The sequence below is a fragment of the Arthrobacter terrae genome (assembly GCF_015708085.1).
Classification (GTDB): Bacteria; Actinomycetota; Actinomycetes; order Actinomycetales; family Micrococcaceae; genus Arthrobacter_M; species Arthrobacter_M terrae.
Window position 1 is genome coordinate 57099 of sequence record NZ_JADNYM010000014.1, and the last position, 56790, is coordinate 113888.

Annotated in this window: 54 protein-coding genes and 1 tRNA gene (2 of these 55 running past the window's edge); 34 read left to right on the plus strand and 21 right to left on the minus strand. The window is 64.2% G+C overall.

What is annotated here, in order from left to right:
- The 3 genes from IV500_RS12055 to IV500_RS12065 form a co-directional block, all read left to right on the plus strand.
- On the plus strand, positions 1-3729 hold the 3' portion of the coding sequence (locus tag IV500_RS12055; protein ID WP_196397058.1) for an ATP-dependent helicase. 1065 nt of this gene lie to the left of the window's left edge; 3729 of the gene's 4794 nt are visible here — the last part of the coding sequence; its start codon lies off the left edge, out of view; its stop codon occupies positions 3727-3729.
- A gap of 8 nt (positions 3730-3737) precedes the next feature.
- Entirely contained in the window at positions 3738-4541 is an 804-nt protein-coding gene (locus IV500_RS12060; protein WP_196397059.1) for a DNA-formamidopyrimidine glycosylase family protein, read from the plus strand.
- A gap of 199 nt (positions 4542-4740) precedes the next feature.
- The gene (locus tag IV500_RS12065; protein WP_196397110.1) at positions 4741-5661 is read left to right on the plus strand and encodes a pseudouridine synthase; all 921 of its coding nucleotides are present in this window, start codon (positions 4741-4743) and stop codon (positions 5659-5661) included.
- Here the strand turns inward: IV500_RS12065 and IV500_RS12070 are convergent.
- The gene (locus IV500_RS12070) at positions 5634-6233 is read right to left on the minus strand and encodes an O-acetyl-ADP-ribose deacetylase (RefSeq protein ID WP_196397060.1); all 600 of its coding nucleotides are present in this window, start codon (positions 6231-6233) and stop codon (positions 5634-5636) included. The genes IV500_RS12065 and IV500_RS12070 overlap by 28 nt on opposite strands.
- Between IV500_RS12070 and IV500_RS12075 the strand changes: the two genes are divergently transcribed.
- On the plus strand, positions 6232-6969 hold the full coding sequence (locus IV500_RS12075; protein WP_196397061.1) for a DedA family protein: 738 nt from the start codon (positions 6232-6234) through the stop codon (positions 6967-6969). The genes IV500_RS12070 and IV500_RS12075 overlap by 2 nt on opposite strands.
- A gap of 3 nt (positions 6970-6972) precedes the next feature.
- Here the strand turns inward: IV500_RS12075 and IV500_RS12080 are convergent, their stop codons facing one another.
- On the minus strand, positions 6973-7296 hold the full coding sequence (locus IV500_RS12080; protein ID WP_196397062.1) for a hypothetical protein: 324 nt from the start codon (positions 7294-7296) through the stop codon (positions 6973-6975).
- Here IV500_RS12080 and IV500_RS12085 point away from each other — a divergent pair.
- Positions 7295-8221, plus strand: a complete 927-nt coding sequence (locus IV500_RS12085) for a DUF1684 domain-containing protein (protein ID WP_230854875.1) — start codon at positions 7295-7297, stop codon at positions 8219-8221. The two genes, IV500_RS12080 and IV500_RS12085, sit on opposite strands and share 2 nt — an antisense overlap.
- Here the strand turns inward: IV500_RS12085 and IV500_RS12090 are convergent.
- Together IV500_RS12090 and IV500_RS12095 are read right to left on the minus strand one after the other, a co-directional pair.
- On the minus strand, positions 8207-9412 hold the full coding sequence (locus tag IV500_RS12090; protein WP_196397063.1) for an acyl-CoA dehydrogenase family protein: 1206 nt from the start codon (positions 9410-9412) through the stop codon (positions 8207-8209). The genes IV500_RS12085 and IV500_RS12090 overlap by 15 nt on opposite strands.
- Positions 9412-10188, minus strand: coding sequence for an SDR family NAD(P)-dependent oxidoreductase (locus IV500_RS12095; protein WP_196397064.1), 777 nt, complete (start codon positions 10186-10188; stop codon positions 9412-9414). Before IV500_RS12095 ends, IV500_RS12090 begins: the two co-directional genes overlap by 1 nt.
- A 160-nt stretch (positions 10189-10348) precedes the next feature.
- Here IV500_RS12095 and IV500_RS12100 point away from each other — a divergent pair, with 160 nt between their 5' ends.
- The 6 genes from IV500_RS12100 to IV500_RS22155 all read left to right on the plus strand — a co-directional run bounded on the left by IV500_RS12100 (position 10349) and on the right by IV500_RS22155 (position 18922).
- Positions 10349-11569, plus strand: a complete 1221-nt coding sequence (locus IV500_RS12100) for a glycoside hydrolase family 76 protein (RefSeq protein ID WP_196397065.1) — start codon at positions 10349-10351, stop codon at positions 11567-11569.
- 92 nt (positions 11570-11661) lie between these two features.
- Positions 11662-12909, plus strand: a complete 1248-nt coding sequence (locus tag IV500_RS12105; protein WP_196397066.1) for an MFS transporter — start codon at positions 11662-11664, stop codon at positions 12907-12909.
- A gap of 12 nt (positions 12910-12921) precedes the next feature.
- A complete protein-coding gene (locus tag IV500_RS21940) occupies positions 12922-13053 on the plus strand; it encodes a hypothetical protein (RefSeq protein WP_281064032.1) in 132 nt (43 codons plus the stop codon).
- A gap of 507 nt (positions 13054-13560) precedes the next feature.
- Positions 13561-13692 carry a P-loop NTPase family protein gene (locus IV500_RS21945; protein ID WP_196397067.1) on the plus strand — a complete coding sequence of 44 codons (132 nt, stop codon included), beginning with the start codon at positions 13561-13563 and terminating at the stop codon, positions 13690-13692.
- Positions 13683-16166, plus strand: coding sequence for a helix-turn-helix transcriptional regulator (locus tag IV500_RS22150; protein ID WP_196397068.1), 2484 nt, complete (start codon positions 13683-13685; stop codon positions 16164-16166). Before IV500_RS21945 ends, IV500_RS22150 begins: the two co-directional genes overlap by 10 nt.
- Before the next feature lie 8 nt (positions 16167-16174).
- Positions 16175-18922, plus strand: coding sequence for a helix-turn-helix transcriptional regulator (locus tag IV500_RS22155; protein WP_196397069.1), 2748 nt, complete (start codon positions 16175-16177; stop codon positions 18920-18922).
- Between the two features lie 19 nt (positions 18923-18941).
- Here the strand turns inward: IV500_RS22155 and IV500_RS12125 are convergent, their stop codons facing one another.
- From IV500_RS12125 to IV500_RS12135, 3 genes are all read right to left on the minus strand, one after another.
- Positions 18942-19283 (minus strand): hypothetical protein, encoded by a 342-nt coding sequence (locus IV500_RS12125; protein ID WP_196397070.1) that lies wholly within the window; start codon positions 19281-19283, stop codon positions 18942-18944.
- Positions 19284-19376: 93 nt separating this feature from the next.
- On the minus strand, positions 19377-20255 hold the full coding sequence (locus IV500_RS12130; protein ID WP_196397071.1) for an AfsA-related hotdog domain-containing protein: 879 nt from the start codon (positions 20253-20255) through the stop codon (positions 19377-19379).
- Positions 20218-20862, minus strand: coding sequence for a TetR/AcrR family transcriptional regulator (locus IV500_RS12135; protein ID WP_196397072.1), 645 nt, complete (start codon positions 20860-20862; stop codon positions 20218-20220). The genes IV500_RS12130 and IV500_RS12135 overlap by 38 nt, the downstream gene beginning before the upstream one ends.
- Before the next feature lies 1 nt (position 20863).
- Here IV500_RS12135 and IV500_RS12140 point away from each other — a divergent pair, with 1 nt between their 5' ends.
- The 4 genes from IV500_RS12140 (at position 20864) to IV500_RS12155 (ending at position 26050) form a co-directional block, all read left to right on the plus strand.
- Complete coding sequence (locus IV500_RS12140) at positions 20864-21970, plus strand: saccharopine dehydrogenase NADP-binding domain-containing protein (protein WP_196397073.1); 1107 nt, start codon at positions 20864-20866, stop codon at positions 21968-21970.
- 251 nt (positions 21971-22221) lie between these two features.
- Positions 22222-23280: an iron ABC transporter substrate-binding protein gene (locus IV500_RS12145; protein WP_196397074.1), complete on the plus strand. Its 1059-nt coding sequence runs from the start codon at positions 22222-22224 to the stop codon at positions 23278-23280.
- A 119-nt stretch (positions 23281-23399) separates the two neighbouring features.
- Positions 23400-24896: an ABC transporter permease gene (locus IV500_RS12150; protein WP_312875913.1), complete on the plus strand. Its 1497-nt coding sequence runs from the start codon at positions 23400-23402 to the stop codon at positions 24894-24896.
- 95 nt (positions 24897-24991) lie between these two features.
- Positions 24992-26050, plus strand: coding sequence for an ABC transporter ATP-binding protein (locus IV500_RS12155; protein WP_230854888.1), 1059 nt, complete (start codon positions 24992-24994; stop codon positions 26048-26050).
- Between the two features lie 50 nt (positions 26051-26100).
- Here the strand turns inward: IV500_RS12155 and IV500_RS12160 are convergent, their stop codons facing one another.
- Positions 26101-26694 (minus strand): YdeI/OmpD-associated family protein, encoded by a 594-nt coding sequence (locus IV500_RS12160; protein WP_196397076.1) that lies wholly within the window; start codon positions 26692-26694, stop codon positions 26101-26103.
- 116 nt (positions 26695-26810) lie between these two features.
- On the opposite strand from IV500_RS12160, the gene IV500_RS12165 reads away from it, so the two are divergent.
- Complete coding sequence (locus tag IV500_RS12165; RefSeq protein ID WP_196397077.1) at positions 26811-27350, plus strand: NUDIX hydrolase family protein; 540 nt, start codon at positions 26811-26813, stop codon at positions 27348-27350.
- On the opposite strand, the gene IV500_RS12170 is transcribed toward IV500_RS12165, so the two are convergent.
- The 4 genes from IV500_RS12170 to sp36 all read right to left on the minus strand — a co-directional run bounded on the left by IV500_RS12170 (position 27347) and on the right by sp36 (position 29787).
- Positions 27347-28096, minus strand: a complete 750-nt coding sequence (locus IV500_RS12170) for a MerR family transcriptional regulator (RefSeq protein WP_196397078.1) — start codon at positions 28094-28096, stop codon at positions 27347-27349. The two genes, IV500_RS12165 and IV500_RS12170, sit on opposite strands and share 4 nt — an antisense overlap.
- A gap of 92 nt (positions 28097-28188) precedes the next feature.
- The gene (locus tag IV500_RS12175) at positions 28189-29112 is read right to left on the minus strand and encodes an NUDIX hydrolase (protein ID WP_230854876.1); all 924 of its coding nucleotides are present in this window, start codon (positions 29110-29112) and stop codon (positions 28189-28191) included.
- Positions 29096-29539 carry a RidA family protein gene (locus tag IV500_RS12180; protein WP_230854889.1) on the minus strand — a complete coding sequence of 148 codons (444 nt, stop codon included), beginning with the start codon at positions 29537-29539 and terminating at the stop codon, positions 29096-29098. The genes IV500_RS12175 and IV500_RS12180 overlap by 17 nt, the downstream gene beginning before the upstream one ends.
- A gap of 92 nt (positions 29540-29631) precedes the next feature.
- Positions 29632-29787, minus strand: a complete 156-nt coding sequence (sp36, locus tag IV500_RS12185) for a Sp36 family protein (RefSeq protein ID WP_099093395.1) — start codon at positions 29785-29787, stop codon at positions 29632-29634.
- A 36-nt stretch (positions 29788-29823) separates the two neighbouring features.
- Between sp36 and IV500_RS12190 the strand changes: the two genes are divergently transcribed.
- The 3 genes from IV500_RS12190 (at position 29824) to IV500_RS12200 (ending at position 33357) form a co-directional block, all read left to right on the plus strand.
- Complete coding sequence (locus tag IV500_RS12190; protein ID WP_196397079.1) at positions 29824-32130, plus strand: transglycosylase domain-containing protein; 2307 nt, start codon at positions 29824-29826, stop codon at positions 32128-32130.
- Positions 32131-32134: 4 nt separating this feature from the next.
- Entirely contained in the window at positions 32135-33085 is a 951-nt protein-coding gene (locus tag IV500_RS12195; RefSeq protein ID WP_196397080.1) for a metallophosphoesterase, read from the plus strand.
- 195 nt (positions 33086-33280) lie between these two features.
- Positions 33281-33357, plus strand: a tRNA-Pro gene (locus IV500_RS12200).
- 210 nt (positions 33358-33567) lie between these two features.
- On the opposite strand, the gene IV500_RS12205 is transcribed toward IV500_RS12200, so the two are convergent.
- Positions 33568-33852, minus strand: a complete 285-nt coding sequence (locus tag IV500_RS12205; RefSeq protein ID WP_196397081.1) for a hypothetical protein — start codon at positions 33850-33852, stop codon at positions 33568-33570.
- Between the two features lie 147 nt (positions 33853-33999).
- Here IV500_RS12205 and IV500_RS12210 point away from each other — a divergent pair, with 147 nt between their 5' ends.
- Both IV500_RS12210 and IV500_RS12215 read left to right on the plus strand, forming a co-directional pair.
- Positions 34000-35244 carry a helix-turn-helix domain-containing protein gene (locus IV500_RS12210; protein ID WP_196397082.1) on the plus strand — a complete coding sequence of 415 codons (1245 nt, stop codon included), beginning with the start codon at positions 34000-34002 and terminating at the stop codon, positions 35242-35244.
- A gap of 83 nt (positions 35245-35327) precedes the next feature.
- Positions 35328-35546 (plus strand): PLDc N-terminal domain-containing protein, encoded by a 219-nt coding sequence (locus IV500_RS12215; protein ID WP_196397083.1) that lies wholly within the window; start codon positions 35328-35330, stop codon positions 35544-35546.
- Positions 35547-35568: 22 nt separating this feature from the next.
- Here IV500_RS12215 and IV500_RS12220 read toward each other — a convergent pair whose 3' ends face one another.
- Together IV500_RS12220 and purD are read right to left on the minus strand one after the other, a co-directional pair.
- The gene (locus IV500_RS12220) at positions 35569-36468 is read right to left on the minus strand and encodes a phosphoribosylaminoimidazolesuccinocarboxamide synthase (RefSeq protein WP_196397084.1); all 900 of its coding nucleotides are present in this window, start codon (positions 36466-36468) and stop codon (positions 35569-35571) included.
- Positions 36465-37772, minus strand: a complete 1308-nt coding sequence (gene purD / locus IV500_RS12225; RefSeq protein WP_196397085.1) for a phosphoribosylamine--glycine ligase — start codon at positions 37770-37772, stop codon at positions 36465-36467. The genes IV500_RS12220 and purD overlap by 4 nt, the downstream gene beginning before the upstream one ends.
- A gap of 143 nt (positions 37773-37915) precedes the next feature.
- Between purD and IV500_RS12230 the strand changes: the two genes are divergently transcribed.
- The 5 genes from IV500_RS12230 to purM are packed head-to-tail and all read left to right on the plus strand — an operon-like array spanning position 37916 to position 42500.
- Complete coding sequence (locus IV500_RS12230) at positions 37916-38920, plus strand: asparaginase (protein ID WP_196397086.1); 1005 nt, start codon at positions 37916-37918, stop codon at positions 38918-38920.
- A gap of 50 nt (positions 38921-38970) precedes the next feature.
- Positions 38971-39327: a sterol carrier family protein gene (locus tag IV500_RS12235; RefSeq protein WP_196397115.1), complete on the plus strand. Its 357-nt coding sequence runs from the start codon at positions 38971-38973 to the stop codon at positions 39325-39327.
- A gap of 47 nt (positions 39328-39374) precedes the next feature.
- Positions 39375-39698 (plus strand): hypothetical protein, encoded by a 324-nt coding sequence (locus IV500_RS12240; protein ID WP_230854878.1) that lies wholly within the window; start codon positions 39375-39377, stop codon positions 39696-39698.
- Between the two features lie 31 nt (positions 39699-39729).
- Positions 39730-41349: an amidophosphoribosyltransferase gene (purF, locus tag IV500_RS12245; RefSeq protein ID WP_196397087.1), complete on the plus strand. Its 1620-nt coding sequence runs from the start codon at positions 39730-39732 to the stop codon at positions 41347-41349.
- On the plus strand, positions 41346-42500 hold the full coding sequence (purM, locus tag IV500_RS12250) for a phosphoribosylformylglycinamidine cyclo-ligase (protein ID WP_196397088.1): 1155 nt from the start codon (positions 41346-41348) through the stop codon (positions 42498-42500). The genes purF and purM overlap by 4 nt, the downstream gene beginning before the upstream one ends.
- A gap of 187 nt (positions 42501-42687) precedes the next feature.
- Here the strand turns inward: purM and IV500_RS12255 are convergent, their stop codons facing one another.
- Positions 42688-42912 (minus strand): DUF3073 domain-containing protein, encoded by a 225-nt coding sequence (locus IV500_RS12255; RefSeq protein ID WP_196397089.1) that lies wholly within the window; start codon positions 42910-42912, stop codon positions 42688-42690.
- 256 nt (positions 42913-43168) lie between these two features.
- Between IV500_RS12255 and IV500_RS12260 the strand changes: the two genes are divergently transcribed.
- The gene (locus tag IV500_RS12260) at positions 43169-44269 is read left to right on the plus strand and encodes a septum formation family protein (RefSeq protein ID WP_196397090.1); all 1101 of its coding nucleotides are present in this window, start codon (positions 43169-43171) and stop codon (positions 44267-44269) included.
- Between the two features lie 4 nt (positions 44270-44273).
- Here the strand turns inward: IV500_RS12260 and clpB are convergent, their stop codons facing one another.
- Complete coding sequence (gene clpB / locus IV500_RS12265; protein WP_196397091.1) at positions 44274-46904, minus strand: ATP-dependent chaperone ClpB; 2631 nt, start codon at positions 46902-46904, stop codon at positions 44274-44276.
- Positions 46905-47090: 186 nt separating this feature from the next.
- Between clpB and IV500_RS12270 the strand changes: the two genes are divergently transcribed.
- On the plus strand, positions 47091-47756 hold the full coding sequence (locus IV500_RS12270) for an HAD family hydrolase (protein ID WP_196397092.1): 666 nt from the start codon (positions 47091-47093) through the stop codon (positions 47754-47756).
- A complete protein-coding gene (locus tag IV500_RS12275) occupies positions 47753-48640 on the plus strand; it encodes a DUF4031 domain-containing protein (RefSeq protein ID WP_196397093.1) in 888 nt (295 codons plus the stop codon). Before IV500_RS12270 ends, IV500_RS12275 begins: the two co-directional genes overlap by 4 nt.
- A gap of 25 nt (positions 48641-48665) precedes the next feature.
- On the opposite strand, the gene IV500_RS12280 is transcribed toward IV500_RS12275, so the two are convergent.
- Complete coding sequence (locus tag IV500_RS12280; RefSeq protein ID WP_196397094.1) at positions 48666-49919, minus strand: diaminopropionate ammonia-lyase; 1254 nt, start codon at positions 49917-49919, stop codon at positions 48666-48668.
- Between the two features lie 85 nt (positions 49920-50004).
- Between IV500_RS12280 and IV500_RS12285 the strand changes: the two genes are divergently transcribed.
- Positions 50005-50676: a pentapeptide repeat-containing protein gene (locus IV500_RS12285; RefSeq protein ID WP_196397095.1), complete on the plus strand. Its 672-nt coding sequence runs from the start codon at positions 50005-50007 to the stop codon at positions 50674-50676.
- A gap of 21 nt (positions 50677-50697) precedes the next feature.
- Positions 50698-52359, plus strand: a complete 1662-nt coding sequence (locus tag IV500_RS12290; protein ID WP_196397096.1) for a sialidase family protein — start codon at positions 50698-50700, stop codon at positions 52357-52359.
- On the opposite strand, the gene IV500_RS12295 is transcribed toward IV500_RS12290, so the two are convergent.
- The 3 genes from IV500_RS12295 to IV500_RS12305 form a co-directional block, all read right to left on the minus strand.
- Entirely contained in the window at positions 52356-53066 is a 711-nt protein-coding gene (locus IV500_RS12295) for a PspA/IM30 family protein (RefSeq protein WP_196397097.1), read from the minus strand. The genes IV500_RS12290 and IV500_RS12295 overlap by 4 nt on opposite strands.
- Before the next feature lie 43 nt (positions 53067-53109).
- A complete protein-coding gene (locus IV500_RS12300; protein WP_196397098.1) occupies positions 53110-53682 on the minus strand; it encodes a hypothetical protein in 573 nt (190 codons plus the stop codon).
- Between the two features lie 179 nt (positions 53683-53861).
- A complete protein-coding gene (locus IV500_RS12305) occupies positions 53862-54884 on the minus strand; it encodes an adenosine deaminase (RefSeq protein WP_196397099.1) in 1023 nt (340 codons plus the stop codon).
- 125 nt (positions 54885-55009) lie between these two features.
- On the opposite strand from IV500_RS12305, the gene IV500_RS12310 reads away from it, so the two are divergent.
- The 3 genes in view from IV500_RS12310 to IV500_RS12320 are tightly spaced (at most 47 nt apart) and all read left to right on the plus strand, a layout consistent with a single transcriptional unit that may run on beyond the window.
- Positions 55010-56467 carry an amino acid permease gene (locus tag IV500_RS12310; protein ID WP_196397100.1) on the plus strand — a complete coding sequence of 486 codons (1458 nt, stop codon included), beginning with the start codon at positions 55010-55012 and terminating at the stop codon, positions 56465-56467.
- A 47-nt stretch (positions 56468-56514) separates the two neighbouring features.
- Entirely contained in the window at positions 56515-56745 is a 231-nt protein-coding gene (locus tag IV500_RS12315; RefSeq protein WP_196397101.1) for a hypothetical protein, read from the plus strand.
- Between the two features lie 4 nt (positions 56746-56749).
- On the plus strand, positions 56750-56790 hold the 5' end (the start) of the coding sequence (locus IV500_RS12320) for a HutD/Ves family protein (RefSeq protein WP_196397102.1). 535 nt of this gene lie beyond the right edge of the window; the window shows 41 of its 576 coding nt (coding positions 1-41); it begins with the start codon at positions 56750-56752; its stop codon lies beyond the right edge, outside the window.

Consider the following 56790-nt stretch of genomic DNA (forward strand, 5'->3'; position numbering starts at 1 on the left):
GGGGCCGAGCCTGTCCTTGCGAAGGCCCATCATGGTTCCGTTTCCAAGGACCAGCGCGCCCTGATTGAGGATGATCTTAAATCCGGCCGATTGCGCTGTGTCGTCGCCACTTCCAGCCTTGAACTGGGCATTGACATGGGTGCTGTGGACCTGGTCATCCAGGTGGAATCTCCACCGTCGGTGGCCAGCGGCCTGCAGCGGGTGGGCCGCGCCGGGCACCAGGTGGGCGAAATTTCCCAAGGCATTATGTTCCCGAAGCACCGCGCGGATCTGGTCCACTCGGCCGTTACCGTGGAGCGGATGCTGGCGGGACGGATCGAGTCGTTGTACATTCCGGCAAATCCGCTCGATATTCTGGCGCAACAGACGGTGGCGGCCGCCGCCTTGGGCAGCATTGATGTGGAGGAATGGTTCGATACGGTACGGCGCTCGGCTCCGTTTGCAACATTGCCGCGGTCCGCTTTCGACGCCACCTTGGATTTACTGGCCGGCCGTTACCCCTCCGACGAGTTCGCCGAATTGCGCCCGCGGATTATCTGGGACCGGACCGGCGGCACCATTACCGGACGCCCCGGCGCCCAGCGGCTCGCGGTTACCTCCGGTGGAACCATCCCGGACCGCGGCCTCTTCGGCGTGTTTATCGTCGGCTCGGAACAGGAAACCGCGCCGGGGGCAAAGGCCAAGGGCGGCCGGCGGGTGGGTGAACTCGACGAGGAAATGGTGTACGAATCCCGCGTCGGCGACGTCTTTGCCCTTGGCGCCACGAGCTGGCGGATCGAGGACATCACCCATGACCGCGTTCTGGTTTCTCCGGCGTATGGACAGCCGGGGAAATTGCCGTTCTGGAAGGGCGATTCGCTGGGCAGGCCCGTCGAGTTAGGCCGTGCGCTCGGCGCCTTCATGCGCGAGCTCTCCGGAGCGGATGCCGCCGCAGCCTTGGAAAGATGCCGGGCCACGGGGCTCGATGACTGGGCCGCCGCCAACCTGCTCGGCTACCTTACGGAGCAAAAACAGGCCACCGACGTCGTCCCCAATGACACCACCTTGCTGGTCGAACGCTTCCACGATGAACTCGGCGACTGGCGGGTGGTCCTGCACAGCCCGTATGGAATGCCGGTGCATGCACCGTGGGCCCTGGCAGTGGGCGCGCGCTTGCATCTGCGATACGGCCTGGACGGCTCCGCCATGGCCTCCGACGACGGCATCGTGCTGCGCGTGCCGATGATGGATGACGAGCCACCGGGGGCCGAACTTTTCCTTTTCGAAGCCGCCGAGTTGGACAGCATTGTCACGGCGGAAGTCGGCGGTTCCGCACTTTTCGCCTCAAGGTTCCGCGAATGTGCAGCCCGCGCGCTGTTATTGCCGCGGCAGAACCCGGGCAAGCGCTCCCCGCTGTGGCAGCAGCGCCAGCGCTCCGCCCAGCTGCTGGACGTAGCACGCAAATACCCGACGTTCCCGATCGTGCTCGAAACCGTGCGTGAGTGCCTGCAGGATGTCTACGACCTGCCCGCGCTGAAGGAGATCGCGGCCAGCATTGAACGGCGCGAATTGCGGCTCGTTGAGATAACGACCCCACAGCCCTCCCCCTTCGCCAGATCCCTGCTGTTCGGCTACGTGGCGTCATTTTTGTATGAGGGCGATTCACCGCTGGCCGAACGCCGGGCAGCGGCGCTGTCCTTGGATCCGACCCTGCTCAATGAACTGCTGGGCCGGGCGGAACTGCGCGAGCTGTTGGATCCACAGGTTATCGATCAGACGGAAGCCCAACTGCAACGGCTGGCCCCGGACCGCAGGGCGCGCGGCATGGAGGGGGTAGCGGATCTGCTGCGGTTACTGGGACCGCTGAGCGAGGACGAAATCCAGGCCCGGCTGGAACCGGAAACAGATTTGTCGGCCGGCCTGCATGCAGCCGCGTTGGTCAAGGCCAACCGGGCCTTGAAAGTCCAGATGGCCGGGACCGAACGATATGCTGCCATCGAGGACGCGGCCCGGCTGCGCGACGCGCTGGGCATTCCGCTGCCCATGGGCGTTCCATTGGCCTTTATTGAACCCGTGGCGGACCCGCTCGGTGACCTTTTGGGCCGCTACGCGCGAACGCACGGACCGTTCACCGCAGCGGAAGCTGCCGTTCGGCTGGGACTTGGTGTCGCCGTCGTCGGCACCGGCCTTGCCAGGCTTGCCGCCGACGGCCGCGTGACCGAAGGCGAATTCCGCCCCACCGGGGCACCTGCGGTCCAAATACCGCCACCGACATCAGCGCCAGCGCCGGCCCCGTCGGAGTGGTGCGATATTGAGGTGCTCCGCAAGCTGCGCCGTCGTTCGCTGGCGGCCCTCCGCGCCGAGGTGGAGCCGGTGGATCCTGCCGCTTACGCGCGGTTCCTTCCGTCATGGCAGCATGTTCGCAGCACCGGCAAGCCCGGGCAGCATGGCCAGTCCACTCAGTTAAGGGGGCTCGACGGCGTGCTCACTGTGGTGGATCAGCTTGCGGGGGTTCCCATTCCGGCATCCGCGTGGGAGCCCTTGGTGCTCGCCGGCCGGATCGGAAATTTTGTCCCGGCCATGCTCGATGAGCTCACCGCCGCCGGGGAGATCCTCTGGTCCGGCGCGGGTTCGCTGCCCGGAAATGACGGCTGGATCAGTCTCCACGTCGCCGAATCGGCGCCGCTGACGCTCAATCCGCAAGCCGGGTTCGAACCCAGCGACCTGCAGCAACGGTTGCTGTCCCATCTTTGCGGCGGCGGCGCATATTTCTTCCACCAGTTGAAAGAGGTGGCCGGCTCAGCGTCCAGTGACACCGAAGTGCTCACCGCACTGTGGGAGCTTGTCTGGGCCGGACGGATCAGCAATGACACATTCGCTCCCGTCCGGTCGCTGCTGGCCGGTGGCCATACGGCGCATCGGCAGCCGCCGACAACTCCCCGACTACGCTCGGCCGGGCGCTACGGGCGTTTGGGGCGTGCCTCGGAAGCGGCAACCGGGAGCCTGCACGGCTCCGGCACCGATGGATCCGGGGCTGTCTTAGCCAGCGCTGTCTTAGCCGGCGCCAGAGCAAAGCGGAGCGCGCCTCCGCTGGCCGCCGGGCGCTGGAACGTCCTGCCGGCCCGGGAAGCGGAATCTACTGTCGCGGCCCACGCAATGGCCGAGCTGCTGATGGACCGGTACGGGATCGTCACGCGCGGCTCGGTGATGAATGAGAACATTCCCGGTGGTTTTGCACTGATGTACAAGGTGCTCGCGCGGTTGGAAGAATCGGGGCGCAGCCGGCGCGGATACTTCGTTGAACATCTCGGCGCGGCTCAATTCGCCGTCCCGGCAACGGTGGACCGGCTCCGCTCCTTCACGCAGGACGACACGCGCCAATCCGAACCGACCGCACTTGCCCTGGCAGCAACGGACCCCGCCAATCCGTACGGCGCAGCCCTTGCCTGGCCTGCGCTGGACGTGGGGCACCGACCGGGACGCAAGGCCGGGGCGCTGGTGGTGATGGTCGACGGCGAACTGGTGCTATATGTGGAGCGCGGCGGTAAGACCGTGCTCGCCTTCACCACCGACCCCGTTCATCTCACCCTCGCCGGCCGGGCCCTGGCCGGCGTGGTCAAACGCGGCGCTGTAGACAAACTCGCCATCGAAAAGGTCAACGGCCAGGGAATCCTGGACACTGTGCTGGCCGCTGCGCTGGTAGAGGCGGGCGCATACACCACGCCCCGCGGGCTGCGGATCCGTGCCTGAGCGCGGTCATGCCTGAGGGAGATACCGTCTGGCGCCAGGCCCGGCAGCTGGATCAGGCGCTCACGGGTAAGGTCCTCACACGCTGCGACATCCGCGTGCCCGCGTTCGCCACCGTGGATTTCACCGGCTCGGTGGTGGAGAGCGTTCAGTCCCGCGGCAAGCACCTGCTCATCCGGGTCGCCGGCCAGCTCATTCATTCACATTTGAAGATGGAGGGCAGTTGGCACATATACCCGGTGGACCATGCAGCGAAGTGGCGCCGCCCGGCCTTTACCGCCCGCTGTATCCTCGGCACCCTGGACACGACCGCCGTCGGATTTTCCCTCGGACTGCTTGAGGTGCTGCCACAGGAACGCGAGGCGGACGCCGTTGGCTATCTGGGCCCGGATCTGCTCGGCCCGGATTGGGATGCGGACGAGGCGCTGCACAGAATTTCTGTGGCCCCGGCCCGCCCCATCGGGCTGGCTCTGTTGGACCAGCGGAACCTGGCCGGAATCGGCAACGTCTTCCGCTGCGAGCTCTGCTTTTTGGCCGGCGTCCATCCGGCAGTTCCGGTCGGTGACGTCCGCGCCCTGCCCCGGCTGATCGAGCAGTCCAAGCGGCTGCTCGAGGCCAATAAGAACCGCTCCTCACGCAGCACCACCGGCGGTCCTGCCCGGGGCGATGCGGCGGTCTGGGTCTATGGCCGGGAGACTAAACCCTGCAAGCGCTGCGGCGCCCTGATCCGGCACGGGACCCTGCCGGATCCCCAGTCTCCGGCGCAGCGGGCCCGCGACATTTACTATTGCCCCCGCTGTCAGCCGGCGCCTTAGCCCCCGCTGTCAGCAACTCCCGGCAGAGGCGCCCGAAGCTGACGCATCAACGGGCGCAGACTTGAACCGGGTTCGTGCGCCGGCGTGTCCCGGCGCATCCGCCGTCCTGAACGCTGCGCACATTGCACGGGGGTATTGGCGCCGTGGCGCCAAAATGCCGCAAAAGTGCCGTCGCGATGACCGGTAGAATTGGGCCGTGATGAAATCCCCCCTCCCGGTGCGCAACGGCGTCAATGCAACCCGCCTTCGCCTGCCCGCTGAGGGCCCATGGATTACGGCCATGGACTACGTACTGGAGCGCTTCGGTCACGTGGACGCCGTCGGCATCGTGAACCGCTTTGCCCGCGGCGAGGTCCGCGCGCTCGGCGGCAGCGTGGTCACCGAGCACACACCGCTGGCCGAGCACACCTTCATCTGGTACTACCGTGAGGTCCCACCGGAAGTGCGGATACCGGTGGAGCTTGAGGTGCTGCATCAGGACAAGGATCTGGTGGTGGTGGATAAGCCGCATTTCCTCCCGACTACGCCCGGCGGCAGGTATGTGGCGGAATCGGCGCTGGTCCGGCTCCGCAACCTGCTGGATCTGCCGGAATTGGTGCCGATCCACCGGCTGGACCGGATGACCGCCGGCGTCCTGCTCTTTGCAGCCAACCCGGAAACCAGGGGAAAGTACCAGCTGCTCTTCGAAAAGCGTGCCGTCCAAAAGCAGTACGAGGCCGTCGCGGCAATCCGTCCCGAGCTGGATCTGCCGCGGACCGTGACCTCCCGAATGATCAAATCCCGCACCTACCTGCTGGCGCAGGAGGTTCAGGGAGACCCGAACACGCAGACGCGCGTCGAGCTGTTGGCTACGCACGACGACGGCGCGGGCCGCCGACTGGGCAGGTACAAATTGGAACCCCACACCGGCAAGACGCACCAATTGCGCGTGCACATGGCCGGTCTGGGTATTGGCATCCTGAACGATTTGTTCTATCCGGATCTGTATCCGGAGACTGCGGATGACTATAGCAAGCCGCTGCAGCTGCTGGCACGCAGCATCGCCTTCACCGATCCGCTCACCGGCCGGGACGTTGAATACCGGAGCCGGCGTCAGCTCAGTGCATTGCCGGCCGCGTAAACTTCCCGGAAAACGGACGCAATGTCCGTGTTGAAAAGCACAAACTCAATCAGCTCAGGCTCAGTCAGCACAGGGTCAGTCAGCACAGATTCGCTCCCCATAGCCCCAGCCGGTGATCTGCTGCCCGCCCACCGCGCACGCTGAAACTGCGCGACGGCGTCAAACGCCACTTGTGCCACCTGGGCTGCCGGCCAGCCGTAGACCCCGGCACCGACGGCAGGAAACGCAATGGACCGCGCCCCCACCCGGGCGGCCTCCTGCAGGCTTGAGCTAAAGCACGATGCCAGCAGCGCGGGGTCCCGCTGACCGGCATGCCGGTTCGGGCCCACCGTATGGACCACCCAGCGCGCGGGCAGATCAAAGGCTTCCGTCGACACGGCCGCGCCCACGGGCAGGCCGTCCGGAAGCACCGTCCGCCGCAGCTCGCGGCACGCAGCCAGTAACCGCGGGCCGGCCGCCCGGTGGATGGCGCCGTCGACACCGCCGCCGCCGAGCAGCGAAGAATTCGCCGCATTCACGATTGCATCGACCCTGCGGACGGTAATGTCGCCTTGCACGATGCTGATGTCCATGCCGCTAGTCTGGCATCGGCCGTGCGGCGACACCACCCACCGCGTGGTACCAGTATCGGCGCGCAACGGCTACATTGAAGCAGTGGACCTCTTGAGTGCAGGCAACTGGGCCTTCGCGCTCTATCCGATCATGGCAGCGGCCGTTGCGTTGGATGCTGCCATTCCGCCCATTCCCTCCGAAGCCATGGTGATAGCCGCCGGATCGCTGTCGGCCGGCGGAGACGTGATTCTGCCGCTGGCATTGACGGCGACAGCTGTGGGCTCCATCCTCGGAGACCTCTTGGTCTACAGCCTGTTCAAGCGCCGGCTCACGCACGTGCTGGACCGTTTCCAGTGGGGCCGTCTGGTTCATAAGGGCATCCGCAAGGCGGCGGCCAGGGGTGGCCGCTCCTCCACCGCCGCGGCGATGGTCGCCGGACGGTTCATCCCTGCCGGGCGCACCGCCACGATGGCAGCTGCGGGAATCGCGGAAGTCTCCACGCTGCGGGTGCTCAGAGCGAGCGCGCTGGGCTCAATCATCTGGGCCTGCTGGATGGTCGGTCTGGGGTATCTCACTGGCCGCAACAGCAGTCTGCCGTTCTGGGCCAATTCGCTGATCGGCGTTGGGATGGGGCTCGCAATCGGCGTGCTGATGGCCGGCGTCATCGCTCTGCGCCGCCGCCAGTCGCGATCCCGCCGCGCGGTCGACCCGACGGACCCGTCCGCTGCGGAGCCGGAGGACATAGCCGGGCCGTAGCACTCAGGGTCCGGCTACTGCGCTGATCGGCACCCATTTGCCCCGGATCCGCCGTGTAACGGTGACCGGACCGGTGACGGCGACGGACTCTACGGCGTGCCGCACGCTCGCCCCGGCGTTGCACGCCTGACGGTTTTCATCGTCGTACCGGGCCGCCTGCACGGTGAAACGCAGACTGATCTGCGGGACCCCGCGCACAACGTCCAGCTGATTGGCCTCCACCAAGTGGATGGAACCGAGAGTTTCCACGGCGGTTGCCAGCACTGATTCCGGCGCGTTTCCCGGGCGCAGACCGGAAATTCTGAGAATCGCACGGAAGGACGGCATGATTCCAGCGTACCAATGGCATCAGAATCCGGGCCTCGGGGCTAACGTGGATGTCATGTGCGATACCGATTCCCCCACCGTCCTTCCCACCACCGGCACCGGGACCACTCGGCAGGATTGGGAGCGGTTCCGCCTGAACCGCAATGCCGCGCTATCGGATGGGCATGGCTGGCTGAGCCTGACGTCGCTGCAGTGGCTTAGCGCCGAGGCAGCCGAGCTGCGGCTGTTTCCAGGGTTATGGAGCGCGGACAACGGCTGGGCTGCGGATAAGGAAGGGAATACGGACGACGGCGCCGCCACCTTGTGGGCGGAACCCGGAGACGGTCTCCTGTTCGCGGACAGCCAGCTCCCCGCCAGCGGCACATTAACCGCTACCCTGGCGGACGAGGAGTCGCTGCTCTGGGTGCAGCACGGCAGCACCATTGCGGAACTGGCCCGGCGCGGCGGCCGCTATTTGGTTCGGACCAGGGATTCGCAGTCGCCGGTCCTGCAGGCATTCCACGGCGTCCCCGTCTTCGATTTCCGGGCGGATCTGGTATTGCCCGGCAGGTTCGAGCCCTATCCGGGGCCCCGAGTGGTAAACCGTACTACCGCGAATGAGACGGTGTCTGCGAGCACGGAAATAGTGGGCGAGCTGGTCTTCGAATTGGACGGCCACGACCACCGCCTGCTGGCGGAGGATGGCGGGAGCGGGGCGTTGGACGTGACTTTCCACGACGCTACAAATCACCGGAGCACCGCCGGCTGGCGCAAGCTGACGGTCCCGCGTCCGTCCGGCACCGCCGTCGTGCTGGATTTTAACAAGTCGATGAACTATCCCAGCGCTTTTACCGCGTTCGGCACCTGCCCGATGCCCGTGCAGGGGAACCGTCTGGACGCGCCGATTGAAGCCGGCGAAAAGGCTCCGGACTCAGACGATCGCTGAGACTCCGGTGATGGCGCGGCCCGTGATCAGCGTATTGATCTCATGCGAGCCCTCATACGTGTAGATGGCCTCCGCATCGGCGAAGATTTTCGCCATCCCGTAGTCCGTGACAATCCCGTTGCCACCGAGCACAGCGCGGCCCATCGCCACCGTCTCCCGCATTCTGGCCGTTGTGAAGGCTTTCGCCAGCGCCACCTGCTCCATCCGCGCCCCTGTGCCGCCGGCGTCGGCCGCATCGCGAAGCCCGGCGATCCGTACCATCATGGCCAGGCTGGCCGTCGCATTTCCCAGCATCTGCACCAGCTGCTGCTGAACGAGTTGGAAGCGCGCCAGCGGCCGGCCAAACTGCTGGCGTTCGACGGCGTATGCACGGGCGACGTCGAACGCGGCCAGCTGCTGCCCTACCGCCTGCCAGGCCACCATCACCCGGGAGCCCAGGAGCAGCTGGTTGGTGTCGGCGAACGCGTCGATTCCGGCAAAGCGGTCCGCCTCCGAAATGGTCACATTTTCCAGCACAATATGGGCGTTCTGCACCGTGCGCAGCGCTATCTTGTGTTCAATCTTTGTCCGCGTCACGCCCGGAAGGTGAGCATCGAGGATGAAGCCGCGCACCTGCCCGGTGTCGGTATCCTTGGCCCAGAGCAGCATGTAGTCGCAGAACGTCCCGTTGCCGATCCAGCGTTTGGACCCGTTGACGACCCAGCTCTCAGCGCAGCCGTCGGTCCCGCGGATGCGGGTTGCCGTCGTCGTCATCCCACCCGCTACGTCGCTGCCGTGATCCGGTTCGGTCAGGGCAAAGGCTCCGGTAATCCGCAACGCCATGGCATCCGCCAGCAGCCGCGATTTCTGCTCCTCGGAGCCGAACTCCTGCAGCGACTGAACAAACAGGTCATGGTGGACCAGAAAAAACGTAGCCAGCGAAGTGTCCACCCGCGTCATTTCTGCCACCACAAAGCCGGCAAAAAGATGGCTGTACCCATGCAAGGCCGGCGAACTCAGCTCAAGGCGCGCCAGCGCTGGCAAAATATGAGCCGGAAATTCCGCCACATTCCACCAGTCCGCGGCGAACGGCGCCACCTCCGCTGCCAGAAACTCCCGCAACTGCGCCAGCTTGCCGCGCTCGGAGTCCGAGAGCAACGCCTCAAAGTCGTAGAAATCCGCCTGCGGCAACTCTTCGCGGTCCCCGGCCATTATTTGGGCTGCATTCGGATGGCGCCATCGAGCCGGATGGTCTCCCCGTTGAGCATCTCGTTTGCCACAATGTGCTCCACCAGGGATGCGTATTCATCCGGTTTCCCCAGCCTGGCCGGGTGTGGAACCGCCGCGCCCAAGGATTCCTGAGCCTGAAGCGGAAGCCCGGCCATCATCGGCGTCTGGAAAATCCCCGGCGCGATGGTCATCACCCGAATCAGCGAGCGGGCCAGCTCGCGGGCAACCGGGAGTGTCATCGCTGCCACCGCCCCCTTGGACGCGGCATATGCCGGCTGACCGATCTGCCCGTCAAAGGCTGCCACGGAAGCTGTATTGATGATCACGCCTCGCTCGGACGTTCCAAAGGCGCCCGCCAGCGGCTCGGTGGCCGCCATCGCCTGCGCTGCGAGCCGGAGCACATTGAAGGTGCCGATCAGATTGATCTGGATAACCCTGCTGAAGTTCTCCAGCGGCAGCACCCCGTCGCGGCCCAGCACCTTGCCGGGGGTAGCGATGCCGGCACAGTTGACCAGAATGCGCAGCGGTCCCAGCTTGGCGGCGGCGTCGACCGCGGCCTGCACCTGCGCCTCGTCTGTTACATCAGCGGCCGCGAAAACAGCCCGGTCCCCCAGCTCCGCGGCCAGGTCCGCGCCCTTGGACTGCGGCAGATCAAGCAGGACGACGGCGGCACCAGCTGCGTGCAGGCGTCTGGCAGTCGCTGCTCCAAGGCCGGAGGCACCCCCGGTTATGAGCGCGACGGCATTCTTGATGTACATAATTTCCTCCACAATGAGGCTGCGATGGTCCGTACTGAAACTGTTAATGAAGCCTAACTGAAATGCCTGTAAGCAGGAACACGGGGGACGTCGGGGCGCCCGGGGCGGGTCCTTACCACCCCGGGCCGCCCGAATCCCGGCTAACGGTAACGTTGCGACGGTGAGTGCTGCACCGAGAACCGACGCTGAGCAGTGGTCCTTGCGTGCCGAAGCTGCCGCCCACACCGTGAATGCCGGCTTCGGCCACCGGCTACTGGGCATACCGGGCACCTGGCTCGCCTCGGTAAAGAGCCCCAGCCGGCCGGGGCCATCACGGCACCGGCCCCGGAGCAGCCTGGCACCGTGGGTACAGTGGCACTATTGGTGGCAGGCACACTATTTGGATGCACTAGTCGATTCGGCCTGGCGGGAGAAGGCACTTGGGCAGGCCACGCCCGAGCTGCCAGCGACAAAACGGCCAGCAGCAAACCGGGGTGACCCTTTCCTGCAGTCCCAGCGGCTGCTGCGGGCGATTCGTCTGCGGAATTTCCTGCGCCTGACCAACAGTTATTACGACGACATGGCGTGGCTGGCCCTAGCGGCCGGGCGGCTGGACGAGTTGGCCCTGGATACAAACAAAATCGGCCTGCGCAGCGCGCGCCGGGCCAAGGTCGTGTTGGAGACCCAGCTGGTCCGTGCCCATACCAATGATCTGGGCGGAGGCATTTTTTGGTCACGCAAGCGCGACTTCAAGAACACTCCGGCTACCGGCCCCTCCGCGCTGTATTTTGCCCGCAACGGGCAGCCGGACCGCGCACAAAGCCTGGTGGATTGGCTCCGCAGCACGCTCTTCGACCCGAAGCAGGGCCTGTATCTGGACGGCGTCCATCCCCACCCCAGCGGCCCCGAAATCGAACCCACCATCTACAGCTACAACCAGGGTCCGGTGCTGGGCGCGATGCTGGAACTCGGCGGCGAGCGCAACCTGGCGCATGCTGCCGAGTTGATTGACGCCGTCGCCCGTCACCTGAGCACTGCACAGACCGCAGACGACGGCGGCACTCTTCGCCCGCTGCGGTTGCACGGTGGCGGCGACGGCGGTCTGTTCACCGGTATCCTGGTCCGCTATTTGGCGATCGCGGCCCGGCATCCGGATCTGGCCGCACGAACGCGCCGGCTGGCTGGAGACCTGGTCCTGGATACAGCCGAGGTACTTTGGGCGGGCAGAAACCGGGACTCAAACCCTGTTTTCAGCAGCGATATTGGTCTGCCCGCTGATGTAACGTATTCCGCTGGCAAGATGGTGGAATTGTCCACCCAACTTCAGGCATGGGAGACGTTCGAAGCCGCGTTTCGGCTGACCGCCCCGGGCGATGACGCGGGCACTGGCGTAACAGACTAGATTGGCCTACCGTCGAAATGTCCGCGCTCGGCCCAACCGCAAGCCGGCCAACCGCGTCGGGGACGGCGCCCCCTGTTCTCGTGCTCGTGGCAATGACGCTGGCAAGTGCCATGGTTCTGATCGATCAAACCGCCGTCCCGCTGACGCTGCCCGCGATAGCGACGGACATCCGGATATCGACGCAGCTTGCCCAATGGGTGCTCAACGGGAGTCTCCTGCCGCTGGCCGGGGTTCTGGTGCTCGGCGGCCGGCTCGGTGATCTCTTTGGGCAACGGAAGATGTTCCTGATTGGTTCGGTCCTGTTCGCAGCGGCATCCGCAGCCGCCGGCCTCGCCCCGCAGTTCGGTGTGCTTCTCGGCTTTCGTGTACTGCAAGGTATCGGCGGCGCCCTAATGCTTCCGAACACCGCCGCGATCGTCAGCGCTGCATATTTGCGAAAAGATCAAGGCAGGGCTCTGGGCACGATGGGTGGAGCAGCCGCTGTTGCCGGTGCGGCGCTGTGCTGCTGTCGGTCACCCTTGATCGGCCCGCTGGTGACCGCAGCCGCCGCGGGCGTTGGATTTTTTGTTATTGCACTGCTCGGTCAATATCCCAATTACCTCGGCGCCACCGTCAGTCAGGCCGTCGCCGGCATGGCTGAAATGGGCCTCGGGATCATCTTCCCCCTCGTGTTGATCTTGAATCTGACAATGGATCCAGTCATTGCAGGACTAGCTCTAATCCCTGCCACGCTACCGATGATCGTCGTCGCCCGGCTTGCCGGTCGCTGGTACGACAGCGATAGCGGACGCATTCCACTGGTTACGGGTTTCGGGTTGTTGGCAGCATCGGGCGTCCTGCTCGCGCTCGGCGTCCTGCAGAACTCCTATGCATGGATTCTTCCCGGTCTCATCGTCTACGGCATCGGTCTGGCATTGGTGCTGACAGTAAATGACCCAGTCAGCCTCGACACAGTCCCCCACACCGTGCATGGGCAGGCATCCGGTGTTTCGGCGACAGCCGAGCAGTTCGGCGGCGCGCTGGGCATCGCGTTGCTTTACCTGGTGTTCCACACCAGCTACCTGAACAGGTTCGCGTACATCGTAGCCAACGGACCGGTGACAGGCCTCAGCCCATCTGCCGCAGCCGCTCTCAAAGCGAAGCTGCTCGGCGCCGAGTCGACGGGGTTGCATCCCGCGTCGTTCGGCGCTGAACTCATGCCGTACCTGCGGCTGGCACGGGAAGCGTCGAATTTCGGTTACATGGCGGCGTTCCTGACGGTTACAGCGCTATCGGTCATTGCGCTCGTCGCCGTAGCACGGCTCGTGCGGCAGCCGGCATCGGATGCGGAAGCTGACTAAGGAAAGCGCGCGATGCTGGTGCCCGGCGGTGAGCGCAACCTGGCGCACTCAGCGGACCTGATTGTCGCCGTCGCCCGTCACCTCAGCACTGCACCGACCGCTGACGACGACGGCGCGCACGGTCCGCCCGCACCGTCACCATAGAGGTACTTATGAAAGAGTGAAATATCCGCCGCTGGAATGTGTCGTGGCGGGGTCACATCATTTTGTTTAATTTCACCTGCTCGCGTATGGGATAGCCCGGCTGAGCCGGCTTTCGCTTTAAACCGCGGTTTGCATGCCCGGCGCATATCACGGTTTTACCGTTGCTGTATAAACGCCGCGGAAAACAAACACGTCTTTCCGGCGAATGGACCAATGGGCCAATGGTATCCTTACCGGAGTGCCGGTCTTGGAATTTATTGCTATTCGGCACAAAACAAAATAGCGGCGTGACCGTGACGCAGGTGTGGGGCACTGGGCACGGCCGGATTCCCGGCTGCCAGGAGTATGGGCGGGAGCCTGGATGGGGGAAGGGTGCGGGCATTGGGGGCAGGGCATCAACACGTATTTTCAGCTGGAAGTCTGTTCGAAGATAACCAAAATCCGGGTGACCAGGAGGCCGCCTTACTGAGGGCTTCCGGGCGGTGGCCATTATCGGGCCGGGCGGGCATGGTGGCCGAATTGCAGGGTTACCTGCTTACGCAGCCCGTAGCGGGGGTCATCCTCACCGGTGAGTTCGGCGTAGGCAAAACTGCGTTGGCACAGCACGTACTGGATAACTCCGCAGTTCTGTGGAAGTAGTTCATATCCGGTGCACTGAATCCGGATCCAACCGCGCCTATAGTGCCTTGGATTTTCTGCTCGGCGGACTGGATTCGAGCGTTACGGATAATCCGCTCGCGCTTTTGGGTGTGCTTCAGGAGCGGCTGGGGGACGCCGGCGGGGGTCGGCCTGTTGTCCTGTTTGTAGACAATGCGGAGGATCTGGATCCGTGGTCCGCCACGGTATTTGCCCAGCTTGCCCGGCATCACAGCGCCCGGTTGCTGGTGGTGTGCCAGCGCATGCCTAATATCACAGAGGAGCTATCCGCCCTCTGGAAGGACGGGTTGCTGGCCCGGATGGACGTAGGTCCGCTGGAACCGGCAGACACGACCGACCTCCTTACAGCGGTCCTGGGTGCCCCGGTGTCTGGAGTTCTATCCCGCGTCTTTCAGGACGCCACCGGCGGAAATCCGCTCTTTCTCCAGGCTCTCACCACCGAACAGCTCGCGTCCGGGCAGGTGAAGATATCCGGCGGGTTCTGGGTGCTGGGGACACGGCGGCTGGAATTGGGCCAACATGGTTTTAACCGTGTGGACCTCAGGCTGCGCCGGCTGAATCCGGCGCAGGTGAACGTCCTGGAAGTTCTTGCGTTGGTCGGGCAGGTGCCGTTGCACCTGCTCCCGTCCTTGGTGGACGGTGAAGCCGTTGACCAGCTTCAGGAACAACGGCTGATCACAGTCGGCCCGTGCCCGGATCTGGGTGCACGCATCTCCTGCCCGCTGATTAGGCATGTGGTGAGGTCCCGGATCCCCAACGGACGGAGCCGGCAACTGCTCGAACACAGTCTTTCCCTGCTGGGACCGGTGTCCGCTATGGCTCCGCCGGCGCAGGTGGCCGTGGTCACCTGGTGCCTGGACTGCGCGGTCACGGTCTCCCCCGGTGATTTACTCTCCGCTGCACGTGCAGCGAATGCTCTGCATGATTCATCGGCAGCGCTGCGCTTTGCCGGCGCTGTTCCCGGCTACCAAAATACCCCTTCGCTGGTGATCGAACAGGTCAATGCCCTGGTGCAGGCCGGGCAATTCACTGATGCCCTGGCGGCGGTGGAATCTTTTGACTGTCAGCCCTGCGGTCCCGGCTGCCTGCCGGCATGGACGGCACTTCAGCTGACCCGCTGCAGGTTATTGCAGCACCATCCGGACCGCCATACTGAAGCGGGCCCGCTGCTGCGCTCGATCCGGGCGCGGATCGAACAGGCAGATCCACTGCACAGGGACGGGCTGTGGGCCGTCTGCAGCAATGTGGAAGTGGTGGAGTTGGAGATGGCAGCCTTTGAAGGCAACTTCCGTGCAGTGGAGGAATCCGCGGGGGCGGTGCTGGCTGCCATGCCCGACGGCGGCAGTCTCCTGCGCCTGCAGGCCCAAGGATGGCTGGCTGAGGCCCGGGCCATGGGCGGGTACCAGCTGCAGGCAACAGCACTGGCCACGGACGCCGCGGCGAGGTTGGCAGACGCCGGTGTGGACCAGGCGGCCGTCGAATCCGCGCAAGCCCATGTGTTTCATGGCCTGCTCCTGGCCGGTCAATGGAACATGTGCGCCGATATGCTGACCAGCCAGCGCAAAAGCCCGGAGGTGGTGAACGACCTCAATGGTCCCGCAGCTGATGTCGCCGAAGGCATCCTGCACGCACTGGCCGGGCGCGGACAGCTTGCACTGGCGAAATTACTGCCGGCCCTGAGCCAGGCGCGGGCTATTGATGCCACCAGAATGACCGTCCTCGGGGAGGCAGCTGCAGCGTATGCCCATGCCCTCACCGGCAATCTCGACCTCGCAGGCAAGCATCTGGACCGTGCCCAAGCCCGCCCGGAACGCCTCTGGTGGTCCGACAGACAGCTCGTTGTGTTCTTCACCGCGATGGCTGCCGCGCTACAAGGCCATAGCGGCACGGCCGTCACATCCCTGTTGGATGCCGCGAAAGAAAACCAAGTCCGCGGAGCCGCGGCTGTGGAAATGCTGCTGGTATGCGGCGTCGTCCAGCTGGGCCAACACAGCCAGGCTGAGCGCCTGACCAAGCTGGCCTCCGAACAGGAAGGAGACCTCGCGAAAGCATGTGAACTTTTTGGCCGCGCAATCACAACCCGTAACCCGGAACTGCTGCTGGATGCGGCGGCGGCGGCATTAAAGATGAACTGGGCGCCGCTTGCTTTCGCCGCCAGCGGCGCTGCGCTGCCGCTGGCAGAACACGCGCAGAACCGCCGGCTCATCCGGGATGCCCGGCGCCTGAGCACGCAGGCTCAAACAGTCGGCACGCTCGCGATGAAAACTGATCCAAACACCGCAACCCTGACACGGCGGGAACACAAAATTGCGGTCCTGGCCGTGGCAGGGTCCACCAGCAGGGACATCGCGGAACAGCTCCATGTCTCAGCCCGCACCGTGGAAGGCTCCTTGTACCGGGTCTACGCCAAACTCCAGATTTCCAACCGTGAACAACTCAAATTGGTTTTGAGGTAGGCGAAACCGTGGATACCTCTAACACCGTTCCGCTCGTGGTCGGACGGGAACAAATCATCAGCAACATCCTGACAACGCTGCGTGAACAACACGGACCCGGGGTCCTGGTCACCGGGGAACCGGGACTGGGTAAAACGCTGATCAGGCACCAGATGGTTCGGGAAATAGGCGCCGGTGTGCAGATCCTGTATGTCAATGCCAGTGCTACGCTGCGTGCAGTTCCCTTTGGTGCGCTGGCCCCATATCTGGGCGGACTGGCCGCAGGTGCCTCCGCTGCAGCCGTCTACCGCAGCGTCCTCTCCTCCTTGAAAGATCCAGTGGAAACCGCCGGACTGCGGACGGGGATTATCCCTTTGTGTGTCGTAGAAGACGCACAGGACCTCGACAACTCCACAGCTGAACTGCTCGCGCAGCTGGCCGCGTCCGGTCGAATCAAACTGGTGGTTTTCTCCCGCAACGTGCCTGGCCCTCCCCAGGAACTTTTGTGGTTGTGGCGGGATGGACTACTCCAGCGCTACGACTTGGGCCCATTGAGCGCACCCCAGGTCCATGAACTGTGCACACTCATTTTGGGACCGGTTGTCACCGCCGCCGTCAGCACCACGGTGGCGCACGCCTCGGGTGGGAACCCGATGTTCATCCTGGCTCTGCTCTCCCAGAGCAGGCGTTTGGGTCATTTGATCCACCGAAACGGCGTCTGGCTGCTCAAGGGCGAACCGCCTGCTCCGGGGATGCAGCTGGCGGATCTGGTACAGGACCAACTCCGTCGGCGTACGCCGCAAGAGCGTGCCGCACTGGAAACAGTGTCCCTGGCAGCGCCGCTGCGCCTGGAGGTACTAATTGCCTTGGCGGATGAAACCGCCGTCAATTCGCTTCAGGTCGATGGGCTTCTCACCGTAGGACCCGGGCCAGACACTATGGTCGGGCTCAGCCAACCCCTCTACGGAGAGGTCCTGCGCCGGGGCGTACCGCTGGGACGCCAGGAACTGATCCACCGGGAGAAACTCAACCTCACCGGTCACGACTGGCACTCGGTCGATCAACTGCTGCGCAACGTGTCCTGGGCACTGGACTGCGGGTCAGAAGTCGACGATCGGCTCCTCCTCAAGGCCGCCTCGATCGCCAATCGGTATTACGACCCGGTCTACGCCCTCCGGGCGGCTGCCGCAGTCAGCGGCCCTGCTTTCCGGGAACGCGCCGTCGTGGAACAGGCCCGCGCGCTGATGATCCAGGGTAATACCCGCTTCGCCCTCGACCTGGCCAACGAGCTACTCACCGGCACCGCGTCCCTGGCCGTAGCGGGGCAGGCAGCCCGACTGGCCGTAGCACTGCGGCTGCGCACTGGTACGTCTCCAGAAGGACTGAACCCGGTGGCCGACAGGTGGGCTGCAGCGGTGGATCGGATCACCACTACCCGATCTTCCGCGCTCGGACGGCGCTGGGAGGCAAATGCACGTTTGGGTATCCGCCTGCTGCGCCTGTTCATTGTGCACTTGGACGGTCGGTACCAGGCCACCCGTGCCGAGCTGGAGACCATTGCAGCCCACCCGGACGCCGGCAGCGAAACACGGATCGTGGCTTTAGCGCTGCTCGGCGATGCCCGCGGTGCCACCGGCACGCCCGCCGCCGGGGCCCAAGCCACGCGGGCTGCGTTGAAAATGCTTGCCGTTGGCGGCAGCAGGTTTTTAAAGTACCAGGAGTTCGTCCTGGTCAGGCATAGCATGTGCCTGGTCCGTGCAGGAGAATGGGATGAGCTCGCTGACTTGCAGCGGCAGTATTTAGACACCATGCCGCGGGGCCTGATCTACTTCGGTGGGACATTTAATCTCATCGCCGGATTCATTAAGCTGCGCCAGGGCGCTGCCCGCAGCGCGTTACGGGAACTGGTCCCGGCTGTGGAGGCCCTGAAAATCTCCGATACGGCCCAGCTTCTGCCCATGGCCCTGGGCCTGGTCGCATGGGCGTGCGCGCTCTCAGGTGAGAGGGATGCCGCCCGTGGATACGTCGAAGACTTTGAGGCCACCGCGTCGCGCGGGTCCCGGCGGACAACAATGCTCGGGCGGATCCATGCCACTGCCGCCGGCACTGCGGAGAACGGAACCCCGGCGAGCGTGGCCGAACTGCATAAGGTTGCAGACGAAGCACATTCCGCCGGCATGCTGGCGCTGGGCGCCGCTGCCTGGGAACTGGCATTTCATCTCGGCGACAATACCTGCCTGCCTCAACTGGCAGCCCTCACCGCTGGTTTCGACGGGGCCGAAGGCCGGACCCTGCATATTGTGGCCGCGGCAGCGGCTGCCGGTGATCCGGCGGCCCTGCTCGAGGCGTCGGATCTGGCCGAATCAAGAGGCTATGGGCTCCTGGCCGGTGCCTGCCTCAGCCAGGCAGTGTCCCTGCTGGAAAACAGCAACGAAACGCAGAAAGCGGCACCCCTGCGCCGGCGCCTGGCGGCGCTGGATGCGGTGCTCGACGGTGCCCGGACCGTGCTCCTGACGCCGCCGGATTCCCCCAGCCCGCTGACACGTCGTGAACGTGACATTGTGGAACTTGCCGGCCAAGGCTACTCGAACCGGGACATTGCCGACCGTCTGCATGTCTCCGTACGCACCGTGGAGGGCCATCTATACCGGATTTTTGCCAAACTGGGAATAAACAGGCGCGAAGACCTCAATCACGAATTTCAACACCGCATAGAAGCTCCAGACCGCCAGCCGACGTCGGTGTCCCGGGCTGAGTCACTGACGGCGCCGCGGTAGGGAATCCCTGCTCCCCCAGCTAGGCCGCAGCGCGGGCCTGTTGTTCGGGGCCGAAGCTCTTGGCGATGCCCACGGCAGTGGCCATAACGTCTTCCAGGGACGTCTGAATGTAGGACAGTGCCCTGTCGTTTTCAGCCTCTGCCGGGCTGCCCTCCGGAAGTGCGGAATAAAACGAACCAAGCCGGACGGCCTTATAATTCAGCACCGCCACCAGGTCCAAAAATTCCTTCAACATGTCATTCTGTTGCCGGGTCAGCACGGGCAATGGTTCCTCCACCGGCGAGATTAGTTCGCAGTCAGTTGACTGACGCATCGAGGACTTCCGTCCTGCCCGTGGGATACTGCGGTTACGATGCGTCATGTAACGTAACTATACGGCCTGCTGCCTCCCCCGTCAACGCCTGCCAAACCACGCCGGAGGTTCAGGGCCGGGGTGGTCATAGCCGGGCCGGATTTAGCTCAGTTGGCGCTGGAACTGCGGCGGTCCGATGTCCCGGATGCCTTTGGTGAACCCGCTGCTGCATAGTCCGGTTGCAAGGGAACGGCCGGGCTGAGTAATGGTGGTGCGGGTGTGGTTGCCTGTGGTAATTTCAGCCGCAACAGTGGCCGGGGCGTTGAATTCCCCAAAGGTCCCGCAGCGCAGGTGCAGCTGCAGTGCTTCGGTTCCTGTCAGTATCCGGTGGGCGTCCACCACAGCCTGGCCGAGAAGCATGCCGGGAAGGTGGTCGGAAAAGTGGTCGAACAAGAACGGGTCCTGCCAGTTCCAGACCAAGGCCGCTTCCAGGGAACTCCCATTGTTCCTGACCCCGTCCAGGACCGTACCCACGGCCCCGGTGTTGACCGGTTCCACCGGCGGGGCATTGCGGCGGATGGCCTTGTAGAGCGCGGGGGAAAGACAGGACAAATCCCCGTAGCCGGTACCCAGAAGCACCCCGTCGGAGGTGAGGCTGCCCCACAGCTGCAGGTCGCTGAGCAGTCCCTTGCGCATTTTGGCCTGGTGGGCGTGAACCTCCAGCACAGCCTCCAGCATGGGATGACCGGGCAGTAACGCCGGATCGTGGTTCCAGCTGAAACTGATTTCGTGCAACAGAAACGACGAGCCCAGGGGGACGCCACCGTCCAGGTGGGCGAACGCGAGGGCCGTTTGGCGCATCAACTCGGTTCCAAGGATGGTGGCGATGCCCGAGGACGACTGAGAGGAGGTGGAATGGTCGCGCGGTAGACTAACGCCGAAGAACCAGTGGCCAGGCTCTTCCCGGACGGCGGAAGTCAGCAGTACTGCTGCCGACGAATCCTTATGGACCAGCGTACGGTCGATGAGTTCCTGCAACAAAAAGTGTCGCTCCTTCAGGTGTTTGATAGTCAAGGGCGGATAACGCACTCGCCACGGTATGGGAAATGAAGCTCTCGTCCAGTGCCGCCAGCCCAGGCATCACAACACGCAGCACGACCGGTCCGGTGAGAAGATCACAGATCCATTCCACGTCGGGGCAGGGGGGAATTTCGCCCCTGCGGGCTGCCCTGTCGATGATGATGCCCACGGCTGCCCGGCGGGGCCCCAGGAACTGCTCCACAAAGACCGAGCGAAGTTCGGAATCGCCGTGCAGGCAATCCAGAAACCCGGCCAGACTCCGTGCGATCAGGGGATCCCCGAACAGCCCTGCCTGCTCATGCTGGATTGCTTCAAGATCCAAGCGCAGATTCCCGAAGTCGAAGTCGACGTCGAGGGTGATTTCGAACCGCTGCGCCAGTAGCGCAAAAATCAGCGCCGGGACCCCGCTAAAGCGCCGATAGAAGGCCGGACGGCTCGTGCCGGCTCTCGCCGCCACCGCCTCCACCGACACGGCACTGAAACCATGCTCCAGAACCAGCTCCTCAGCGGCTAGGATCAGGGCAGCTTCCAGCCCGGCTTTGCGTGGACGTCCGACCGGCTGCATCATAGTGTTACACAGTGTATCGGTAATCGGCGGTGACATTCCCGCCGATGCCGCCGATGCCGCCGACGGCAGGGGCACACACATTTTAATGGTCTACGGATGCGGTTCGGCTGGCACACGGACCGCCGGGCATGCACTCAAAAGCGGTCTTGACCCGGTACTGGGCGGGCGCGATCGCGGAAAAACGGCGGCAGAAGCAACGTCTTTGGGAGTGCCTTGGCGCAGTGCACAGCTGACCGACCCCGCCGGAGTGGATATTCTCCTGAAGGGGGTCGATATTCTGATCAACACTGCCGGGCCATTTACCGGCACTGCAGGGCCGCTCATGCGTGCCTGCCTGAGGAATCGCTGCCACTATCTCGATCTCTCTAATGAGATTGCCGTTTTCCGCGACGCCTGGATTCTGGCCAGCGCCGCGCGGGAGGCAGGCATCAGCATTATTCCGGGTGCCGGCGCCGGCACCGCCGCTGCCGAAGCCCTGGCAGCCCACGTACTTACCAAGATCCTGACCCCGGACTCCCTGGTCATTGTGCGCTCCTCCGGTACCGGTGTCCGGACGCTGGGTGTCCGGAAAACGACCATGGATCTGCTCTCCGCGGGAGGCATCCGGTACCGGAACGGAGAGGAAGAAAAGTTCAATAAGATCTCGGCGTTTGATCTGCCCGAGGGACGGCGGACAGCAGTACCGGTGGCCAGCGGCGACCTGTTCGCCACCGCACATTCAACCGGTGTCCCGCACGTCAGCGCGTACTTCACCACCGGGATGCACCGTTTAGCCGCGAAAGCCGCTGTTCCCGTAATGCGCCGCCTCATCAACACAGGACTCGTCCGCGCTTCGGCACCTCACCAGCCGGCCGCCGCGCCGCTGCAACCCGGCAAGGAACCTGCGGTCGTATCCACGCAGATCTGGGTGCAGGCAACAGACCATTCCGGAGCGAAGGTCACTAGTTATCTGCAGGCAGGACGGGGCGCCGATCTGAGTGCAGTGACTGCTGTGGAAGCCGCCCGCCGGATCCGGCCGGGTACCAACCCTGGTGTTTTTACTGCCGGTGAAATTTTGGGACCCGGATACGTCCCCGGGCTGCCCGGCGTCCACATCACCGACCTCTGAAACCGAAAGACCCACGCAATCTTGGCCGGCATCAGCTTTTCGTGTGGGTCAACCCGCAGGAAGCCGGGAGCAACACAGGCAGCCCGAATACCCTACGAAAACATAGCGTAATTAGAGTGATCCTCATCACAAACGCCGTTTTTTGCTTGGAAAGTTAGGGTTGGCTCACCTAAAGTCGAGTGAGGAAACCGGGCAATCCGCCCTTCGGTCCGCACAACTTCCCCGGTTCATAACGGAAAGGCCCTCCCCACGTGAAGCTACCCTTTAAGCTTGCCTCCAAGTCCGCGACGGGCATCGCAGCACTCACCGTTGCCGTGCTTGCGCTCTCTGCCTGCGGGGCCGGCGGCTCCACCGGCTCCGGCTCCGGGAGTGCAGGGGACGCAGACGGCATCACGGTCTACAACGCTCAGCACGAATCGCTGACCAAATCCTGGGCGGACGCCTTTACGAAGGAAACCGGCATCAAGGTCACCCTGCGCAGCGGCGACGATTCCGAGCTCGCCGCCCAACTGGTCCAGGAGGGCAAGAACTCCCCGGCGGATGTCTTCCTCACCGAAAATTCCCCGGCCATGACGCAGGTGGAGAACGCCGGCCTGTTCGCTGACATCGACAAGGACACCGTGGCGCAGGTACCGGAGCAGTTCCGGCCCTCCACCAACAAGTGGACGGGAATTGCCGCCCGCAGCACGGTCTTCGCCTACAACAAGACCAAGCTCTCCACCGATCAGCTGCCCAAGTCCATCATGGATCTGGCCGCTCCCGCATGGAAGGACCGTTGGGCCGCGTCTCCCTCGGGAGCTGACTTCCAGGCCATTGTCTCTGCGATGCTGGAGCTCAAGGGTGAGGATGCCACGCTCAGCTGGCTCAAATCCATGAAGGAAAACGCCAAGGCCTACAAGGGCAACAGCACCGCGATGAAGGCCGTCAACGCAGGCGAGGTGGATGGCGCCATCATCTACCATTACTACTACTTCGGCGATCAGGCCAAGACCGGGGAGAACAGCAATAACGTCGCGCTGGAATACTTCAAGAACCAGGATCCAGGCGCCTTTATCAGCATTTCCGGCGGCGGTGTTTTGGCCTCCAGCAAGCACCAGGCACAGGCCCAGCAGTTCCTGAAGTTTGTCACCGGCAAGGCGGGGCAGACCATCCTGCAGACGGGCGGTTCCTTTGAATACCCGGTCGCCAGCGACGTCCCCGCTAATGACAAGCTCACGCCGCTCGCGGACCTCGAAGCGCCCAAGATTGATCCCGCGAAGCTGAACTCCCAGAAGGTCAGCGAGCTCATGACCAGCGCAGGGCTACTCTAGAACCTGTGGCAAGAACGACGGCGGCACGGTCGGCACGCGGTCCCGCCGGCATAGCATCGGGTCCGGTACCCGCACCGGCGGGGGGCAGGAGCAATCGCTCCGGTCCCCCGCCGGTCGTCGTGCTGATCTGTGTCCTGATCGCTGCATTTGCACTGCTGCCGCTGGGCTACGTCGCCGTGATGACCGTCGGCGCCGGTTGGGAGACCATTTCCACCTTGGTTTTCCGGCCCCGGGTAGCCGAGCTGCTGATGAACACCGTGGCCCTGGTGGTCATTACCGTGCCCCTGTGCGTGGTGCTGGGGGTGGGCGGGGCGTGGCTGGTGGAGCGCACGTCCCTGCGCGGGCACAAGGCGTGGTCGCTGCTGCTCGCCGCGCCCCTGGCCATTCCTGCCTTCGTTAATAGCTATGCCTGGGTCAGTGCCATCCCGTCGCTGAGCGGGATCTTTGGCGGCGTGCTGATCTCCACGCTCTCCTATTTCCCGCTGGTCTATATTCCAGTCGCCGCGACGCTAAGCCGGATGGACCCGGCTCTGGAGCAGTCAGGATCCTCCCTGGGGCTGGGATCCTGGCGGGTGTTCGCCCGCGTGGTGCTGCCCCAGCTAAGACTGGCCATCGCCGGCGGTGCACTGCTGGTGGCGCTGCATCTGCTGGCTGAATATGGCGCCTTCGCCATGATCCGGTTCGACACGTTCACCACGGCCATTTATGAGCAGTACCAATCCACCTTCAACGGAGCAGCCGCCAATATGCTCGCCAGCGTGCTGGTCGTTTTCTGCCTCCTGCTGCTGCTCGCTGAATCCCGTACCCGCGGCAATGCCCGCTACGCCCGGATCGGCTCCGGCGCACAGGCCTCACCCGCCCGGCTCACGCTGGGCCTGCACGCTATCCCCGCGCAGCTGGCACTGGCGGCGCTGACCGCGCTGGCTTTCGGCGTTCCGCTTTATCACGTGGGCCGCTGGCTGATCGCCGGTGGCGCCACCATCTGGGCCCGGCCGGAGCTGGTGTCCTCGCTGCTGCAGACGCTCGGCTATGGGCTCGCCGGCGCGCTGGTCACCACCGCGCTCGCTTTCCCATTGGCATATCTTGCCGTCCGGCACCCGGGCTGGCTCAGTAAAACCCTTGAAGCAGTGAACTACATCAGCAGCTCGATGCCGGGGATCGTCGTCGCCCTGGCATTTGTCACCATCACCGTGCACGGACTGCCGGCCATCTATCAAACCTCCACCGTCCTGGTGGCTGCGTATGTGCTGCTGTTCATGCCGCGCTCCCTGGTCAATCTGCGCGCCGGGCTGGCACAGGCGCCACGTGAGCTCGATGAAGCCGCGCGCGCTTTAGGTAAAGCGCCGTTTACCGCCTTTCTGCGGGTGACGCTGCGGCTGAGTGCGCCGGCCGCGGCGGGTGGAGCGGCCCTGGTATTCCTGGGCATCGTCAATGAATTGACCGCTACGCTGCTGCTTTCCCCGAACGGCACCGCGACTCTGGCCACGGAGTTCTGGAAGCTGAGCAGCGAGATCGATTACGCAGGTGCCGCCCCCTACGCGCTCCTGATGATCCTGCTTTCGGCCCCCATGACGTACCTTCTTTTCTCGCAATCCAAGAAAGCAGCCGGACAGTGACCGAATCGCGTCAGACCCAGCAGCGGCCGCGCCACCCGCACACAGCCCGGGCCCGGCGGTCCTCTCCCCCCGTTGCCGCCACGACGGATAATCACCTGCTGATTGAGGGAGCGCGCAAGAGCTTTGGCGGCACCGAAGTCCTGAAGGGAGTTGACCTTGCCGTCGCCAAAGGACGGACGACGGCGATAGTCGGGCCTTCCGGATCGGGTAAGACGACGCTACTGCGCCTGATCGCAGGCTTTGAGGCACCCGATGCGGGCACCATTTCGCTCGATGGCCAGCCGGTGGCGGGGCCGTCGGACTGGGTCCCGGCGCACCGGCGCAAGGTGGGCTACGTGGCCCAGGACGGCGCGCTGTTCCCGCACCTGACGGTGGGGCAGAACGTCGCGTTTGGTCTGGCCGGCCGCGGCGGAAAGGCGGCTGCGGGCCGCGTGGCCGAGCTGCTGGAAATGGTATCCATGGACCCTTCCTACGCCAAGCGCCGCCCGCACCAGCTTTCCGGCGGCCAGCAGCAGCGCGTCGCCCTGGCCCGCGCCCTGGCCCGGGAGCCGGCGCTGATGCTGCTGGACGAGCCGTTTTCCGCCCTCGATGCCGGCCTGCGGGTTGCTACCCGCCGTGCCGTGGCCGCGACGCTATCGGAGGCCGGGGTCACCACCATCCTGGTCACCCATGACCAGGCTGAAGCGCTCTCCTTTGCGGACCAGGTTGCCGTCATGCGGGATGGAAAGCTCGCACAGATCGGCAATCCCTTTGTTGTCTATACCCGCCCTGCCGACCGCGCCACGGCCGAGTTCCTCGGCGACGCCGTCATCCTTGAGGCGTGGATGGAGGGCTCATTGGCCACCTGCTCACTGGGCGGGATTCCCGTTCGCCGCCCACCGGTCCAAGGACGGGTCCTACTGATGCTGCGGCCCGAACAGATCCGCATAGCCGAGGACGGGCCCATCCACGGAACAGTGGTGGATACAGACTATTTCGGTCCCGAAACCACCGTCCGGCTGCAGCTTGAACCACTGGCGCTGTCCAAGGATCCACACCAGCCCAAGGGTGGGGAAATCATCAGCATCCGGCACTGGAATGCCATGCTTGCGCGTCCCGGCGTCCGGCTGAGCCTGCGCGTGGTGGGCGAGGGTGTGGCGTTCCCCTTCGCGTAACGCGCTGCACCGGCGGCGTCCAGTGACACCAGGGTAGGGCCCCGCGGGATTTACTTCGGCATCCGCTTTTGCGGGTATGGTGTTTCCCCCGCCGCCAGCGCCCGGACAAAGCCGGCAATTTTGGCTTCCCGGGCAGCGGCATTCTTCGCTGCTCCCACTCGATAAATGAGTGCATAACGGTTAGTTGAAGTAAGCACATCGAACATGGCCTGCGCCTGCCGATCGGCAGCGACCGCTGCTGCCAGGTCGTCCGGAACCACGGCCGTCCGCTGCCCCGCATAGGCCCTTTCCCAGCGCCCGTCCGCCTGCGCCGCCGACACTGCGGCTTCCCCGGCCGGCTGCATCAGCCCCGCTTCCCGGAGCCTGGCAACATTGTCGACATTGTTCTTGGACCATGCGCTTCCCGACCGCCGCGGCGTGAATCGAGTCAGGTAGCTGCCCTCGTCCCGGCGTCCGATCACGCCGTCGATCCAGCCGAAGCACAGCGCTCCATCCAGCCCAGCCGAGTACGTCAGGGCCGTTACAGAACCGCCCTTCTTGTGCAGCACCAACCGTACCCCGGGACTGCTCCCATGGTTCTCCGCCAGCCAGCCGCGCCACGTATGCTCGTCCGGGACCAGTAACTCAGCAAGTTCCGCACCCATAATTCACACCGTACCCATCGCCGTCGTCCTTTGCACCCCTAATACCACCCCATGCCAGCGGCGAACATGGGCACTGCCTGCGGCGTCGACGGCAGCGGATGGGGTAGAACAGAAGCATGAGCGTACGCACCCCTGATCCCTACCCAGGCTGGCTTTCCGAGGATGACCTCTTCGAAGCCCGCAACCGGCTCCCGATGGTTTATGTGGAAGCGGTGCCGGTCCGGCTCGATCCGCTGGGCTACGTAAACGAGGTGGGTCTGCTGCTGCAGGCGGACGACGACGGCGCCATGGTCCGGACGCTGGTGTCCGGACGCGTGCTCTACCGGGAAACCGTCCGGGCGGCCCTGCTGCGGCATCTGGAAAAGGATCTGGGCAACTTCGCCCTGCCGCAGCTGCCGATCAGCCCGGTCCCCTGCACCGTGGCCGAATACTTCCCCTCCCCGTCCCAGACCGGCTTCACCGACGAACGCCAGCACGCTGTGGCCCTGGTCTATGTGATCCCGGTGACCGGCGAATGCAGCCCCCGGCAGGACGCCTTGGAACTGAGCTGGATGACCCCGCAGGAAGCACTCAGCCCCATGGTGCAAAACGAATTCGCCGGCGGCCGCGGAGACATCCTGCGGCAGGCACTGGCCTTTGCCGGGATCGCCGGCTAAAGCTCCCGCTGGGCATAAATCGTCATCACGTCGCGGACAAAGGTAGCCCCGTCGGTCCCGCCATACTGGGCGGCGAAGCGCGGGTCAGCCGGATACATCCGCGCCAGCGCGGAAAAATACTCCGCGGTGACGGGCGTACTTCTGGCCTGTGTGCCGTGCTGCAGCCAGTCGAAGTGTCGCCGGGCGATGGCCTGGGCCTCCTCGCTGCCGGCCTCGGCACCAGCGGCTTTGGCACGCCCGTAATCGGCCGCGATATCCTCGTGCTGCCGCTGGTACCCCCGCTGCTGCGCAGGCGTCTTGGAGCGCCACCATTTGTCACCGGCGGCGTACTCGTCCTTGCCCCAGCGCTGTTCAACCTCCTCCCGATGCTCGGTGTGGTCGAATCCGTTGAACATTTCCTCTGCCATCAGTTGTTCACCTTTTTCCAGCTTGGCTAACGTTGCCCGCACCGAGGCAATCTGCACCCCGAGCCGTTCCTGTTCGTCCTGCAGCCAGCGAAGGTGGACCTGCAGCGCCCTCTCCGGCTCCAGCTCATGGTTGAGCACCCCGGCAATGTCGTTCAGGCCAATGCCCAGCCCGCGCAGCAGCAATATCCGCTGCAGGCGCAGCAGGGCGCTTTGGTCGTAAAACCGGTAACCGTTGGAACCGGTCCGACTCGGGGCCAGCAGTCCGACGTCGTCGTAGTGCCGTAGCGTCCGGCTGGTGGTTCCGGTCATCCTGGCGATGTCCTGAATCGGCCAATCCATAGCATTCCCTCCGCGGCAGCGGCTCTTTGCGCCACCGGAAAATACTGTACAGATTGACGCAACGTCAATGTCAAGGGACGGCCGCAGCCGGGTCAGCGTTCGCGGCTGACGGCTCCCTCGGAGACCGGTGCCGAGGCCACCTCGAGCCAGAATTCGCCGTCCTCCTCCACCAGCCGCGGCTGGTACACCACAGTGGCCCTTTTGTGGTTCAAATAGGCGATGCAGCCGCGCGCGGTGGCCAGTTTTTCCAGAATGATTTCACAGCCCGGCACGGTCAGATCGGAGAGCGTGAGTCCTACCGTGTTTGGCTGGCCAATCTCATCCCCTAAGGCAACGCCTTCCCGCCCGGCGATCAGCTCCTCTGCACAGGCCCAGCGACCCCACATTCCCTTACTGACCAGCGGCGACGGGATCTGGTTCACCGGTGCGGCCGCCGCGAAATACCGGGTGTTAAACCGGCGGTGGGCGAAATCCGGGCTGAGCCAGTTAACCAGCGGCTTGAGCAGGTCGGTGCGCAGTGCCAGACCGCGCTTGGCCAGCATTTCCCCGAAGGTTTTGTCCTGGTTGGCTACGGCTTCCCTGGTAGCCATCCACTCATTGCCCTGGTTTCCTTCTATCAGCGAGGATGCGTCTTCGCCGGCAAGCAGGATCCCGGTTTCTTCAAAGGTCTCACGGATAGCGGCCACCACGTGGCGTCTTGCCAGCAGCTCCTCGCTCATCCCCATGCTCTTGGCCCACGCGGCCGGCGAGGGGCCAATCCAGTCCATACTGTCGTCGTCGTGCACCTCAACGCTGCCGCCCGGGAAGGAGACTATGCCAAGGGGTGAGACGCCGCGGCGGTAGCCGAGAAACGTCTGTGGACCGGCGGGTCCGTCCTTGAGCAGGACCACTGACGAGGCGTACCGCGGCTTGCTGGGGGTCCGTTCGCCGAACTCCACCCAAGTCCGCGCAGCCTCCAACTGATCGGGCAGCAGCCGGAACGTGCGGACCGCTGCGGGCTTACTGGAACTGAGCAATCAACTCAACCTCGACAGGCGAGTCCAGCGGCAATGCTGCCACGCCCACCGCGGAGCGGGCGTGTATGCCTGCATCGCCAAACACCTGGCCCAGCAGCTCGGAGGCACCATTGACAACGCCTGGCTGACCGGTGAAGGACGGGTCGGAAGAGACAAATCCGACCACTTTCACAATTCTGGTAATACGATCCAGGTCCCCGATGACGCTCTTGACGGCGGCGAGAGCGTTAACGGCACAAACGGCTGCCAGCGCCTTCGCATCCTCGGCTGATACTCCTGCGGACCCGACCTTGCCTTTAACTGTGAGTTTGCCGTCAATAAACGGCAACTGCCCGGACGTGTAGACATGATCGCCGGACACGACCGCTGGCACATAGGCGGCAACCGGCGCGGCCACGGCGGGCAGGGTCAGTCCCAGCTCCTGCAGACGAGCCTCAACGGCCGAGGGCGCCGGGGCGTCCTCGGTGTGCTGGCGCGGGTTTTGGTTCCCGACGCTGTCATTTTGCTGCACCGTCACGGCTACTGCTTCTCCCGCTTCAGGTAGGCAACCAGACCGTTGCCGTCCGGCCCGGTAATGACCTGCACAAGCTCCCAGCCGTCCTCACCCCACTGGTCCAGGATCTGCTTCGTGGCATGGATGATGAGCGGAATTGTGGCGTACTCCCATTTGGTCATGAGCTAAAGCGTAGCCCTTACCGGTAAACTGGGAAAATGGCAGCACTGAAAAACCCTCTTTTTGACACGGCGACTACCCTGGGAAAGATCCTGGGGTTCCTTGCTGTCAGCGCCATCTGCGGCGTCCTGGTCGCAGGGCTGATGGTCCCGGCCGTGGCGGTAACGGGCACCACGGCAAGTAATTCCATCAGTTTTTTCGATGATCTGCCCGGCGAGCTGAAAATTGATGCTCCGGCGCAGTCCACCGAGGTGCTGGCCAATGATGGCTCCGTGCTCGCTACGTTCTACGATCAAAACCGTCAGCAAGTGGGGCTGGACGCCATGTCGCCGTTCATCAAGGACGGGATTGTCGCCATCGAGGACTCCCGTTTTTACGAGCATGGCGGTATTGACAGTACCGGCATACTGCGGGCGCTGGTTGCCACCGCCCAAGGCGGCCGGCAGGGAGCATCGACGCTGACCCAGCAATACGTCAATAACGTCATCATCCAGGCTCAGGAAGCCAACGGAGATACGGCTTCGATAAAATTCGGTGACCAGAAGACCGTGGGCGACAAGGTCCGTGAGATGAAGCTGGCCATTGCGCTGGAGAAGAAGTATTCCAAGGATGACATCCTCCGCGGCTACCTCAACATCGTCTATTTCGCCAATGGTGCCTATGGCATTGAGGCCGCCGCGAACCTTTATTTCGGCGTCTCCGCCAAGGACCTGACGCTTCCCCAGGCTGCGCTGCTGGCCGGCGTTGTCAACTGGCCCGAACATTACGATCCGATCAACGAACCGGCCAATGCCCTGAGCCGGCGCAACACCGTGCTGGACAAGCTGCTCCAGTCCGGAAAAATCAGCCAGGCCGATCATGATGCCGCCATTGCCACCCCCGTCGCACTGAACGTGCAGCCGAACAAACAGGGCTGTACTTCAGCGGCATCGGCCCCGTATTTTTGTGCGTACATCCGCCAGGTCATCCTGAACAGCAACGCCTACGGAAGCACTCCCGAGGACCGGCAGAAGTTTCTGGACCGCGGCGGCCTGACCATCAAGACCACCTTGGACCCGCGGCTGCAGACAGCTGCGCAGAACCAGGTCAATGACACCCAACCGGCGGATGACCCGAATCAGAAGGGTACGTCGCTGGTGACTGTGGAGCCCGGCACCGGCAAGATCCTGGCGATGGCGCAGAACACCACATACTCCAATGTGGACGCGCTGGGCAATACGAACCTGAACTTCAACGTGGATCAGGGCGACGGCGGCGGCTCCGGCTTCCAGCCCGGCTCAACCATGAAAGTGGTCACCTTTGCGCAGTGGCTCAATGAAGGCCACTCCATGAACGAGGTGGTCGACGCCAGTAAGCGGCTCTACCCGGGCAACTTCCCATGGAAGGCGACTTGCCTGCCGGACAAGCACTATTTCGGTGCCTACGACCCCGCTGAACCTGGCAGCTTCCTGCTTCCCAACGATGAACCGGGCGACTACCAGCAGATGACGGTGCTGAAGGGAATTACCCGATCCATCAATACCGCCACCTTTGCTTCCGCCGCCAAACTGGATCTGTGCGGCCTGAACAAGGTTGGCGAGGACATGGGCCTGCATGACGCTACCGACGGCACGCCACTTGACTGGACCAGCCAGATCTCGAGCCTGATCGGCGGTGGCAAGAACGTTTCCCCGCTGACCATGGCCAATGGCTTCGCGACCTTCGCCAGCGGCGGGATCTTCTGCAACCCGATCGGCATCGTGTCCATCACGGATCACCAGAACAAGGACTATCCCGTTCCCGGGGCGGACTGCAAGCAGACCATCAAGCCCGACGTTGCCGCGGGCGTTAACTATGCCCTGCAGAACGTCGTCAAGGAGGGGTCCGGCTACGGTCTGGGCCTACCCGGTACGCCCGTGGGTGCTAAGACAGGTACCACCGACGGCTCGGAGCAGACCTGGTTCATCGGTTACACACCCAAGCTGGCTACGGCGTCCTGGTGGGGTTACTGGAAAGAAGGCGCCACCCGCTATGCCTTGGACTACACCTATAAGGGCAAGTTCTACCCACAGGTCGACGGTGCCTACATTGCCGGTCCGCAGTGGCAGAGCTACATGAAGCAGGCCGTTACGTTCTATCCGGGTGGAACCTTTAACGACCCGCCGGCGAGCATGTTGGCTGCTCCGTCGGCGCCGCGGCGGCAGGCTCCGAATCCGGCTCCTGCTCCGGTACCGGCTCCGACTCCGGCGCCGGCACCGGACCCAGCCCAGAAATCGGCACCGGCACCGGATCCAGCTCCAAAATCGGCTCCGGACAATGCGGCATCCCCGGAATCAGCACCTGCCACCGCGCCGGCGAAACCGTAGCGGCATGGCCCACTCATCGACCAGCCGATCGCGTGCCTGGCTGGCGGGTCTGGCCGGGGGTGCCGCGGCGGCTGCCGGCTGCTTCTCCTACGGCGTCTTTGTGGAGCGGAACTGGTTTGTGCTGCGCCGGGAAACCGTGCCGTGTCTGCCCGCTGGTGCCGCGCCCCTGACTGTGCTGCACCTTTCGGATATTCACCTCACGCCGGGACAGGGGAAAAAAATCCGCTGGCTGCGCTCCCTGGCGCAGTTACAGCCGGATCTGGTGGTCAATACCGGCGATAATCTCAGCCACGTCGACGCCATCACGCCACTGCTTCAGGCCCTTAGTCCGCTCATGGAATTCCCCGGCGTCTTCGTCCCGGGGTCCAACGACTACTTCGCCCCAATGCCGAAGAATCCGCTGCGCTATCTTGCCGGCCCATCGAAACTTCCCGACGGCGCACGCGCCGTGCGTGAACCCGTGAGGCTGGACACCGCTGCGCTGCACGCCGGTTTCGGGAAGGGCGGCTGGATCAACCTGACCAACCGCAGCCAGTCCATCGCGATGCGCGGACTACGGCTCGATTTCACCGGGGTGGACGATCCCCATCTGAATCGGGAACGCTATGCCGGCTGGCCCGCAGGCGCGGTAGGACAGGAGACTCACCGCCATGTGAAGATCGCGGTCGCACACGCACCGTATCAGCGCGTGCTGGACAGGTTCACCGCCGATGGAGCGGACCTGATCCTGGCCGGACACACGCACGGCGGCCAGGTATGTGTCCCCGGCTACGGCGCCCTGGTTACCAATTGTGATCTTCCGACCTGGCGGGCCAAGGGCCTTAATGACTGGAAACACAGCGGGCGCACCTCTGCCGTCAATGTCTCCGGCGGCATCGGCACCTCCCCCGCCGCTCCCTTCCGCTTCGCCTGCCGCCCCGAAGCCGTCCTGCTGACGCTCACCGCCGGCCCCTGACGCCGTCGCCCCTCCCTGCCCGCCTAACCCCGCCCAACTAGGTCGCAGTTGAGGCACGCAAATGCCCCTTATACGTGCCGTACGTGCGACCCAGTTGGGAGAGGACGCGAGGGCGTTTCGCGATGCGGGCGCATATCCGCTATTCTAGAGAGGTTGCTTTTCCTAACCTTGAAAAAGTTTGGGTGGGCCACAAACCGGGGTGTGGCGCAGCTTGGTAGCGCGCGTCGTTCGGGACGACGAGGCCGCAGGTTCAAATCCTGTCACCCCGACCAAAATAAATATGAGAGATGGCGTCGAGAGATCGGCGTCATTTTTGTTGCCCGCAGCTGGACGCTGGACAAAGACTGTTCCGGACCGGGTTATCGGCAGGAACTTGAGAGCAGCAAAGAGAGGGCCCGGCCCCGGATTTCCGGAAACGGACCCTCCCCAGCTACATAGCGGCAAAGGCCGGCCGAAGCGTTTTTTACGCCAGTGGCACGACCTTACCTGGCTCTGACAGCATCCGGCCAGTTACCGACGAACCCCGTCGGAGCGACAGCATCCGGCCAGTTACCGACGAACCCCAGCGGATGGACAGCATCCGGCCAGTTACCGACGAACCCCAGCGGATGGACAGCATCCGGCCAGTTACCGACGAACCCCAGCGGATGGACTGCTGATGCAGCCGGTGCAGATTGGATAACCGCTGCGTTGGCTGTGGCCGGCAGGGCGCACGCGGACACTGCCACAACGGCGGCAATAGTTAAGGACTTTGCAAACCTTTTCATCAATTCAGCCTTTGGATCGGTGGAGAAGGAGTGATTTCCAATTGTTGACAACAATTGTAAACTGAGTGTAAACCAACTGTCACAATAGTTAAAGTGCCAGCGGCAACCTGCGGTGCGGACAGAGCGACGCGGCATGAGGAGGAACCAATGGGAAACAGTTTTGGGGACCGGCTTCGGGCGGAACGATTGTCCCGAAGTCTCACTCAGGCTGAGCTCGGGGGCGACCTCTACTCAGCGAGCTATGTGTCGTTGCTGGAAAATGCCCGGCGTGAACCGACGGCAGAAGTTATCGTTCAACTCGCCAAGCAGCTTCAGCTGGCTCCGCATGCCGTCCAGGAGTGGACCACTCCCGTTTCTGCGGAAGAAACTGAGTACCTCCTGGCGGTTCTCTACGCCCGGCAGTCGTGGGATATGCGCGACTATGCCAGAGCGGCCACACATGCCGCCAAAGCAGCATCGATGGCACAGGAGAACAAAGATACGGTCTCCTGGTGGAATATGGCTCACCTGCATGCCAGTGCGCTGTTGAAGAATGCGGAATTCGAGCAGTGCCAAGAGGTCACCAGTGCGATTCTGAAGCACCCCCTTTCCGAGGAGACACCGGGGTTGGAAGTCCGCGCCCGGCAGCTGATGGCGTCGGCCTGCCTGGGCTTGGGAAAGTTGCCTGAGGCCGTGGAACATGCCTCCGTTGCCGTGGCGCGTGGTGCTTCCCTTCCACAGGAGTCCACGGCATATATCGCTGCCATTCGGACCTTGATCGCCGCACTCGCCGAAAGCGGGCGGCTGGATGACGCGTGGGTACATTGCCAAACACTCTCCGACCTCGATGATGGTTCCATGCTGCCGCAGCTGGCAGGGGAAGTATGCTGGGTGATCGGCAATGTCGCCTTCATGCGTAATGACGTAGAACAGGGCCTGGCCTATCATGCAAAGGCCTCCCTGCTGCTCTCCCCAGCCAGTGACCTTGCGCTGTGGGCCCGTTTCAACAAAGCCACGGCGTCAGTGCGGTTGTCCGCAGGCGTCGTGGAACCGGCCACGCTGGAGGCAATCGAAAAGGCGGAGCTTGCGCAGTCCGTGGTGGGTGCAAACCTCGCCGACGAGCTCGAAGTGGCCCTGATCCGTGCCCGCTGGCTGTACCTCACCGGCGCACTCGATCCCGCACTCGAACTTCTCGGTGACATCTACCGACAGCGGGAGAGCCTGGCCAAGCACACCGCCGGGGAGGTGGCGCTGCTGTTGGGCAAGACGCACAAGGCGATGGGCCAGTTCCCGGAAGCGCTCCAGCTCCTGACGGAGGCAAAAGAGCAGTTTGCCCATGCCGGGGCCGGAGACCGGGTCGCGCTGGCGCTGGACAATATACTGGAAATGCGGGCTGCCGGACGGGTCAGCTAACTGGACACACGGGTTATCGGACGCTCAGTTACCGACACTCAGTTACAGACACAGGCACAGACAGGCACAGACAGGAGACGGTGATGGGACGAAAAAAGAAGTGGAAGGACATGTCCACCGGGAGGCGTCGGGCAACTGTGATCGCGACCGGCGTGCAGCTTGCGCTGCAGGGCGCGGCGCTGGCGGACTTAAAGAAACGCACGCCAGCTCAGGTCAATGGACCCAAAGCCATCTGGGTGGCCGCCTCGTTCATCAATTTCGCCGGCCCCATTCTGTACTTTCTTTCCGGGCGCAGGAAATAGCGGCAGGACCGGACGCGCCCCGTTAGGCGAAGGTGCGCCCGGTCAGCTTTTCAAAGGCCTCGACATAGCGCGCACGGGTACGTTCAACGACGTCCGCGGGCAGTGCAGGCGGTGGCGCGTCCGCGGTTCGGTCCCAGCCCGACGCCGAAGCGCTCAGCCAATCCCGCACATATTGTTTGTCAAAGCTCGGCTGCGCTTTCCCCGGCAGCCACTGCTCCGCGTCCCAAAACCGGGAAGAATCAGGGGTGAGCACCTCATCTCCGAGCGTAATGGAGCCCGTGGCCGGATCCACGCCGAATTCCACTTTGGTGTCTGCCAAAATGATGCCGCGGCCGCGCGCTATTTCCTCCGCCCGGGAGTAGATTTCCAACGTCAGTGACTGCAGCTGCGCAGCGTTCTCTGCCCCAACAGACTCGGCCACGGCTGCGAACGCAATGTTCTCATCGTGTTCGCCCACCTCCGCCTTCGCGGACGGCGTGAAAATGGGGCGGTCCAACCGGGAGCCGTCAAGCAGGCCTGCGGGCAGTGGCAGACTACACACCGTCTGCGTTTGCCGGTATTCGAGCAGCCCGGATCCAGTCAGATAACCACGGGCAATGCATTCGATCGGAAACATTGCCAGTTTCCTGCAGATCATCGCCCGGCCTGCCACCGCTACCGGCACCCCGTCGGCAACGGTGCTGCCCAGCACGTGATGGGGGACCTGGAGCTGTTCAAACCACCACAGGCTCAGCTGGGTCAGAATCCGCCCCTTATCGGGTATCTCGGTCAGCAGAATGTGGTCGTAGGCGCTTATCCTGTCGCTGGCGACTACCAGCACCACATCTGATCCGGCCGCTGCGCTGGTCTTCGCCGGCTCGTACAGATCACGTACCTTGCCGGAGTAAATGTGCTTCCAGCCGGCAAGCTGCGGGGCGCTCATGCGCGATCCGCCCGCTCATAAACACCATCCGGAGCCACGGATATTTCGCCTCGTGCCGCCTTTGCGGCAATATCCCTGCGGTACTGTGATCCGTCCAGCTTGATCAGTCCGATACCCTCATAAGCCCGCTCACGCGCCTCCTCCAGATCTGTTCCCAAGCCGACCACGGCGAGGACCCGGCCGCCGGCGCTGATGATCTTGCCGTCGTCGTCGTGCGCGGTTCCAGCGTGCAGCACGTGCACCGACCCCAGGGCGCTGACCTTATTCAGCCCGCGGATCCTTTCTCCCGTTCGCGGCGCGTCCGGATAATTTTCGGCCGCCAGAACGACGGCGACGGCGGCGTCAGGAGACCAGCGCAGGGCGTCGATGTCGTCCAACTGCCCCTTGGCTGCTGCCATCAGCAGACCACCCAGCGGCGTCCGCAGACGTGCAAGGACCACCTGCGTCTCCGGGTCCCCGAAGCGAGCGTTGAATTCAATGACGCGCATTCCGCGGCTGGTCAGCGCCAGTCCGCAGTACAACACGCCGGCAAAAGGAGTGCCCCGCCGGGCCATTTCGTCGATCGTGGGCTGGGCAACACGCGAGATGACCTCGGCCACCAAGCCTGCGGGTGCCCAGTCCAGCGGCGAATAGGCGCCCATGCCACCGGTGTTGGGTCCTTCATCTCCTTCGAAAATACGCTTGAAATCCTGCGCCGGAGCCAACGGAACTACCGTGCGGCCGTCCGAGAGCACAAAAAGCGATACCTCCGGGCCATCCAAGTACTCCTCGATGACCACGTCACCGCCGACGTCAAAGCAGCTCTGTGCGTGCGCCAAGGCCTCCGTCCGGTCCGTGGTGACGACAACACCCTTACCCGCCGCCAATCCATCGTCCTTGACTACGTACGGGGCGCCGAACGCATCAAGAGCATCTGCGGCCTGCTCTGCGTCGCTGGCCACGCGGGCCATCGCAGTGGGAACTCCTGCCTCGGCCATGATCGCCTTGGCGAAGGCCTTCGAAGCCTCCAGCCGCGCCGCTTCCTGGCTGGGGCCGAAGACGGGGATCCGGGCTGCACGAACGGCGTCCGCCACGCCGGCGGCCAGCGGCGCCTCCGGGCCGATGACGACCAGATCCACCGCCAGGCGCAGGGCCAATGCGGTCACGGCGCCCGGGTCGTTGGCGTCAATGGCGTAGGTGGGAACCAGCTTGCCGATGCCGGCATTGCCAGGTGCGGCGTGGACCTCGGATACATTCGGGTCGCTGAGCAGAGAACGGACAATGGCATGTTCGCGGCCGCCAGGGCCAATCACGAGAACCTTCACGCTTCAAGGGTACTTTGCCGCCCGGGTCACAGCAGTCAACGCAGTCGCAGCAGCTGCACGCAAAACGCGATTTGGGTGCACGTGCTGCGACTCAGATTGTGTGACCGAGCTTGCGGGCCCGGGGAACCCCCTAGAATTGGCCCATGCTGAACACCTTCTCCGCAGATGCTGCCGTTGAACTGGCTGTACTGGAACGCAGTGGATTCGTTGAGTCCCGACATATCGGTTCCGCCGTCGTCCTGGCCGGTGACGGTTCCGTCGTAACAACCCTGGGGGACATCAGCGCCCCGGTGTTCCCGCGTTCCTCGCTCAAGCCGCTGCAGGCGCTCGCTTCGATGCAGGCTGGTGTTCCGCTGCGTGGAGTTCAGGCCGCGGTTGCCTGCGCCAGCCACGTGGGTTCACAGGCACATATGGACGTGGTGGAGGGTATGCTCAAGGCCGCAGGCGTTACCGAGCAGGATCTGCGCTGTCCGGAGGACTGGCCCGAGGACGATCAGACCCGGGACGATTTTGTCCGGGCAGGCCGCGGCAAACGCAAAATCGCGATGAACTGCTCCGGCAAACATGCCGCTTTCCTGTGGGCGTGCAAGGAGAACGGCTGGGATCTGCCGTCCTATCTTGAGCCGAATCATCCCCTGCAGCAGCGGGTCCGTGCCGTGATCGAGGAATACACACAGGAAAGCGTGACTCATACCGGCGTGGACGGCTGCGGAGCGCCGGTTATGGCAGTGTCCCTGACCGGGCTGGCCCGGGCCTTTTCACGGCTGGCCAAGGCCCCGCTGGATAAGAATGCCAATGCCCGCGCTGCCACCATCAGCACTTCCATGCTGGATTACCCGTGGGCCGTGCAGGGCAGGGGTAAGTCAAACACGATCGTGATGGAAGAGCTGGGCATCCTTTGCAAGCTGGGTGCCGAAGGTGTTTTGGCCATGGCCACTCCCACGGGGGCCGCGGTGGCGCTGAAAATGCTGGACGGAAACGGCCGCGCCGCGACTCTGGTGGGGCTGACCCTGCTGGCTGCGGCGGGGGCCGTGGATGTACCCCAAATTACCGGCGTGCTGGAGCAGGTGGTGAAGCCGATCACCGGCGGCGGACGGCCCGTGGGAAGTCTGCGGCTGGGCTCCGCCGTCACCGCACTGCTGGACTGACACTGCTGGACTGCCGCTGCAGGACTGCCGCTGCACGAACCGAAAGGATCATCATGGGGGCGAAGCGGCGGGTGGACATCGAGACCGGTAAAGCGGCCTTGGCGGGCTGGGGTGCCGGAGCCGCAGATCGCTCCACCTTAGCGACGGCGGTCCGCTACGCGCTCGAAGAGTTGGCCGCCAAGGCCCCGGGAAACTCCGTTGAGGTACGGGTTCCCCCCTTCGGCGTGGCCCAGTGCGTCCAAGGGCCCCGGCATACCCGGGGGACCCCACCGAACGTGATTGAGTGCGACGCCGCCACGTGGCTCGAGATGGTCACCGGACAGCTGACGTGGGCAGACGCCGTAGCCGCCGGACGTGTCGCAGCCTCAGGCCTCCGTGCCGATCTGGCGGGCCTTCTCCCGCTCTGATACACGCCGGAGCCACGGATGCCGCGGGCGCGGGTAAACTATAGGCCATGACATCACTGCCTTCCAGCGAGCCCGACTACATCGAGCAGGCACCAGAGCTGCGTCGCGCCACGGTCCGACGAGCGCCAAAGTTCGTTCCCTTCCTGATCGCCGGTGCACTGGTCGGGATACTGGCCGCGGCCATCGTCGCTCTGGCCGGTCCCGGCAGCGCCAGCTTTGACCGCAGTACCGTCTTCGGCTTCTTCGCCGTCCTGCTGGCGCTCCCCGGCGTGGCACTTGGCGCCGCCATCGCGCTGGTACTGGACCGCGGCAGCGTCCGCCGCAGCGAGCGGATTGTGCTCGAACAAGCCGACGATGCGCCGTCCGCATAACCCCGAGGGCAATACGTGAGATAATTTTACGGTGGCACGCGGAGACGGAAAACTTTCCCATGATCTTTTACCCGGAGAAAAAGGCCCCCAGGATGCCTGCGGCGTCTTTGGTGTTTGGGCACCCGGTGAAGAGGTTGCAAAACTAACCTATTACGGCCTGTACGCGCTGCAGCACCGCGGGCAGGAATCGGCCGGCATTGCGACCAGCGACGGTAACCGGATCAGTGTCTACAAGGACATGGGGCTGGTGTCCCAGGTCTTTGACGAGACGACGTTGAACACGCTCACCGGGTACATCGCCGTCGGCCATTGCCGTTACTCCACCACCGGCTCGTCCAATTGGGCCAATGCACAGCCCACTCTGGGCGCCACCGCAACCGGTACCGTGGCACTGGCCCATAACGGCAACCTCACCAATACGGCCGAGCTGTATGACCTGGTACTCGAACGCCATGGCAAGCCGACATCGGGAGAAATGGCGCAGGGTAATACCTCCGATACCGCTCTGGTCACCACGTTGCTCAAGGGCGACGACGGCCGGTCCCTTGAGGACACAGCGATGGACCTGCTGCCGAAAATCCAAGGCGCCTTTTGCTTCGTTTTTATGGACGAAGGCACCCTTTACGCGGCGCGGGACCCGCACGGCGTCCGCCCGCTGGTGCTGGGCCGTCTGCAGCGCGGCTGGGTAGTGGCCTCCGAGGCAGCCGCACTTGCCACCGTAGGCGCCAGCTACATCCGGGACATCGAACCGGGTGAATTCATAGCGATTGGCGACGACGGCGTCCGCAGCCAGCGGTTTGCACCGGCCACACCGGCCGGGTGCGTTTTTGAATACGTCTACCTTGCCCGGCCGGATGCCACGATCGCCGGACGCTCCGTCTACGAGTCCCGGGTGGAGATGGGCCGGCAGCTGGCCCGTGAAAACAGCTTCGACGCGGACATCGTGATTCCGGTACCGGAATCCGGAACGCCCGCCGCCGTCGGCTACGCGGAGGAATCAGGGATTCCGTTTGCGCACGGATTCGTCAAAAACGCCTACGTGGGCAGAACATTTATCCAGCCCAGCGAGACGCTGCGCCAACTCGGGATCCGGCTCAAGCTGAACGCGTTGGAATCCGTTATCCGCGGCAAACGGATCGTGGTGGTGGACGATTCAATCGTCCGCGGCAACACCCAGCGCGCCGTTGTGCGGATGCTGCGCGAGGCGGGCGCGGCCGAGGTGCACGTGAAAATCTCCTCCCCGCCGGTGCGCTGGCCTTGTTTTTACGGCATCGATTTCGCTTCCCGGGCAGAACTGATTGCCAACGGCGCGGCGGTCAATGAGATCAGCAAATCGATCGGCGCGGATTCCCTGGCCTATATCTCGGAGGATGGCATGATTAATGCCACACTGCAGCCGCGGGACCGGTTGTGCACAGCCTGCTTCACCGGTGTTTACCCGATCAAGCTGCCGGCCGCAGACCGCCTTGGAAAAAACCTGCTGGAACGGACAGACCCGGCGGATGACACCACGGCCACCGGCTGCGACCCCGGACCGGATGCAGAATTTGAACCCCTGCTCACAGCCGGCGACAGGATCCCATCAGGTTCAACAGATACAGGTTCAACAGATACAGCTTCATCAGATACAGCGAAGAAAGAGACGGTATGACTTCCGCCGCCCCCCGTTCGTCCGGAGCCGCATCGTCGGGCATCACCTACGCCAGCGCCGGTGTTGACGTCCAGGCCGGTGACAGGGCCGTGGAATTAATGAAGGATGCGGTCAGGGCCACGCACGGTGCGCAGGTACTCGGTGGGGTTGGCGGCTTCGCCGGCCTTTACGACGTCTCCCGGTTGCTGACGTACACGAAGCCCCTGCTCGCCACCTCCACAGATGGCGTCGGGACCAAGATTGCCATCGCGCAGGCGATGGACATCCACGACACGATCGGCTTCGACCTGGTCGGAATGGTGGTCGACGACATTGTGGTGGTCGGCGCCGAACCGCTTTTCATGACCGACTACATTGCCTGTGGCAAGGTGGTCCCGGAGCGCATCGCGGGGATTGTCCGTGGCATTGCGGCGGCCTGTGAGGTTGCCGGGACAGCGCTCGTCGGCGGGGAAACGGCCGAACATCCCGGACTGCTCGGCGAGAGCGAGTACGACGTCGCCGGAGCGGCCACCGGCGTCGTCGAAGCCGCTGACCTGCTCGGCCCGGATCGCGTCCAAGCAGGTGACGTTATCATTGGGATGGCGTCCTCCGGTCTGCACTCCAATGGTTATTCGCTGGTCCGCCGCGTAGTTAATCATGCCGGCTGGGCACTGGACCGCCAGGTCTCCGAACTGGGTCGCACGCTCGGCGAGGAGCTCCTTGAACCCACCCGCGTGTATGCCGCGGACTGCCTGGACCTTGCGCGTTTCCTGCCCGTCGGCCAACCCGCGGGCGTGCACGGCTTCAGCCACGTCACCGGTGGTGGTCTGGCGGCCAACCTGGCCCGGGTACTTCCGCAGGGACTGCTGGCGACCGTGGACCGTTCCAGCTGGAGCCTGCCGGCAATCTTCAGCCTCGTCGCCGAACTGGGTAACGTTCCCCTCCCCGACCTGGAGCGCACTCTAAACCTCGGCGTCGGCATGGTTGCCATCGTGTCCGCCGAAGCTGCCGATGCCGCCCTCGCGCGCCTCAATGGCCGCGGTCTTCCGTCCTGGGTGATGGGCACTGTTTCGACGGCTTCCGCGCAGCTGGACAAGAGCGGCCCGGATTATGTTCAAGGCGCTAAAGGGGTCGACGGCGGCGCCGTCCGGTTGGTCGGCAGCTACGCCTGAGAAACACCCATGCTGCCGCAACCATAATCGGAAAGGAAGCTCCCGCGGGATCGCGGGAGTTCCCATCCGGGCACAACAAGATCCCCACCGTGGTGTTACGGATACCTCAGTAACCGTACCTGGCAGGGCTGACGTTGCTGCTGCACTGCACGACGCCGGATATGGGCAACGGCCTTGACCGGCAGATCTAACCGATCTGCCGGCTGTCTACCTCGTCGTCATCCTGCGCGTATTTGTCCTCATAGGCCGAGTAATCCGGCTCTACGGGGGTCTCCGGGTAACGGCTGGAGGTGGCACGCCGTTCGGTGGCCCCCAGTTCGCGCTGGAGTGCCGTGTAATCAGTGTTCGGGGAGTAATACTTGATATCCCGAGCCTGCTTGGTTGCCTTAGCCTTTTGACGGCCGCGCCCCATGGCGTGACCCCCTTTTTACACTCGGACCGGAGGTGGTCGCTCGGCTAAGAGCGAGGCCCCGGAATATTCGGTCAATTTGTCGTACCTCTAGATTACATGCTTTCGGCTCTCTCCGTGCGCGGAACCCGTGTGGAGGCTCTCAATGTCACATTTGAGAACCCGTGCTCTCCGCCCCGCCACCGGAAACTTCGATAGAGTTTTAGGGCAGGGGGGATCTTAGCGAGCGCGGCGACCGGCAGGAAAGGTGTTTTCTTCGATGAACGAGCGGGACAAGGATCAGACCGGAGCCGGTCAGGAGCAACCCGGTCCGGGCAGCGTTGGAGCGGATACCGGGAACGACGACGTCCAGCACGGCCTCGAGGTGGAGCTGCCGAAGCTGACCGTACCGGAAGGCGCTGACCTCCACTTGGCGGAGCCGCAGCTTCAGACGGCAGCGATCAGTGATGACGTTGCCGAAAGCACATCCCTCAATGACGTGGGGGCTGAGGCCGCACAGGTGGCCGCGGAAGCCCAGGCCACCGGGACCATGGTCGCCGGCAGCGAATTCAAAGCTCCGCCCGCTCCTTCGCTGCCAACGGCAGAGGCGACACACGAGGACACCGGCGCGGCACCTGAAAAATCGAAGGCTGCACGTATTTCCGCGGCAGGACGGCAGAAACCGTTGTTTACCCCGCGTCCGCCGGCTGACAAGGCGGACGGGGCGTCCGTCGGCGCCGGTGAACAAGCTGAGACCGGATCAGGTGAGGGAACCGGTGGCCCGGTCGAGCCGGGAGGCCCAAGCACCCCGGGGGGACCGGGCGAGTCTGCGTCCGGCGGCAAGCGGCGCTTGTTCACCGTCATTGGGGTCGCCGTCGTCGCCATCCTGCTGATTATCGGTCTGATCTGGCTGCTCGTCTCACTACTGAACTCAGGCAAGGACACGAGCACGGGTGCGGACCCAGCATCGGTCTCCGCCACTTCCACAGCGTCCGCCACTTCCACAGCGTCGCCCAGTGGCAACGGTCTGATCACCGCCGACGCCCCGCCGCTGAAGTGGGCCAAGGGAGATTGCTTCCGCGCCTTCAAGGATGCCAGCCAAAATGCCGACATTGTCAACTGCGCAACGCCGCATGCAGCTCAGCTCGTCGCGACCTATAGCTATCCGGAAACCGGGAGCTACCCGGGCCTGGATGCGCTCAAGGCCAAAGCGGCTGATACCTGCAGCAGCGTTAAGCTCTCGAGCGCGGCCAATAACTACGCCTATAAACCAAAGTCCGGGTATCCTTCCGAAAGCACCTGGACCAAGGGCGACCGCCGGGTGGACTGCATCGTGGTCGACGACTCAGGAGACAACATCCGGGAGTCGCTGCTGAGCTGAGCGATCAGCTTATTTTGCGGCTTACCGAAAGGCCCGCCCCTACCCCGCCGGCCTGTGCATCCATGTTCAGCTCCGAGACGTCGGCTGCCGTGTCTACCAGGACAGTATCGCCGTCGGTTACCGTCCCCGCCAGTATCTCCCGGGCCAGCCGGTCGCCAATTTCGCGCTGCACCAGACGGCGCAGCGGCCGGGCCCCGTACGCCGGGTCATAGCCGGTCATCGCCAGCCAGGCCTTTGCGCCCTCCGTCACTTCAAGGCTCAAGCGACGCTCGTGCAGCCTTGCCGCCATCGATTGAACCTGCAGGTCCACAATCCTGGACAGCTCCTCGACGCTCAACGCGTCAAACATCACAATGTCATCCAGCCGGTTCAGGAACTCCGGTTTGAAGGAGGCATTGACCACATCCATCACCAGCTTTTGCTTGGCTTTCGGGGCCAGCGTCTGGTCCACCAGGTACTGGCTCCCCAGGTTTGAGGTGAGCACCAGAATAACGTTGCGGAAATCAACGGTGCGCCCCTGACCATCGGTGAGCCGACCGTCGTCGAACACCTGCAGCAGTATGTCGAAGACTTCCGGGTGCGCCTTTTCCACCTCGTCCAGCAGCACCACGGAATACGGGCGACGGCGGACGGCTTCCGTGAGCTGCCCGCCCTCCTCGTAGCCCACATACCCGGGAGGTGCCCCCACCAGCCGCGCCACCGAGTGCTTTTCGGAGTACTCGCTCATATCGATCCGTACCATGGCACGCTCGTCATCGAAGAGGAAGTCCGCCAGCGCCTTGGCAAGTTCCGTTTTACCCACGCCGGTGGGGCCGAGGAAGAGGAACGAGCCGGTGGGTCGATCCGGGTCCGAGACTCCCGCCCGGGACCGGCGCACCGCATCCGATACAACGGCAACGGCCTTGGCCTGGCCGATCAGCCGCGCTCCGAGCACCTGCTCCATCTGCAGCAGCTTCTGCGATTCACCCTGCAGCATCCGGCCGGCGGGGATCCCTGTCCAGGCCGAAATAACCTCGGCAATATCATCGGCGGTGACTTCCTCGGCCACCATCAGCTGGGACTTATCCTCAAATTCCTCCTCGACAGTGGCGGCATCGAGTTCACGCTGCAGTGCCGGAATCTCGCCGTACAGCACCCGGGAAGCCTGCTCCAGATCGCCGTCGCGCTGTGCCTTATCCGCCACGGAGCGCAACCCGTCCAGTTTCGCCTTAAGGTCGCCAACCCGGTTCAACCCCGCTTTTTCCGCGTCCCAACGCGCGTTCAGCGCATTCAATTCTTCCTTCTTATCCGCCATATCGGCCCGCAACGCCTCCAGCCGGTCGCGGGAGGCCGGATCGGATTCGCCGCTCAGCGCCAGTTCCTCCATGGTCAGCCGGTCCACCGAACGCCGCAGCTGGTCAATCTCCTCGGGGGCGGAATCGATTTCCATCCGCAGCCGGGAGGCAGCCTCATCCACCAGGTCGATCGCTTTATCCGGCAGCTGCCGGCCGGCAATGTACCGATTGGACAGCGTCGCCGCGGCCACCAGCGCGGAATCGGCGATCGCCACCTTGTGATGGGCCTCGTAGCGTTCCTTTAGGCCGCGCAGAATGCCGATGGTGTCCGGCACGCTGGGCTCACCAACATAGACCTGCTGGAAGCGCCGCTCCAACGCCGGATCCTTCTCGACGTGTTCGCGGTACTCGTCCAACGTGGTCGCGCCGATCAGCCGCAGTTCGCCACGCGCCAGCATCGGCTTAAGCATGTTCCCGGCATCCATGGATCCCTCGGAGGCGCCGGCGCCCACCACGGTGTGGATTTCGTCGATGAAGGTGACCACCTGACCGTCGGAATTCCTGATCTCCTCCAGTACGGCCTTGAGCCGTTCCTCGAATTCCCCGCGGTACTTTGCCCCCGCGACCATCGCCGCCAGGTCCAGGCTGATCAAGGACTTCCCGCGCAGGCTTTCCGGCACGTCTCCGGCCACCATCCGCTGGGCCAGACCCTCGACGACGGCCGTCTTGCCCACGCCGGGCTCACCGATCAGCACCGGGTTGTTCTTGGTGCGCCGGCTCAGTACCTGGATCACGCGGCGGATCTCGGAGTCCCTGCCGATCACCGGGTCCAGCTTGCCGGAGCGTGCTATTGCGGTCAGATCCACACCGTATTTTTCCAAGGCCTGGAAGGTGTTCTCCGGGTCCGGCGTGGAAACCTTGCCGCTGCCGCGGACATTTGGAAGCGCCGCCTCCAGCGCCTTGGACCCGGCCCCGGAATCGCGGAGCACCTTTCCCGCCTCCCCTGCGTCAGCGGCGATGCCGAGCAGCAGATGCTCGGTGGAGACATAGCTGTCCCCCAGGCGGTCCGCCTCCTTTTGGGCAGTCTGCAGGGCAAGCAAGGCATTCCGGCTCAACTGGGCCTGGGCGACGCTGGTGCCGGAGGAAGCGGGGAGCGCACGGATGGCTCCGCTGGCGCCGCGGCTTACCTGATCCGGATCGACGCCGGCGCCCTTGAGCAAGGCGACGGCCACACCTTCGCGCTGATCCATCAGCGCCTTGAGCAGGTGGGCAGGTTCAACCTGCGGGTTGCCCGCCGTCGAGGCATTCATGGCGGCGGCGGAAAGCGCCTCCTGGCTCTTGGTGGTGAATTTGGTATCCACGAAAAGACTCCCTTCCCAGCGCTTATTCGGCCAACCGCGCAGGCCGCATTCAGAGTATCAACTTGAGTGTACTACGCTCAAGTTGCAAAGGAGGCAAATATTTCCCGTGACAGTGCAGGATAAGCCGGATGCCCACGGGAACGCCGGATGCATAACGCGGGGCCCGATTGCCGCTAGCGTGGAGGAATGGACCCCAGCGGACTCGTCATCTTCGACTGCGACGGCGTGCTGGTGGACAGCGAACGGCTGACGGTGGCGATCGAGGCCCGCCTGCTCACCGAGCTGGGTGCGCCGTACTCGGAGCAGGATGTGGTGGACGCCTTCATGGGCAGGACCGCCGCCGCAGGTCAGCTGCTGTTGGAGCGGCTCCTGGGGCCGGAGCTGGCCGCGGAATTCGACCGACGCTCAACGACGGAAATCCGGCAGGCCTTCAGCAGCAGCCTCACCCCCGTTGCCGGTGTCGAACGGGTGCTGGCGGCACTGCGGGCGCGCAACCTGCCACACTGCGTCGCCTCCAGCGGTTCACACGAAAAAATGCGGCTCACGCTGGGCCTGACCGGCCTGGCCCACCAGTTTGACGGCCGGATTTTCAGCGCGTCGGAGGTTCCCCGCGGCAAACCGTTCCCGGACCTGTTTTTGCACGCTGCCTGGTCCATGGGAGTGGATCCGGCCCGCTGCGTCGTCGTGGAGGACAGCGTTCCCGGGGTGCATGCGGCCGTCGCCGCGGGTATGACGGCTTATGGGTTCACCGGCGGCCTCGCCGCGGCCGGCTCGCTGGCTGCCGCCGGAGCCATTCCTTTCGAGCGGATGGAAGAACTGCTGCAGGAATTTGCACCCGGCGGTTCAATGTGACGCTCTATCTGGACCCGCCCGTCTGGCCGGCGCACGGCACCGTTTTTTCGCATCTGGTCTCGGACACCTCGCTGGCCGAGCTGCACGCCTTTGCCGCTGGCGCGGGAATTGCCGCCCGTGCCTTTGACCGGGACCACTACGACGTCCCGCAGCGCCGGTATGCCGACCTTGTCCACCGGGGTGCCGTCGAGGTCTCCGGCAACGACCTGGTCCGGCGGCTGATTGCCAGCGGGCTGCGGGTTCCGGCACGCGAGCGGCCGGAATCTCTGCAGGGCGCCCTGCTGCAGCGCTGGAGCAGGGTGCTCCCGGGCCGGCAGGCGATCGGTCGCGACCTGCTGGCCCGCTGGAGCGAACCGCACCGGCACTACCACGGGCCCAAACACCTGCTGGCAGTGCTGGAGGCCCTGGCACTGTTGACTGCGCAGCCGGAGCAACCCGTCCTGCTGGCCGCCTGGTTCCATGACGCGGTTTACCGCGGCGCGGCGGGTGCGGATGAGGAGCAGTCCGCGCAGCTGGCGCAGTCCGCCCTGGCCCGGGCCGGGCTGCCCGCGGCGCCGGTTCGTGAGACGGTGCGCCTAATCCGTTTGACGGCAGCTCACGCTGCCGGGCCGGCAGACGACGGCGGCGCGCTGCTGTGCGATGCGGATCTGTCCGTACTGGGGGGCACCCCGGAACAGTACCGCCGCTATCTGGCGGCAGTTCGTGCCGATTACGCTCACGTCGGGGACGCCGACTTCGCGGCCGGCCGTGCCGCCGTCGTCCGCCGGCTTCTTGGACTGGATCCGTTGTTCCACACCCGCGGCGCGCAAAACCAATGGCTGGCCGCCGCGCAACGCAACCTCGAGGACGAGCTCAGCGGCGATCTTTGGAAGCCGGAACGCTGACCGGCATACAGGTGCGACGGGCGTCTCATGTCACTGGATTGGCGGCGAGACTTTCCGTGCTCAGCAACACCACGACGGAAGAGGCGCAGATATCCATGGCCTGCCGGAGTGCGGCATTCCCCGCCGCCACCCTAAGCCCGGCCAGTGACGCAGCCCCGCATGGCCCGCTATCGAGCCCCAGCCGCTGCAGCTCGGTGACGGCCTGCAGGTCCTGATCCTCGGTGACCGTTACCGCGGCGTCGACACCGCCCTGCAGCACGGGCCAGGCGATGCTGGAGACGATGCCGCAATTGAGCCCCGCCATCCGGGTGTAGCCGGTCCGCACCGCCACGGGATGCCCGGCCCGCAGGGACTCGAGCAGGCACGCCGATTCCTCGGGTTCGACGCTGAGCAGCGAGGGGCGGGAGACCTCTGCCCCGCGATCGCCGCCGCGGTAGTGAGCCGCTGTGGCCTGGATCAGTGAACCCACCCCGCAGGGGGTGACCACAACATCCGGACCGCCGGCACCGGCATCGTGCAACTGGGCGTCGATTTCGCGGAAGATCGTTGAGTATCCCTGAACAATCCAGCCGGGAATCTGTTCGTATCCGGGCCAGGCCGTGTCCTGCACCAGCAGTGCGTACGGATCCGCGGCCGCGGCCTGTGCGGCCTGACTGACCACATCGTCGTAAGGCGCATCGACTTCGCATAGTTGCGCCCCTTCACTGACAATGCCGTCTTTGGCCCGCTGGCCGATGGACGCCGGGACAAACACCTGGGCCTGAAGCCCGAGCAGGGCGGCGGTATGGGCCACGGCCCTGCCATGATTGCCGTCAGTGGCACAGACAAGCCGGACCCTTGCGTCCAGCTGCTCCCTCAGCTCATCAAAGGTCCAGAGCCGATCGGGCTCGGACGTTGTGGCTGCCAAGGCCCGGCAAACGGCCCACGACGCGCCCACCATTTTGAACGCCGGGAGGCCAAACCGTTCGGCTTCCTCCTTCACAAAAACCCGCCCGACCCCCAGCTCCGCAGCCAGTTCGGGGCAATCGCGCAACGGCGTAGGTGCGTAACCGGGCAACCGAAGGTGAAAATCAAGCACCTGAACCGGTGCGGAAACACTGCGATGGTCCCGCGCGGACGGATTCGAGTACCAGTCGCCGCTCTCCTGGCCGTCCGGTGAAACGGGGCCGGAAGGTGCGGGGCCGGAAGGTGCGGGGCCGGAAGGTGCGGGGCCGGACGGGACGGGGCCGGAAGGTGCGGGGCCGGAAGGTGCGGGGTCGGATGCGTTTGTGCCAGTCATCTCACCATTGTGCGTCCGGGGCTGCGAAACAGCCAGCACCCGGGACGCCCGCCACCGTCGGTAGGCAGGTCGGTAGGCTGGAACTATGGTTTCCAAGTCCTCGAAAACCGGCCGTCTTCAAGCACCCCGGCTGTCCCCCGTCCACCTGCACGAGCTGCGGGACGCGACAGATTCGTCCTTCCTCTCCGGCGACACTTACGACGGCGAGCGCTTTGACCGACCAACTCTGGACGGGCTGGATCTCACGGCCTCGGACTTCATCGACTGTGAATTTCAGGGCGCCACTTTCCACCAGGCTCAATTGCGCGGCGTCAGGTTCCGCAATTGCATCCTCGCCGATAGCTTTGCCCCGGTCTTCACGGCCGCCCGCTCCACGTGGCGGGATGTGGTGGTCACGGCTCCGCGCTGGGGCTCGGCGGAGCTCTACGACAGCACCTGGCAATCCGTGCGGATCGACGGCGGGAAGCTGGATTTTCTCAACCTGCGGACTGCAAAAATCTCCGATCTGCTGATCAGCGACTGCATCATCAATGAACTCGACCTTGGCGGCAGCACGGTCAGCCGGATGGCTCTGAAGAACTGCCGGATCGGCACCCTTGACGTCAGTGCGGCAAAATGTACGGATCTGGATCTGCGCGGCAGCGAATTCAGCGCTATTCACGGCATCGGTAACCTGGCCGGAGCTGTCATCGACGATTACCAGCTGGGGCTGCTGGCTCCGCTGCTGGCCGGATATCTGGGCATTAGCGTCGCCTGAGCCGGAGGCTAATATGGAACTATGACGCCATCCTTTGACCGCGTCCTGGCGACCCGGGGGATCGGCGGTTACCGCCAATACCGGATTCCGGCTCTGGCGGTGAGCACCCATGGCACGGTCCTTGCGGCCTATGACGGCCGGCCGAACCTGGATGACCTGCCGAATCCGATCGATCTTCTGCTGCGCCGCAGCGGTGATTGTGGCAGGACGTGGGGGCCGCAGCAGGTGGTTCGGACCGGAATTTCGCTGGCCGGCTTTGGCGACCCGAGCCTGCTGGTGGATGCGGAAACCGGCCGGATTTTCATGTTCCACGCGGCTGGCACGCAGGCTGGCTTCTTCGAAGCGGTAGCCGGGTTGGAGCCGACGGATGCAGTGCAGCACTGCGATTACAGTTATTCCGACGACGACGGCGTCAGCTGGCAGCACCGCCGGATCACCGACCAGCTCAAAAGGGACGCGATAACCGGCATTTTTGCGGCATCCGGTCAGGGTATCCAGCTGCATGCAGGACCATACCGAGGCAGGCTGATCCAGCAGTTCGTGGTCCTTGTCACCGAGGAGAAAGCGGCCGGAAATACGGCCGGAAAAATCCTGGCTGCGTCTGCCTATAGCGACGACCACGGCGGGACATGGACCCTGGGCGAGTTCATCGGACCGGGCACCAATGAGAACAAAACGGTGGGGCTTTCTGATGGGCACGTCCTGCTGCACTCCCGCGCTACGCCGAACCGGCTGACGGCAATCTCCACTGACGGCGGGCACTCCTACTCGCTTCCCCGCCCGCATCCGGACCTCCCGGATCCCAGCGACAATGGCTCAGTGACCCGCTTCGACGGCCTCCCCGTCCTTGCCGGCTGGTCCTCGCCCGCCACCGACAGCTGGCTGATCGCCACGCACAACCATGACACCGCGCTGCGGCGAAACACAGTACTCAAGCTCTCCGTGGATGACGGCAGTTCCTGGCCGCACGCTTTAGTCCTGTGTCCGGGCAGCAGCGCCTATTCCACCGCGGCCCGGCTGCCGGACGGCAGAATCGGGGTGCTCTACGAGCGGGAGGGTTACCGGGAAATCGTCTTCACCTCGGTGGATTCTGCCCGGCTGCGCACCGCACCCGCTGCGCCCATGGCGGGTACGGCCCCGCACGGAAACGAAAAGGATGTCGTTCTGGAGGTGGAACTGCGCTCCATCTCGCCGGGCCTGCCGGAAACCTGGCAGACGGTGGGGGAAAGTGTGCCTCTACCCGGACCGCAGGGGGAATTCCCCGTGGCCGTATGGAAGGAGATGGGCCAGGGGTATTCCGCTGATGCCGTCCAAATCCTCTCCAATCGGGAGTCGCAGGCCCTAAACTACGGGCCGCCCCGCCCCGGTTATGCCAGCGGGGACATCCTGGCTTTTGCCGTCAGGGCCACTAATCACGGCAGCCAGCCTGCCGCCGTCGTACTGACCGGGAACTTCAGCACTGCCCGAGCCGAGAGTTCTGTGCAGCTCCCTCCCGGCGGCGAACACCTTTACCCATCCCTGACGTACACGGTGACGGACAGCGACGTTGCAGCCGGCTCCGCAGCTGTCTCCTTCGGCCTGCGCGCGCCGGTGAGCACCCGGCAGGCAAACGCTGGTGCCGCGGCGCCCGGCAGGAGGTTCCGGTTCGATACGACAACCGGAGAGGTGCAGATCGATTCCTAAACCAGCCGCGCGGCCCGGTCCGCCTTCATCAAGGACAGCTCGGCGTCCACCTGGTGCTCGCCGCTGATCCGGTCGAGTTCGCGGGCCACCGGGTCACTGAACGGCCGGGTGGGGTCCTCCAGTGTGCCGGCCCTGTTCATCTCGTCCAGAGCCGCCGACCGGGCCTGCATCTGCGCGGCGTGCTGCTCGGCCCGGGCCATGGTCAGGGAGACCTCTGCCAGCTCTTTATTCAGCCCACCCAGCGACTCGCCGATCCGGCTCTGCGCCTCCGCGGCCGAGTACGTTGCCCGAATGGTCTCCGCGCGGATGCGGAAACCCTCCAGGCGGATCTGCAATTGGCCGAATCCGTCAGTGAGCTTCGTTTCCTGCGCATACAGTCCATCGCGGGCACGGGTAATCTCCGCCAGCTGTGCCGCCAGGTCGGCGCGCCGGGACAGCGCCAGATGGGCCAGCTCATCCTGCTTCAGGTCTACCGCGCGCTGCGCCTGCTGCTGCAGACGCCCCATCGCCGCATGCAGCTCGTTGGCCTGAATCTCCAGCCGGTGCCGGCTGGTGGCAACATCTGCAATGCCGCGCCGCACCTGCTGCAGAGCTTCCAGCTGGTTTCGGTACGCATAGTCCAGACTGCGCTGCGGGTCCTCATATCTATCCACCGCGGCATTGGCCCTGGATCGAAAAATCATTGTGATGCGCTCAATCAGCGTCACGGCCATGCTCCTGTCATTGCTGATTCCGTCCCGGTTTGGCCAGCTAGGGGTTCCCGAGACGGGTATAGGTGGCGGCCCAGTTGTCCAGCACCTTCGCCTCGACGTCCAGACGCCGGGTGAGAGTGGAAATATCGACGGCGGTCATCGGCTGCGAGGTCCTGGCCAGCGCCTGCCGAACGCCGGCACAGGTGTGCAGTACCTGCCCGCTCTGGGTTCCCAGCGTCTGTGCGTAGAGCCGCTGGATGGCGGGATCCGGGTCTTTTTCCGCCACTGCCAGCTGGCGATCGAGCACGCTGCCGGCATGATTCAAGGTCTGCACAATGTAGCCCAGGTTCCCCACCTGCTGGCGGGAATCCACCGCGACGGACAGGCTCCTGTTGGTGGCTGCCAGACTGTCCTGGAGCTGCAGCCGCGTGACCGCCAGGCCACGACGCTGCGGATCCGAGCTTCGGGTGCGGTAGACGAGGGCGCCCCTGCGCGCTCTACTCACGGGAGCAACCCGTCGCGCGACACCGCGGCCACCGCGATACAGCAGAACACCGGCAGTTGTTACTCCCGCGCCGACAACCACCACGATGATCAGCAGCAGAATCAGTAGAACGGTTGCCGCATCCATTTTCGCGTCGCCTCCACACAATCGTCAGGCCGCAATCGTGTTCGGCGCCGCGGCCTATGCGCAGTAGCCTAGCACGCAGCACTGCGCTGCACAGCGTTGTGCGCAATGTTGTGCACAACGCTCGCTTAGCTGCCCGGCGGTCAGCCGCCAGGTTAGCCCCCCGGCGGTCAGCCGCCCGGTCAGCTGCGCGGTTGCGCCATCCGCCAGTTGTCGATCTCGGCCAGCAGCGTCCCGCTGCGCTCGCGCGGCAGGAAGGCCGAGCGGACCGAATTGGCGGCCAGTTCCGCCAACTGGCTGCTGTCCAGAGCGAAGGTGCTGGTCAGCTGTGCCATATTGTCATCGAGGTAACCGCCGAAGTAGGACGGATCATCCGAATGCACGGAGACATTCAGCCCGCGGGCCAGCATACCGGGCAGGGGATGGTCCGCCAGCGTGTCCACCGTTCGCAGCCGCACATTGGACAATGGACAGACAGTGAGCGGAATCTGCTCAGTCAGCAGCCGTTCGACCAGCATTTCATCCTCAATGGCGCGGATTCCGTGGTCGATGCGGGCCACGCCCAGCAAATCCAGCGCTTCCCAGATGTACTCCGGGCCACCCTCCTCGCCGGCGTGAGCTACGCATTTGAGCCCGGCGTCATGTGCGCGCGCAAAAACGGCAATGAATTTCGACGGCGGATGGCCCACCTCCGCTGAGTCCAGGCCGATGCCAATGATCGGCGCGTCCATGGCAATCAGCTGCTCAAGCACGTCAAGCGCTTCCCCGGCGGCTCTGTCCCGCAGGAATGCTGCTATCAGTGAGGTGGTCAGGCCGTATCGGGCCTCGCTGTCCGCCAGTCCCCGGGTGACTCCATTGATGCAGGTCTCCAGTGAAACACCACGGATCAGATGCGCCTGTGGGTCGACGAAAATTTCTGCATGCCGCACGCCAGCGGCACCGGCCCGCACCAGATACGCCCGAGTCATATCCTCGAAGTCCTGCTCGGTGAGCAGAACTGCCATATTGCTGTAATACAGCGTCAGGAAAGACTGCAGATCGGTGAACTTATACTTCTCCCGCAGGGCGGAAACGTCCCGGTACGGCAGCGTAATACCGTTGCGCAGGGCCAGTGCGAAGATAAGCTCCGGTTCCAGCGTCCCTTCGATGTGCAAGTGCAGCTCTGCGGTAGGCAGGCGGACGGGGCCCAAACGGGAAATTGACATGCATCATTCCATCACACCGTCACGGTGCGGTACATAAAAAAATGCGCGGGGCATCACGTTACAGGGCTTGACACGGGAGTAAACTGAGCCGATCCGAGCGGCGGCACGATCTTCCGGAGGCACTAATGAGTCAGCTGGCAAACCCGTACTCAATCTGGCGGCGCAAACCCGTTCAGGACGTCGACGATGAAAAAGGCGGCGGACTCCTGCGCAGCCTTGGTCTGTGGCAACTCACCGCCATCGGGGTCGGGGGCATTATCGGCGTAGGAATTTTTACGCTCGCCGGTGTCGTGGCCCACGGGGACAGCGCCAACCCCGGCGTTGGGCCGGCCGTCGTCATCTCCTTTCTCATCGCAGGGTTGGCCAGTGGCGCGGCCGCCCTCTCCTACGCTGAGTTCGCCGGGATGATTCCCCGTGCCGGCTCCGCCTACACCTACGGCTACGTGGCACTGGGCGAGCTGGTGGGCTGGTTTATCGGCTGGGACCTGCTGCTGGAATACATCGCCATCGTGGCCGTGGTGGCCATTGGGATTTCCGGCTACTTCAGCGCCTTTATGAGCGGTATCGGCGTCACCGTGCCGGACTGGATTTCCAGTGCCTGGACGCCCGAGACGCCGCACGGCATCATTAACCTGCCCGCCGTCGTCGTCTGCCTACTGGTGACCTGGATCCTCAGTCGAGGCTCGAAGAGTTTCGGCCGGTTTGAGCTGGTGGCCGTCGGAGTGAAGGTGCTGCTGATCCTGGGAATCATCGGGATCGGCATGTTCCATCTCAACGGCTCCAACTTTGTCCCGTTTATGCCCACCAGTTTTGGGCCGGTCCTCGGAGGTGCGGCCACGGTCTTCTTCGCCGTCTTTGGTTATGACGCGATGAGCACCGCCGCTGAAGAAGCCACGGACGCAAAAAAACACATGCCCAAGGCGATTATTCTCTCGCTGATCATCGCTATGATCCTCTACGTCATGGCGACTCTGGTACTCACGGGCATGCAGAAATATACCGACCTGAACCCGAACAGCGCGTTCGCATCCGCCTTCGACTCCGTGGGGCTGCCGACGATTGCCACTATCATTGCCGGGTTTGCCGTGATTTCCATCCTGACGGTGATGCTGACGTTCCTGCTTGGGGTGACCCGCGTCTGGTTCGCCATGAGCCGGGACGGTCTGCTGCCGAAGTGGTTCTCCCAAACGGATAAGAAACGCGTTCCGCAGCGGGTTACCTGGATTGCCGGCGGCGCCTCCGCAGTGCTGGCGGGCGTCCTCCCCATCCGTCTGGTTGCCGATCTGACCAACATCGGCATCCTGGCGGCGTTCGTGGTGGTCTGTGTGGCGGTCATAGTGCTGCGGCGCACCAAGCCAGATGAGCCCCGTACCTTCCGGCTTCCCTTCATGCCCGTGGTGCCCGCGTTCGGTGTGCTCGCCTCCGCGTTCCTGATCACGCAGCTGCACTGGGAGACCTGGCTCCGATTCGCCATCTGGCTGATCATCGGCCTGTTTATCTACTTCCTTTATGGCCGGCACCACTCAGTGATGAATCCGGACAGTCCGCGTCACGAAGCTGTCGCCGCTCCCGGCCGTGACTGATACCTGCCGTGACGGATACCAGCGCATTCGCCGAGTAGTCTGGGGGTATGCGTAAAAAAACGGGTCGGGCGGATCTGGTCTTCCAATTTGTCAGTTTTGCTCTGGTCTGTCTGGTCCTGTCGGTGCTTCCATGGCCATTCCTGCTCAAGATTGCAGCCGCTTTCGCGTTGTCCCTGCTGCTGTCCGCGGTGTACGCACGTGCCCGGCGTAACGCGCAGCGACGCAAGACGGAGCCGAAACGAATGCGCGTGATCAGCGTCAAAAGCGTGCAGGACTAGACCCGTGCAGGTAATCCGCTATAGCCGGCTCAAACCCGAACGCTG

What these genes read in the sequence shown, in the direction of transcription:
- IV500_RS12060 (WP_196397059.1), top strand. Translation starts at nt 3,738, where the DNA reads ATGCCTGAGGGAGATACCGTCTGGCGCCAGGCCCGGCAGCTGGATCAG.
- IV500_RS12065 (WP_196397110.1), top strand. Translation starts at nt 4,741, where the DNA reads ATGAAATCCCCCCTCCCGGTGCGCAACGGCGTCAATGCAACCCGCCTT.
- IV500_RS12075 (WP_196397061.1), top strand. Translation starts at nt 6,232, where the DNA reads ATGCCGCTAGTCTGGCATCGGCCGTGCGGCGACACCACCCACCGCGTG.
- IV500_RS12070 (WP_196397060.1), bottom strand. Translation starts at nt 6,233, where the DNA reads ATGGACATCAGCATCGTGCAAGGCGACATTACCGTCCGCAGGGTCGAT.
- IV500_RS12085 (WP_230854875.1), top strand. Translation starts at nt 7,295, where the DNA reads ATGATTCCAGCGTACCAATGGCATCAGAATCCGGGCCTCGGGGCTAAC.
- IV500_RS12080 (WP_196397062.1), bottom strand. Translation starts at nt 7,296, where the DNA reads ATGCCGTCCTTCCGTGCGATTCTCAGAATTTCCGGTCTGCGCCCGGGA.
- IV500_RS12090 (WP_196397063.1), bottom strand. Translation starts at nt 9,412, where the DNA reads ATGGCCGGGGACCGCGAAGAGTTGCCGCAGGCGGATTTCTACGACTTT.
- IV500_RS12095 (WP_196397064.1), bottom strand. Translation starts at nt 10,188, where the DNA reads ATGTACATCAAGAATGCCGTCGCGCTCATAACCGGGGGTGCCTCCGGC.
- IV500_RS12105 (WP_196397066.1), top strand. Translation starts at nt 11,662, where the DNA reads ATGACGCTGGCAAGTGCCATGGTTCTGATCGATCAAACCGCCGTCCCG.
- IV500_RS21940 (WP_281064032.1), top strand. Translation starts at nt 12,922, where the DNA reads ATGCTGGTGCCCGGCGGTGAGCGCAACCTGGCGCACTCAGCGGACCTG.
- IV500_RS21945 (WP_196397067.1), top strand. Translation starts at nt 13,561, where the DNA reads ATGGTGGCCGAATTGCAGGGTTACCTGCTTACGCAGCCCGTAGCGGGG.
- IV500_RS12125 (WP_196397070.1), bottom strand. Translation starts at nt 19,283, where the DNA reads ATGACGCATCGTAACCGCAGTATCCCACGGGCAGGACGGAAGTCCTCG.
- IV500_RS12135 (WP_196397072.1), bottom strand. Translation starts at nt 20,862, where the DNA reads ATGATGCAGCCGGTCGGACGTCCACGCAAAGCCGGGCTGGAAGCTGCC.
- IV500_RS12160 (WP_196397076.1), bottom strand. Translation starts at nt 26,694, where the DNA reads ATGGGTGCGGAACTTGCTGAGTTACTGGTCCCGGACGAGCATACGTGG.
- IV500_RS12165 (WP_196397077.1), top strand. Translation starts at nt 26,811, where the DNA reads ATGAGCGTACGCACCCCTGATCCCTACCCAGGCTGGCTTTCCGAGGAT.
- IV500_RS12170 (WP_196397078.1), bottom strand. Translation starts at nt 28,096, where the DNA reads ATGGATTGGCCGATTCAGGACATCGCCAGGATGACCGGAACCACCAGC.
- sp36 (WP_099093395.1), bottom strand. Translation starts at nt 29,787, where the DNA reads ATGACCAAATGGGAGTACGCCACAATTCCGCTCATCATCCATGCCACG.
- IV500_RS12190 (WP_196397079.1), top strand. Translation starts at nt 29,824, where the DNA reads ATGGCAGCACTGAAAAACCCTCTTTTTGACACGGCGACTACCCTGGGA.
- IV500_RS12195 (WP_196397080.1), top strand. Translation starts at nt 32,135, where the DNA reads ATGGCCCACTCATCGACCAGCCGATCGCGTGCCTGGCTGGCGGGTCTG.
- IV500_RS12205 (WP_196397081.1), bottom strand. Translation starts at nt 33,852, where the DNA reads ATGAAAAGGTTTGCAAAGTCCTTAACTATTGCCGCCGTTGTGGCAGTG.
- IV500_RS12210 (WP_196397082.1), top strand. Translation starts at nt 34,000, where the DNA reads ATGGGAAACAGTTTTGGGGACCGGCTTCGGGCGGAACGATTGTCCCGA.
- IV500_RS12215 (WP_196397083.1), top strand. Translation starts at nt 35,328, where the DNA reads ATGGGACGAAAAAAGAAGTGGAAGGACATGTCCACCGGGAGGCGTCGG.
- IV500_RS12220 (WP_196397084.1), bottom strand. Translation starts at nt 36,468, where the DNA reads ATGAGCGCCCCGCAGCTTGCCGGCTGGAAGCACATTTACTCCGGCAAG.
- IV500_RS12230 (WP_196397086.1), top strand. Translation starts at nt 37,916, where the DNA reads ATGCTGAACACCTTCTCCGCAGATGCTGCCGTTGAACTGGCTGTACTG.
- IV500_RS12240 (WP_230854878.1), top strand. Translation starts at nt 39,375, where the DNA reads ATGACATCACTGCCTTCCAGCGAGCCCGACTACATCGAGCAGGCACCA.
- purM (WP_196397088.1), top strand. Translation starts at nt 41,346, where the DNA reads ATGACTTCCGCCGCCCCCCGTTCGTCCGGAGCCGCATCGTCGGGCATC.
- IV500_RS12255 (WP_196397089.1), bottom strand. Translation starts at nt 42,912, where the DNA reads ATGGGGCGCGGCCGTCAAAAGGCTAAGGCAACCAAGCAGGCTCGGGAT.
- IV500_RS12260 (WP_196397090.1), top strand. Translation starts at nt 43,169, where the DNA reads ATGAACGAGCGGGACAAGGATCAGACCGGAGCCGGTCAGGAGCAACCC.
- IV500_RS12270 (WP_196397092.1), top strand. Translation starts at nt 47,091, where the DNA reads ATGGACCCCAGCGGACTCGTCATCTTCGACTGCGACGGCGTGCTGGTG.
- IV500_RS12280 (WP_196397094.1), bottom strand. Translation starts at nt 49,919, where the DNA reads ATGACTGGCACAAACGCATCCGACCCCGCACCTTCCGGCCCCGCACCT.
- IV500_RS12285 (WP_196397095.1), top strand. Translation starts at nt 50,005, where the DNA reads ATGGTTTCCAAGTCCTCGAAAACCGGCCGTCTTCAAGCACCCCGGCTG.
- IV500_RS12290 (WP_196397096.1), top strand. Translation starts at nt 50,698, where the DNA reads ATGACGCCATCCTTTGACCGCGTCCTGGCGACCCGGGGGATCGGCGGT.
- IV500_RS12300 (WP_196397098.1), bottom strand. Translation starts at nt 53,682, where the DNA reads ATGGATGCGGCAACCGTTCTACTGATTCTGCTGCTGATCATCGTGGTG.
- IV500_RS12305 (WP_196397099.1), bottom strand. Translation starts at nt 54,884, where the DNA reads ATGTCAATTTCCCGTTTGGGCCCCGTCCGCCTGCCTACCGCAGAGCTG.
- IV500_RS12310 (WP_196397100.1), top strand. Translation starts at nt 55,010, where the DNA reads ATGAGTCAGCTGGCAAACCCGTACTCAATCTGGCGGCGCAAACCCGTT.
- IV500_RS12315 (WP_196397101.1), top strand. Translation starts at nt 56,515, where the DNA reads ATGCGTAAAAAAACGGGTCGGGCGGATCTGGTCTTCCAATTTGTCAGT.